Source organism: Actinomyces sp. HMSC065F11 (assembly GCF_001813085.1).
GTDB classification, from domain to species: Bacteria; Actinomycetota; Actinomycetes; order Actinomycetales; family Actinomycetaceae; genus Gleimia; species Gleimia europaea.
In genome coordinates this window covers 1-52,766 of the sequence record NZ_KV811458.1, presented here as the reverse complement: position 1 = coordinate 52,766, position 52,766 = coordinate 1, and the positions used below count along the sequence as shown (strand labels likewise).

At 57.0% G+C, this 52,766-nt stretch carries 42 protein-coding genes and 2 tRNA genes; 18 read left to right on the top strand and 26 right to left on the bottom strand.

From position 1 onward, the window contains the following. The first annotated feature begins 364 nt into the window (after nt 1-364). On the top strand, nt 365-1,858 hold the full coding sequence (locus HMPREF2891_RS00220) for a DUF1846 domain-containing protein (RefSeq protein WP_034509756.1): 1,494 nt from the start codon (nt 365-367) through the stop codon (nt 1,856-1,858). A 94-nt stretch (nt 1,859-1,952) separates the two neighbouring features. On the opposite strand, the gene gnpA is transcribed toward HMPREF2891_RS00220, so the two are convergent. The 6 genes from gnpA to HMPREF2891_RS00190 form a co-directional block, all read right to left on the bottom strand. Further along, nucleotides 1,953-4,106 carry a 1,3-beta-galactosyl-N-acetylhexosamine phosphorylase gene (gene gnpA, locus HMPREF2891_RS00215; protein WP_070620683.1) on the bottom strand — a complete coding sequence of 718 codons (2,154 nt, stop codon included), beginning with the start codon at nt 4,104-4,106 and terminating at the stop codon, nt 1,953-1,955. Continuing rightward, nucleotides 4,103-5,884, bottom strand: a complete 1,782-nt coding sequence (locus tag HMPREF2891_RS00210; RefSeq protein ID WP_070663443.1) for a family 20 glycosylhydrolase — start codon at nt 5,882-5,884, stop codon at nt 4,103-4,105. Before HMPREF2891_RS00210 ends, gnpA begins: the two co-directional genes overlap by 4 nt. An 11-nt stretch (nt 5,885-5,895) precedes the next feature. Next, nucleotides 5,896-6,750, bottom strand: a complete 855-nt coding sequence (locus tag HMPREF2891_RS00205; protein WP_261666678.1) for a carbohydrate ABC transporter permease — start codon at nt 6,748-6,750, stop codon at nt 5,896-5,898. 80 nt (nt 6,751-6,830) lie between these two features. Then, nucleotides 6,831-7,793: a carbohydrate ABC transporter permease gene (locus tag HMPREF2891_RS00200; RefSeq protein ID WP_070620693.1), complete on the bottom strand. Its 963-nt coding sequence runs from the start codon at nt 7,791-7,793 to the stop codon at nt 6,831-6,833. A gap of 136 nt (nt 7,794-7,929) precedes the next feature. Further along, nucleotides 7,930-9,258 (bottom strand): ABC transporter substrate-binding protein, encoded by a 1,329-nt coding sequence (locus HMPREF2891_RS00195; protein ID WP_070620695.1) that lies wholly within the window; start codon nt 9,256-9,258, stop codon nt 7,930-7,932. A 27-nt stretch (nt 9,259-9,285) separates the two neighbouring features. After that, nucleotides 9,286-10,077, bottom strand: a complete 792-nt coding sequence (locus tag HMPREF2891_RS00190) for a DeoR/GlpR family DNA-binding transcription regulator (protein ID WP_070620844.1) — start codon at nt 10,075-10,077, stop codon at nt 9,286-9,288. Nucleotides 10,078-10,280: 203 nt separating this feature from the next. Between HMPREF2891_RS00190 and HMPREF2891_RS00185 the strand changes: the two genes are divergently transcribed. The 4 genes from HMPREF2891_RS00185 to HMPREF2891_RS00170 all read left to right on the top strand — a co-directional run bounded on the left by HMPREF2891_RS00185 (nt 10,281) and on the right by HMPREF2891_RS00170 (nt 14,082). Beyond that, nucleotides 10,281-11,168 carry an SIS domain-containing protein gene (locus HMPREF2891_RS00185; RefSeq protein ID WP_070620696.1) on the top strand — a complete coding sequence of 296 codons (888 nt, stop codon included), beginning with the start codon at nt 10,281-10,283 and terminating at the stop codon, nt 11,166-11,168. 17 nt (nt 11,169-11,185) lie between these two features. Continuing rightward, nucleotides 11,186-12,148: a 1-phosphofructokinase family hexose kinase gene (locus HMPREF2891_RS00180; RefSeq protein ID WP_186822264.1), complete on the top strand. Its 963-nt coding sequence runs from the start codon at nt 11,186-11,188 to the stop codon at nt 12,146-12,148. Continuing rightward, on the top strand, nt 12,148-12,987 hold the full coding sequence (locus HMPREF2891_RS00175) for a class II fructose-bisphosphate aldolase (RefSeq protein WP_070620699.1): 840 nt from the start codon (nt 12,148-12,150) through the stop codon (nt 12,985-12,987). The genes HMPREF2891_RS00180 and HMPREF2891_RS00175 overlap by 1 nt, the downstream gene beginning before the upstream one ends. 66 nt (nt 12,988-13,053) lie before the next feature. Then, nucleotides 13,054-14,082, top strand: coding sequence for a hypothetical protein (locus HMPREF2891_RS00170; RefSeq protein WP_070620702.1), 1,029 nt, complete (start codon nt 13,054-13,056; stop codon nt 14,080-14,082). A gap of 86 nt (nt 14,083-14,168) precedes the next feature. Here HMPREF2891_RS00170 and HMPREF2891_RS00165 read toward each other — a convergent pair whose 3' ends face one another. From HMPREF2891_RS00165 to HMPREF2891_RS00140, 6 genes are all read right to left on the bottom strand, one after another. Continuing rightward, nucleotides 14,169-14,936, bottom strand: a complete 768-nt coding sequence (locus tag HMPREF2891_RS00165) for a CDP-alcohol phosphatidyltransferase family protein (RefSeq protein ID WP_070663447.1) — start codon at nt 14,934-14,936, stop codon at nt 14,169-14,171. 275 nt (nt 14,937-15,211) lie between these two features. Continuing rightward, nucleotides 15,212-15,284, bottom strand: a tRNA-Ala gene (locus tag HMPREF2891_RS00160). A 105-nt stretch (nt 15,285-15,389) separates the two neighbouring features. Then, entirely contained in the window at nt 15,390-16,427 is a 1,038-nt protein-coding gene (locus HMPREF2891_RS00155) for a hypothetical protein (protein WP_070663442.1), read from the bottom strand. Between the two features lie 189 nt (nt 16,428-16,616). After that, complete coding sequence (locus HMPREF2891_RS00150) at nt 16,617-17,396, bottom strand: GNAT family N-acetyltransferase (protein WP_070663441.1); 780 nt, start codon at nt 17,394-17,396, stop codon at nt 16,617-16,619. A gap of 3 nt (nt 17,397-17,399) precedes the next feature. After that, a complete protein-coding gene (gene glp / locus HMPREF2891_RS00145) occupies nt 17,400-18,611 on the bottom strand; it encodes a molybdopterin molybdotransferase MoeA (RefSeq protein WP_070620710.1) in 1,212 nt (403 codons plus the stop codon). Nucleotides 18,612-18,677: 66 nt separating this feature from the next. Beyond that, on the bottom strand, nt 18,678-19,619 hold the full coding sequence (locus HMPREF2891_RS00140; RefSeq protein ID WP_070663440.1) for a UTP--glucose-1-phosphate uridylyltransferase: 942 nt from the start codon (nt 19,617-19,619) through the stop codon (nt 18,678-18,680). Between the two features lie 422 nt (nt 19,620-20,041). Between HMPREF2891_RS00140 and HMPREF2891_RS00130 the strand changes: the two genes are divergently transcribed. The 3 genes from HMPREF2891_RS00130 (at nt 20,042) to mscL (ending at nt 22,152) form a co-directional block, all read left to right on the top strand. Further along, on the top strand, nt 20,042-20,812 hold the full coding sequence (locus tag HMPREF2891_RS00130) for a 5-formyltetrahydrofolate cyclo-ligase (RefSeq protein WP_070663438.1): 771 nt from the start codon (nt 20,042-20,044) through the stop codon (nt 20,810-20,812). Between the two features lie 142 nt (nt 20,813-20,954). Then, a complete protein-coding gene (locus tag HMPREF2891_RS00125) occupies nt 20,955-21,575 on the top strand; it encodes an SAF domain-containing protein (RefSeq protein ID WP_186822263.1) in 621 nt (206 codons plus the stop codon). A 169-nt stretch (nt 21,576-21,744) separates the two neighbouring features. Continuing rightward, the gene (gene mscL, locus HMPREF2891_RS00120; RefSeq protein ID WP_070663436.1) at nt 21,745-22,152 is read left to right on the top strand and encodes a large conductance mechanosensitive channel protein MscL; all 408 of its coding nucleotides are present in this window, start codon (nt 21,745-21,747) and stop codon (nt 22,150-22,152) included. A gap of 716 nt (nt 22,153-22,868) precedes the next feature. Here the strand turns inward: mscL and HMPREF2891_RS09490 are convergent. Both HMPREF2891_RS09490 and HMPREF2891_RS00115 read right to left on the bottom strand, forming a co-directional pair. Beyond that, nucleotides 22,869-23,132, bottom strand: a complete 264-nt coding sequence (locus HMPREF2891_RS09490; protein ID WP_148131677.1) for a hypothetical protein — start codon at nt 23,130-23,132, stop codon at nt 22,869-22,871. Beyond that, nucleotides 23,122-27,648 carry a prevent-host-death family protein gene (locus HMPREF2891_RS00115; RefSeq protein ID WP_148131676.1) on the bottom strand — a complete coding sequence of 1,509 codons (4,527 nt, stop codon included), beginning with the start codon at nt 27,646-27,648 and terminating at the stop codon, nt 23,122-23,124. Before HMPREF2891_RS00115 ends, HMPREF2891_RS09490 begins: the two co-directional genes overlap by 11 nt. A gap of 152 nt (nt 27,649-27,800) precedes the next feature. Here HMPREF2891_RS00115 and HMPREF2891_RS00110 point away from each other — a divergent pair, with 152 nt between their 5' ends. Then, nucleotides 27,801-30,023: an NADP-dependent isocitrate dehydrogenase gene (locus HMPREF2891_RS00110; protein WP_070663434.1), complete on the top strand. Its 2,223-nt coding sequence runs from the start codon at nt 27,801-27,803 to the stop codon at nt 30,021-30,023. Between the two features lie 202 nt (nt 30,024-30,225). Here HMPREF2891_RS00110 and HMPREF2891_RS00105 read toward each other — a convergent pair whose 3' ends face one another. The 6 genes from HMPREF2891_RS00105 to HMPREF2891_RS00080 all read right to left on the bottom strand — a co-directional run bounded on the left by HMPREF2891_RS00105 (nt 30,226) and on the right by HMPREF2891_RS00080 (nt 34,369). Next, nucleotides 30,226-30,921 carry an HNH endonuclease family protein gene (locus HMPREF2891_RS00105; RefSeq protein ID WP_261666676.1) on the bottom strand — a complete coding sequence of 232 codons (696 nt, stop codon included), beginning with the start codon at nt 30,919-30,921 and terminating at the stop codon, nt 30,226-30,228. Nucleotides 30,922-31,022: 101 nt separating this feature from the next. After that, nucleotides 31,023-31,571: a GNAT family N-acetyltransferase gene (locus HMPREF2891_RS00100; RefSeq protein ID WP_070663433.1), complete on the bottom strand. Its 549-nt coding sequence runs from the start codon at nt 31,569-31,571 to the stop codon at nt 31,023-31,025. 39 nt (nt 31,572-31,610) lie between these two features. Beyond that, nucleotides 31,611-31,683 (bottom strand) — tRNA-Arg (locus HMPREF2891_RS00095). A 74-nt stretch (nt 31,684-31,757) separates the two neighbouring features. Beyond that, nucleotides 31,758-32,687: a universal stress protein gene (locus tag HMPREF2891_RS00090; protein ID WP_070663432.1), complete on the bottom strand. Its 930-nt coding sequence runs from the start codon at nt 32,685-32,687 to the stop codon at nt 31,758-31,760. Between the two features lie 130 nt (nt 32,688-32,817). After that, nucleotides 32,818-33,561 carry a C40 family peptidase gene (locus HMPREF2891_RS09890; protein ID WP_158237848.1) on the bottom strand — a complete coding sequence of 248 codons (744 nt, stop codon included), beginning with the start codon at nt 33,559-33,561 and terminating at the stop codon, nt 32,818-32,820. A gap of 112 nt (nt 33,562-33,673) precedes the next feature. After that, nucleotides 33,674-34,369 carry a metal-dependent transcriptional regulator gene (locus HMPREF2891_RS00080; protein ID WP_070620742.1) on the bottom strand — a complete coding sequence of 232 codons (696 nt, stop codon included), beginning with the start codon at nt 34,367-34,369 and terminating at the stop codon, nt 33,674-33,676. Between the two features lie 119 nt (nt 34,370-34,488). On the opposite strand from HMPREF2891_RS00080, the gene serC reads away from it, so the two are divergent. After that, nucleotides 34,489-35,613, top strand: a complete 1,125-nt coding sequence (serC, locus tag HMPREF2891_RS00075; protein WP_222566246.1) for a phosphoserine transaminase — start codon at nt 34,489-34,491, stop codon at nt 35,611-35,613. A 118-nt stretch (nt 35,614-35,731) separates the two neighbouring features. On the opposite strand, the gene HMPREF2891_RS00070 is transcribed toward serC, so the two are convergent. The 4 genes from HMPREF2891_RS00070 to HMPREF2891_RS00055 all read right to left on the bottom strand — a co-directional run bounded on the left by HMPREF2891_RS00070 (nt 35,732) and on the right by HMPREF2891_RS00055 (nt 39,937). Next, nucleotides 35,732-37,033, bottom strand: coding sequence for an MFS transporter (locus HMPREF2891_RS00070; RefSeq protein ID WP_070663445.1), 1,302 nt, complete (start codon nt 37,031-37,033; stop codon nt 35,732-35,734). 267 nt (nt 37,034-37,300) lie between these two features. Next, the gene (locus HMPREF2891_RS00065; protein WP_070663431.1) at nt 37,301-38,728 is read right to left on the bottom strand and encodes an NCS2 family permease; all 1,428 of its coding nucleotides are present in this window, start codon (nt 38,726-38,728) and stop codon (nt 37,301-37,303) included. Nucleotides 38,729-38,823: 95 nt separating this feature from the next. Beyond that, complete coding sequence (locus HMPREF2891_RS00060; protein WP_070620750.1) at nt 38,824-39,567, bottom strand: DUF3027 domain-containing protein; 744 nt, start codon at nt 39,565-39,567, stop codon at nt 38,824-38,826. Further along, nucleotides 39,560-39,937 carry a cold-shock protein gene (locus HMPREF2891_RS00055; RefSeq protein WP_034509703.1) on the bottom strand — a complete coding sequence of 126 codons (378 nt, stop codon included), beginning with the start codon at nt 39,935-39,937 and terminating at the stop codon, nt 39,560-39,562. The genes HMPREF2891_RS00060 and HMPREF2891_RS00055 overlap by 8 nt, the downstream gene beginning before the upstream one ends. Nucleotides 39,938-40,006: 69 nt before the next feature. Between HMPREF2891_RS00055 and HMPREF2891_RS00050 the strand changes: the two genes are divergently transcribed. From HMPREF2891_RS00050 to HMPREF2891_RS00035, 4 genes are all read left to right on the top strand, one after another. Then, nucleotides 40,007-41,260 carry a hypothetical protein gene (locus HMPREF2891_RS00050; RefSeq protein ID WP_070663430.1) on the top strand — a complete coding sequence of 418 codons (1,254 nt, stop codon included), beginning with the start codon at nt 40,007-40,009 and terminating at the stop codon, nt 41,258-41,260. A 43-nt stretch (nt 41,261-41,303) separates the two neighbouring features. After that, entirely contained in the window at nt 41,304-43,292 is a 1,989-nt protein-coding gene (locus tag HMPREF2891_RS00045) for a coiled-coil domain-containing protein (protein ID WP_070663429.1), read from the top strand. Between the two features lie 101 nt (nt 43,293-43,393). Then, the gene (locus HMPREF2891_RS00040) at nt 43,394-44,101 is read left to right on the top strand and encodes a PspA/IM30 family protein (protein WP_070663444.1); all 708 of its coding nucleotides are present in this window, start codon (nt 43,394-43,396) and stop codon (nt 44,099-44,101) included. An 80-nt stretch (nt 44,102-44,181) separates the two neighbouring features. Then, nucleotides 44,182-44,742, top strand: a complete 561-nt coding sequence (locus tag HMPREF2891_RS00035) for an NYN domain-containing protein (RefSeq protein WP_034509690.1) — start codon at nt 44,182-44,184, stop codon at nt 44,740-44,742. A gap of 105 nt (nt 44,743-44,847) precedes the next feature. Here the strand turns inward: HMPREF2891_RS00035 and HMPREF2891_RS00030 are convergent, their stop codons facing one another. Further along, complete coding sequence (locus tag HMPREF2891_RS00030; RefSeq protein WP_070620759.1) at nt 44,848-45,375, bottom strand: amino-acid N-acetyltransferase; 528 nt, start codon at nt 45,373-45,375, stop codon at nt 44,848-44,850. Between the two features lie 14 nt (nt 45,376-45,389). Beyond that, nucleotides 45,390-46,358, bottom strand: a complete 969-nt coding sequence (locus tag HMPREF2891_RS00025; RefSeq protein WP_070663428.1) for a sugar-binding transcriptional regulator — start codon at nt 46,356-46,358, stop codon at nt 45,390-45,392. Nucleotides 46,359-46,648: 290 nt separating this feature from the next. Between HMPREF2891_RS00025 and glpK the strand changes: the two genes are divergently transcribed. The 4 genes from glpK (at nt 46,649) to HMPREF2891_RS00005 (ending at nt 52,693) form a co-directional block, all read left to right on the top strand. Further along, nucleotides 46,649-48,175: a glycerol kinase GlpK gene (gene glpK, locus HMPREF2891_RS00020; protein WP_034509683.1), complete on the top strand. Its 1,527-nt coding sequence runs from the start codon at nt 46,649-46,651 to the stop codon at nt 48,173-48,175. A 389-nt stretch (nt 48,176-48,564) separates the two neighbouring features. Next, nucleotides 48,565-50,154: an anaerobic glycerol-3-phosphate dehydrogenase subunit GlpA gene (gene glpA, locus HMPREF2891_RS00015; protein WP_070663427.1), complete on the top strand. Its 1,590-nt coding sequence runs from the start codon at nt 48,565-48,567 to the stop codon at nt 50,152-50,154. Then, nucleotides 50,151-51,410, top strand: coding sequence for a glycerol-3-phosphate dehydrogenase subunit GlpB (gene glpB, locus HMPREF2891_RS00010; protein ID WP_070663426.1), 1,260 nt, complete (start codon nt 50,151-50,153; stop codon nt 51,408-51,410). The genes glpA and glpB overlap by 4 nt, the downstream gene beginning before the upstream one ends. Next, nucleotides 51,410-52,693 carry an anaerobic glycerol-3-phosphate dehydrogenase subunit C gene (locus HMPREF2891_RS00005; RefSeq protein ID WP_070663425.1) on the top strand — a complete coding sequence of 428 codons (1,284 nt, stop codon included), beginning with the start codon at nt 51,410-51,412 and terminating at the stop codon, nt 52,691-52,693. The genes glpB and HMPREF2891_RS00005 overlap by 1 nt, the downstream gene beginning before the upstream one ends. Nucleotides 52,694-52,766: the final 73 nt, after the last annotated feature.

The following is a 52,766-nucleotide window of genomic DNA, read 5'->3' as shown; positions in this document are numbered from 1 at the left end:
AACACACTATCGAGTTCACAAACAACACCCACACGAAGCTGAACCCTCAATGCTTTGGAGGTTCTCGCTAAGGTGTCTTTCCGGATTTTTAACCGGACTTCCTAGTCTAATGTTTCTATCTGGTTTGTCAACTTAGTGACTTCGCCGCCGGAAACTATCTAGGTTTTGTTCCTCCGCTTTCGCGGGGCAACGAATAGAAACTCTACACACGTGGATTTGCAGGGTCAAATCTATTCGCGGTGACTCCCACCACACCCATTTTTCCGCACGGTTACGACGTATTAACTCCACCCCGCGTGCAGTAGAATAAGAAGGCGGTGATCCCCTAAGCGGCGCACACCAGCCGCACTACGAGAGGTAGTTTATGCACCGGCCAATCGGGTTTGACCGCAAACGATACATCGAACTTCAGTCGAAGCACATTAACGAACGTCGAAACCAGATCGGCGGAAAGCTCTACCTTGAAATGGGTGGAAAGCTCTTCGACGATTTCCACGCCTCTCGAGTACTTCCGGGCTTCACCCCGGACAACAAGATCGCGATGCTTGAGACCTTTAAAGATCGCATCGAGATCCTCGTTACGATCAACGCCAAGAATCTTGAGCACACCAAAGTTCGCGCAGACACCGGGATCCCCTATGAAGAGGACGCGCTTCGCCTCATAGACGTATTTCGCGAGCGTGGCTTTCTAGTTGAGAACGTCGTCCTCACCCAAATGGATGAGGGAAACAAGGAAGCGAAAGCGTTTCGCACCCGCGTAGAAAAGCTCGGATTGAAAGTCGCGCGGCATCGCACCATCAAGGGGTATCCGGCGGACATTGAGCACATCGTGTCGCCCAAGGGATTTGGCCGCAATGACTTTGTCGAAACCTCGAGGGACGTAGTACTTGTAACGGCTCCCGGACCCGGATCAGGCAAGCTTGCCACATGCCTGTCGCAGATTTACCACGAATTCCAGCGGGGTAACCAGGCCGGCTACGCCAAGTTTGAGACCTTCCCCATCTGGGATCTGCCGCTCGACCATCCCGTGAACATGGCGTATGAGGCTGCCACTGCCGACCTCGACGACGTAAATATGATCGACCACTTCCACCTCGCCGCATATGGTACGAGGGCGGTCAACTACAACCGCGACCTAGAAGTGTTCCCCCTGCTCTCGGCACTGCTTGAAAAGCTCACCGGGTCATGTCCCTACAAGTCGCCCACCGACATGGGTGTGAATATGGTTGGGAGCTGCATCAGCAACGATGATGTATGTCGTGAGGCCGCTAAGCAGGAAGTGATTCGTCGATACTTCAAGGCGCTCGTTGAAGAAAAGCGTGCTGGCACAGACAGTCACGAATCTGACCACATTGCCATCATCATGGGCAAGCTGGGCATAGACCGCAACTATCGGCCAGTTGTACGCCCCGCCCTCGAAATTGAGCGCAAAACTAAGAATCCAGGTTCAGCCATTGAACTGCAGGACGGAACCATCGTTACCGGTAAAACATCAGCCCTGCTGGGCCCGTCGGCTGCGATGCTCCTAAATGCGCTCAAACTACTCGCTGGGATCCCTCCGAAGATGCATCTGCTTGCGCCCGAATCCATTGAGCCCATTCAGAAGCTCAAAACGGAGCACCTCGGGTCTCGCAACCCGCGGCTGCACACCGATGAAGTACTCATCGCGCTATCGGTTTCAGCAAACACCAACGAGTATGCGCGCCGCGCCCTCGAACAACTGCAAGCGCTCCAAGGTTGCGACGTACACACCACCACGATCCTAGGCTCCGTTGATGAGGGGATCTTCAGAAACCTGGGGATTAATGTGACTTGCGAACCGAAATATTGGCGCAAGGGCGTCTACCAAAAGCGGTGAAAGACCAGAGGCCGGGCGCGCGGCGCCGAAAACTGTGCAGCCACATTAACTGAGGGGGACATGCTTAGGCAGTGTCCCCCTCAACGCTCCCATATTAGATCTCGTACCAGCGGATCTCGTTAGCCTGCATATCGATACCAAATGAGGATCCATCATCCAGGTATATCGTGGTGGATTGGGGTTTGTACGTGTTATTCACTGCGCAATACTTACCATTTTGCGGGTAAGCGTGTACCTCTACATTCACATTGGAAGAGAACCACTTATGCAATTCTGACTCGCTACTCGCCGCCCATAGAATCGCGCGGTACAGCAGGCGGGAGTTCTCAGCCGAATACGGCAAACCAGAAATGTACACAGCTCTGCCGTTGCCGTAACTATTCGTCGCCAGCTGCACTTCCTTATCACGCTGCACTAAAACCTGGGCACCATCCAGTGCGAACACCGACTTCTTGCCTTCCCCAAAGTCAACCTCGCCCTCGACGTCCTCCAAAATGAAGTGATCGCGACACTCATTCCAGTTGTACTTGTCGTAGTTCAGCGTGAAACCGGTTTCTTTCTCAACGCCCAGCGCGGCCGCAAGCTGGAAGAAACGGCCCTGATATTGGTGTGCTGAAGGCTCACCTACGCCAATAAAACCGCCGCCATTCATAATGAACTTGCGGATCGTCGTTGAAATCTGTGGATCCTCCCAGCGGAATCCGCCCGTGTGAGCTGTATCAGCATCGCCCACATTAATAATCACGTCAATGTCGTCAAGCACTGACGCATCCGCCTTCACATCATCAAAAGAAATGAAACGAACATCGAATGGGGCACCCGACAGCGCCTCAATCAAACCTGCGTACGAGTAGTTCTGTTTCTGGTACAGCGCATGGTGAACCATGTGGTTGCCCCAAGCACGCATCTTGCCCCAGGAGTTAAGAACCGCAACCGTCTTGATCGTGAACGGCGTGGTACCCGCAACGTTCGCGTATAGTTCACGGAACTCGTTCGCAACCGACTCCACGTACTCTACGAACTTCGGGAACTGGTATGCGAGCTTCAAGTATCCGCCATAACCAATGCGATCAATCGGTTTACGCAAAATCGCGCGGCGCGCGGTAACCCAGTTTTCCTTAGCCTCGATAACCGGATCCGCGCCCTCGTAGAACGAATCTGGGAAGAAGTACGGCAGGAAGCGACCTTCCGTGTACTTACAGCCCTCAATATCAGAAATGAGGCGCAACGTAGAGCCGTTTCCGACCGAGCCCACAACCGCGTCAACACCAGCATTTTGGAACTCTGGCGTGAATGGCTCCATGCCAATCCAGTGGTCTCCAAGAAACATCATTGCCTCAACGCCGGCCTCGTGACAGATATCTGTCATCTCCCGAGCCAATGCCGTCACTTGGCGGCGCTGGAACGCCTGGAAATCCTGAAACTCTTTAGACGGAATACGGTACTGGTTGTTGTAGTAGCCCTGGTCGATGATGAACTCGGGACGGAACTTATAGCCAACCTCTTCTTCGAACTGCTCCAAAATATAAGGGCTTACCGAGGACGAATAGCCGTACCAATCCACATACTTCTCACGTTTCAACTCATCAAAAACCAGCGTGAACTGGTGGAAGAACGTGGTGAACCGGATCACGTCAACGTGCGGGTTCTGCTTAATAAACGTACGTAGGCGCTCCAACGACCAAGCGTGGGTTTTGGGCTGACGCACATCGAACGTGATCTGGTGTTCGAAATCCTTCCAATCGTTCACCACCGCGTTGTACATGTGTACCGGATCCCAAATCAAGTACGCCAGGAAACTCACCGTGTACTCGTGGTATGCGGTAGGCGCCGCAATGACTACCTCGCCCGACTCCCCATCGTAACGCCACTCGGCAGGATCAAGCGGTTGTCCGGTAGTGCGGTCAACGACCTCCCACCAGCGCTTAATGTCATCGCGCGTGTTCGGCCGCATAAGCTCCGGGCTGATTCCCTCCATCAGCCTGATTCGCAACTCTTGCTCACCAGCCGTATGAAAAGCAGTCATGATGTATGACTGTTGCACCTCGTCAGGGTTCGCTTTTGCCCACTCATTATCTTTACGAGTGGTGTAGTAAGTCTTATAAATCTTCGCGTCAATGTCTCGCAACTGCGCAGGGAACTCGGTCCCGTCCGCGTCGCGCACAGCATCCGCACCCCAACGTTCGATAAGTTCGAGCGTTTCTGGCACAACATCAAGATCGGTGGGAATAGTTAGACGGCCCTTCACGGTAGCTCCTTCACAAGCTTTAGATCAATGGTTTTGCCTTCGGGAGCGCGAACTTGGACACCCGATTCATCTTCTGAAAGTTCAAGTTGGCTAAGCGCCGCACGAATAATCACCCGTGCCTCATTGGCGGCCACACCCGTACCCGAGGGCTCGCCCACAACCGTCACCTGCCATTTTTGACAGTTGTATTCGTACAGCTCACGCTCCACCTCGCGAATCGTCTGATTCCAAGGCTTGCCGTCTTGCGCCGGCGGAATGTCTAGGAAAGTGTGCCGCGTTGCCGCAGCGGCCTCCACACCGCTCGGGTCCACATCATCTCTTAGTTCAAGCTCGGCGCCCTCTTCCATGACGACTCCGAGCATGCACCTACCAGATCTGAGCGACACGAACTTAGAGTCCATCACCCGTTGCATACGGTAATACCCGTCGGGTGTTGGCAGGAAGCGCCACGTCTCACCGATCCCCCTCAACGCGGGTATTTCCCAAACTCTATTCGATAAGAATGCAGGCAGTTCCGGTCGCTCCTGCACAACCACCTGGTCGATTACCTGCAACGCGTCACTCCACTGCGGCCATGGGTAGGTGTGGCTCCAACCGTTTTGCGCCACTAGGGCAAGACCGTGACGCACCTCCTCGATGACTTCATTCTCGGTTTGCATCCAAGCCCGATCTGGCCAGATAGATGCGCGTAGCCCGAGCACATTAGAGTGGTTTATCTGCTCTCCCGTCGCGAAAGAATCAACCGTACGCGTAACGTATTTTTCTTCCGTATCCATGCACATCATTTCAGAACGCGACCAGTACAAATGCTCAGAAACATTCAGTACTTCAAAACCTGCATCGAGTAGCTCGCTAACTCGGTACCCGCGATCTTGCCAGTACTCCACCACGATGTCCCGGGCAAGCGCCACCTTTGTCGGTTTCAAAGAGTCATTCCAAATGCGCAGGCGCTTGCCTCGCTGCGACAGTTGCTGCGCGACCTGGTTAATGAAATGCACGTATAGGTCTCGCGGCTGGGCGTCGGCTCCCAATAGTTCTTGTGCACGCTCACGAATCTGGGGGAAATCGTCGAAAGTCACGTCGGCGTGTTCGAACTCATCGGCCCCCATGTGCCACCACGATGACGTGAACACATCCGCATACTTATCCACCATTGCCATATAAAAATCGAGCGCCTCTGGCCTGGTGAAATCCAAGCGATCCAGATCTGGCTTGCCATCACGGACCAGCGCCATCTCGGGCGCGTGACGCAAATATGTTTCCATATGTGAGGGTGCATTTACCTGCGGAATAACCTCAATATGGTTAGTGCGGGCCTGCTCAACTATCCAACGTACTTCTTCTGCACGCCAGTACGGCCACTGCGATCCTTTCTCGGCAATATTCACTTCGAGCAACAGCTGATTCAACCTCAGCGAGCGCATCAGTTGGAGTAGTTCGGTCAGGAACGGCCTCGAATAAACAAGAGTGGACGCCGAAAGTGTCACTCCCCTCTCCCTATAAAAAGGCGTTGAAATAACACGCCCGCACTCTAGCGAGTTCTCTCCCGCTAGTTTTGTAACCCTTACCAGGTTTTCAAGTGCATCCTGGCCGTAGTCTGCTCCCTCCTGCGAAGCGGCAATAATCACCGCCTCGGAAGCTGAAACTATCAGTTCAAAACCTTCACGGCGCAGATCGTCCCTAGCCGGGTCCACGTGCACGCTACGCGTACCATCGACCGGCCAACGACCTCTGGCGTACTGCACGCCCTCAAAGCTAGGGACGACACTTGGCCACATAGTTTTTCCTTCTACTCCTTCACCGAACCAGCGGCGAGGCCGGCCTGCCAGAAGCGCTGCAAGCTGAGGAACAGGATCATCACGGGGATGATGCCAAAGAATGCAGCCATCATCAGCACGCCATTTTCGTTAAACAGCGCGTAAGAAATCATGCCGTAAAGGCCAAGTGTTACAGGCTTTAAAGAGTCCGATGAGATCATCATCAAAGGCAACAGGAAGTTGTTCCACGTGGCGACGAACATGAACAGGAAGATCGTAACCATTGCGGGCGCGAGTACGCGCAGAACAATCGTGAAGAAGATTCGCGCTTCACTTGCACCGTCGATGCGCGCCGCTTCGAGGAGCTCCTTGGGAACGGAGTTATCAGAGTAAACCCGGCCGAGGAAGAAGCCGAATGGGGAAACACACGCCGGGATGATCATTGACCACATGGTGTTATCCAATCCGACCGACTGGAAGATCGCATACTGCGGAATGGTCATTAGGGCGGCAGGCATCAGCAGCGCCGCCATAACTACACCAATCGTGAAGTTCTTGCCGCGGAACTCAAACTTAGACGTTGCGTAACCAGCCATCACTGACACGATCGTGCCAATCGTCGCCGCAACCGTCGAGTAGAGGATCGAGTTGCCTACCCAGCGCCAGAAGTATCCCCTGGTTAGGCCGATAAGCTTCTCATAGTTACGGGCGATCATCTCCGGTAGGTCCGAGAAGGGAACCGCGAACCACAGGCCATTAGAAGAAACAATCTGGCCCGGCGTCTTCGTCGCTGTGACGATCATCCAGTAGATCGGGAAAACGAAGTAGATGAACGCGAGTACCAAAATAGCGATGGTAAGGATTCTCACCCCTGTCGATGCGCGCATCGACTTGGGGGGCTCATATTTCGGTTCTTTCCTACGCTTGGGCTTAGTGGCCTTCTTAATTCCATTTGCTACTGCCGTGCTCATTTGCTCAACTTCCTTTCAGCCAAGAAGTAGCCCACTGCCAGAACACCAGCAATCAGAGCCATAACAATCGAAATAGCGGATGCAGGACCCGGACCTTGTGGGGTCAAACTGCCCTTCATAGTATTCAACGCCATCATCATCGGCGTGAACGCGTTGCTAATGCCAGGATCTGCCGTCTGCATAATCTGTGGTTCGTTGAACAGCTGGATCGTACCAACGATCGAGAGGAGCATAGCCAAGAGCGCGGCGCCGCGGACATTAGGAATTTTGATCTTCGTGGCGATCTGGAAACCGCTTGCACCATCGAGTCTTGCCGCCTCGTACAAGTCATGCGGGATCGCTTGCAAGGCTGCGAGGAAGATCAGCATGTTGTAGCCCGTGAATGTCCACGTCGTAATGTTCGCCATCGATAGAATGTTCCAACCATCGGCGAAGAAGTCCACGGGAACGCCTACACTGTGCAGGAATTTCACCAGAGGGGAAAGCGTGGGGTTGTAGAGATAAACCCAAATGATCGCGGCCGCTACACCGGGGATTGCGTAAGGCAAGAAGTAGCTGAGACGGAAACCTGAAATGTGCTTGAGGATGAATGAATCAACCAATAGTGCAAGAAGAAGCGCGAAGCCGATCATGAACGGAACCTGCAAGATGGTGTAGAGAATCACCCTGCCGATGCCATTCCAGAAGTCAGTTGAAGTGAGTACGTACGCGTAGTTCGAAAAGCCTGCAAAAACGGTTTCGCGCTCGCCGCCGCCGAATGCTCCCGAGCCAGTCACCCGTTGCGTGGTTAATGATGCGTAGATTGCGTAGAGAATAGGGAAAATGAAAACTAGACCGAAGAGAATCAGAAAAGGAGACATGAATATCCAGCCGGTGCGCGCCTCTTCACGCTCACGCTGACTGCGCTTATGTTCCTTTGGATTTGCGTGCTTTGTCGCCCCGATTGTTGAGGAAACCATCAATTACCCCTAGGCCAGAAGGTTCAAGAAAAGTGCGGGGTACCCCGGAGCAGGGTGCCCCCGAAAGGGAATAAATGCGGCGCCGACAAGTGCGGTGCACCTATCGGCGCCGCGACAGATGAGTATCGTGGAACGACTACTCGGTTAGCGGTAGCCCGAGGTCCTTCAGGGTCGAGATCGCGGTCTTTTGCGTGATATCGATTACCTGCTGGACGGTTCCCGTCCCATTAGCTGCAGCAGCTGCCGGCTCAGAAGTGGCTGCGGCAACTGCCGGCCAGCCCGGGATGTAGACGAGCTTGTCGCTCATGTGCTCGTTAGCCGCTGCGAAGACCTTCATCGGATCCTCACCACCGCCGAAGAAGCCCGCATAGTTCTCCGGAGTAGCCGGGGTAGCGGTAGTAGCAGCAAGAACGAGTCCCTGGGTAGCGAGGTCATCCACCTGCGTGTTGAACCAGTTGTTGAACTCCATCGCCTCAGCCGGGTGCTCACAGCCCTTAATAACGGCAACGCCAGAGCCGCCGTCCGGACCAGTCATACCCTTGTTACCGAACCAGTCCGGCATCTCAACAACAGCCCACTTACCAGCGTTCGGTGAGCCTTCGCCGGCCGGAGCAATGAGGGCGCCTTCCCAAGCAGCACCGATGGTGCCAATAAGGGTGCCGTCAGCAACCTTTGCGGACCACGCGTCATCCCAACGCGGGGTGGTCAGGACGGATCCGTCGTCGAGAAGCTTCTGCCAGGTGTCAACAACCGTCTTGGTGCCTTCACCACCCAGGTCCACCTTCCAGGAACCATCCTCGATCGTAAACCAGGAATCACCCGAAGCAGCGCCAAAAGCGGAGAACATATTGCCGAACTCATCCGGCTGGAAGGACAGGATGTACTTACCCTTCTCAGCAGCAGCCTTAGCCGTGGAGATCAGCTCGTCAGTAGTCTTGGGTACCTCAAGGCCAAGCTCCTCGAACGCGGCCGCATCGTAGTAGTAAACGAGCGGGCCAACATCCTGCGGCAGGCCGAAGGACTTGCCATCAGCGCTCATTAGCGACACCGGACCGTCCGCGAAGTTCGAAGCGTACTTCTCAGCTTCGGAGGTTACGTCCTCCAAAATGCCCTTCACGTACAGCTGGGTGATCTCACCGTAGCCAACCTGAGCAAGGCAAGGAGCATTGTTAGCGTTGACGTCCGTCTCGATCCTCTGGATCAGATCAGATGCCGCACCATCGAACTTGGTTGCAGTAACCTGAATGTCAGGGTGCTCCTCGTTCCACTTAGCTACAATGTCAGCTACCTTAGTCATGCCTTCATCGTCGGGAAGGCGGTGAATGTACTGAATCTCGATCGGCGCGCCGCCGTCGTTTGCCTCCGGGGCTTTGCCAGAGTCACCGCAAGCTGCGAGAGAGCCAGCTGCTAGGGCAAAACCGGCAGCTAGCAGGCTAGCGTTGCGTATTTTTCTCATATCGGACATAAGCTTCCTCCTTTGGAGCTCGTATTGTCACTTATTTCCAACTTGAATGACTTCAATGCCTTCCAAACGAAGCATCTTCAACACGGCTTCGTCAGCGCCTTGATCCGTAATCAACATGCTGACAGCCGACAATGGAGCAATACGTGCGAACGCGCGTTCACCCACCTTTGTTGAATCCGCCACGACTATTACGCGACTAGCGGCAGCCACGAGAGCAGCATTTACCTTTGCCTCGCCCTCGTGATTGGCGTAGACGCCAGTTAGATCCATACCATCTATACCCAAGAAAAGGGTGTCGATATTGATCTGTTCCAGGACCGCATCTGCGAGCGGACCAATCAGTTCGTAAGAACGCGGCCTAACCGTGCCGCCAGTTGCAACCACGCGAATCCGCGGACGAATAACGAGATCATTAGCTATGTTGATCGCATTAGTGACCACAACGACTCCGCGATTGGCGAATTCGTCATCACCGCTAACCAACACGCCCAGCTCGTAAGCAGCGAGCGTGGTGGTCGTTCCACCGTTGAACCCAACGACGTCTCCTGGACGGATATGCTTCAAAACTTCAGCGGAAATATCCGCCTTCTCTTGAGGCATTGTTACCGCCCGGTAGCGCTTGGGCAATTCTCCAGCAGAGGCATTAATCTCCGCCCCGCCCCTCGTGCGAGAAATAAGTTGCTGTTCAGCGAGTGTCGAGAGGTCGCGCCTAACAGTTGCCGGAGAAACGCCTAGCTCTTCCACTGCGTCTTCTACAGTGATAGACCCACGTTCTAGAACCATATCCGCAAGCGCAGATAAACGTTCTTGACGGCTCATGTTAACCTCCTCGTCAAATTCGCCAAGCACAACTGTGCTGTAAAACCGCATCGTCTGAACAAATGTTACACCTAACAAAAAGCTGACGAAACGATTGAAGATGATTGTTATAGTATGGTTATAATCAGATTAAATCATAAACGTGCGGTTTTACCGTAATTTCCGTCACAAATACGGATATCGTCACGAAGGAGCAAATCTCAATGAGCAAAACTATTGCCGAAATCAACAGCCAACCAGAAGTCTGGGCAAAGGCGGTTGCACTTGCGCGCGAGATAGGTGAACTTATCCAAGATGGCGCGAAACTAGCCGTAGTCGGTTGTGGAACCTCTTGGTTCATCGCTCAGGCATACACGCGAATGCGAGAAACCATGGGCAAGGGTCTGTCGGATTCCTTTACCGCAACCGAGTTCCCCATCGAGCGTGACTACGACCGCGTTGTCTGCTTATCACGCTCGGGCACCACCTCGGAAATCATTGACATCATGAAGCGCCTCCAAGACGCGGGCCGCCCCGCAGTACTCATCACCGCCGTTGGTGAGGGGCCGGCTACCCCGTACGCAGACTTCGAGGTAGTACTAGATTTTGCCGATGAAGAATCCGTTGTGCAGACCCGCTTTGCCACCTCTGCGCTCGCTTTCTTCCGCGCCACGCTCGGCGACGACGTTGAAAGCGCGATCGCGGACGCCAAAACGGCAGTCGAGTTCGAAATCCCGAACTCCTGGGTCGAAGCTACGCAGATTTCGTTCCTCGGCACCGGCTGGACTATCGGACTCGCAAACGAAGCTGGACTGAAATTACGTGAGGCAAGCCAATCTTGGACCGAAGCCTACCCCGCAATGGAATACCGTCACGGTCCGATCTCGATTGCAGAACCCGGCCGCCTCGTCTGGGTATTTGGCAAGGCCCCACACGGCATGCCTGCACAGATCGCTGCAACCGGGGCTGAACTGCACGAAAGCGAACTCGACCCAATGGCCGACCTCATCATCGCACAGCGCGTTGCTGTTGCCAGGGCTGAAGCCAAGGGCCTAAATCCGGACACGCCGCGCCACCTCACTCGTTCCGTGATCCTCGACGAGGACAACTAAGGTAACTGGAGGCCATCGTGAGCGTGTGGACGCTAACCCCTAATCCGGCACTCGACTTTACCTATCGGATTTCGGAGCTGACCGTTGGCGTCCCGCACCGGATCACAAACACCACAGTACGTCCGGGCGGTAAGGGCGTGAACGTGAGTCGCGTCCTTGCCAGCCTCGGCATACCAACCACTGCAACCGGCTTCCTCGGCGGCGCAAACGGAGCTCGGTTTGAATCGCTCCTGCGGGCTGTCGACCGAGCTGACCTCATCAGTACCCAGTTCCAAAGGACCACGTTTGAAACGCGCATTAGCATTGCCGTCGTTGACGACAACTCCGACGCAACCGTGCTCAACGAAGCGGGTGAGACCCCAACCGATAACGATTGGGACGCGCTCCTTGAGCGCCTGCGAGAAGGTCTGAAACCCGGCGACGTCCTCGCCTGTTGCGGCTCATTCCCCGGCTCATCCGACCCAGAATGGATGACCAAAATCGTTGAAACAGCGCACTCTCGCAACGCACTAGTACTAGTTGATGCCACCGGACGGGTACTGAAAAACGCGTGCGAGGCCGGCGTCGACCTCGTCAAGCCCAACGACCTTGAACTGAGAGAAACCACTGGCAAGACCTCAGTGATTGAAGGAGCGCACGAACTCTTACGCCGAGGCGTTGGCATCGTCATCACGTCTGAAGGCGCGAAAGGCATGAGCATTCACGGGCCCGACGGCTCCTACCACGCGGCCCCTGCGCGTCACATCGAAGGCAACCCAACGGGAGCGGGCGACGCGTCCGTCGCCGCCTGGTGCGCATACATCACCGGCGCCCTCGACATTGAAGCTCCTGCAGTGCCGCTACAGGCCAGCGACTTGAAGGCCGGACTGCCCTATGCCGTTGCCCTATCGGGCGCCACCGTAGCGATGCCCGTTGCCGGTGAAGTTGACCTCACCATCTACAATCAAATGAAAACCGAAATCGAAGTGGAGACCCTCTAATGCCACTAGTAGATATCCGCAAGATGGCAGTCAAGGCTGCCGTTGAAAAAACCGGTCTGGGCGCCTTCAACGTGGTACTACTCGAGTTCGCACACGCTGAAGTTGAAGCTGCTGAAAGTTGCGGTCTACCCGTCATTCTTCAGCTGTCCGAAAACGCAATCAAATACCATGGCGGGCACATTGCCCCCATCGGGAAAGCCATGCTCGCAATCGCCGAACAGGCAAGCGTTCCAGTAGCCGTTCATCTAGATCATGCTGAGTCCGTGGACCTTTGCCGCGAGGCCGTGGACCTCGGCTTCAACTCTGTAATGTACGACGGGTCGAAACTCGAAGACCTAGAAAACCGCAAGAGCACCGCAGCAGTAGTTGAGTTCTGCCATGCTGCAGGCGTCGCCGTTGAGGCTGAACTTGGCGAGGTAGGTGGCAAGGACGGTGTGCACAGTCCCACTGCTCGCACCAACCCCGAAGATGCAGCCAAATTCGTAGCCGACACCGGAGTTGACCTCCTGGCGGTTGCTGTTGGCTCATCCCACGCGATGACGGAACGCTCCGCGGTGCTTGACACCGGCCTCATCAGCCGCATCCGCGACGCCGTGCCCGTACCCCTCGTACTGCACGGATCCTCGGGCGTATCCGACGAAGGTATGGTTGCGGCGATAGAAGCAGGCATGACCAAGATCAACGTGTCCACTCACCTCAATGTGGGATTCACGTCTGTTGTGCGCGAAGCGCTCGCCGCCAACGAAAAACTAGTTGACCCGCGCAAATACGTTGGCCCTGGCCGCGAGAATGTGCGAAACGAAGTAGCGCGCCTGCTTAACCTGTACGCTCGCAGGTAAAATAGTGGGGCAAGAGGTGGGTCACTCGATCTGGAGTGGCCCGCCAACCACATAGAAAGCAGATTCGTGAACATCATTACCTCTCACTCAGCACTAAGCATCCCGCTGTTGAAAGAGGTAGCAATCGATCCTACAGCGTTCAAAGAAGCTTCCCAGATCGATCGCCTTGGCAATCTAGCGCCGCGAAACATTACCGTCACTACCCTGTTTTCTTCCGTAGCCAACCACGCGCGTCAATCTGGTTCCAACGATGCAATCAGTATTGTCCTCGAAAATCTGCCGCGCCCCTTGCTTCGTGAAATGGCTGAGACCCTTCGGTCTATGATCGTCGGCCGCCAACAGGTGCTTATTGACCTTGTGCCCGAAAGTAGCCTCACCGCATTGCAGCAACTTCTTGGCGAGGACACGAGTGGCAAAGAGCCTAAACCGCTACTGCACCAGGTTGGGCCCAGCTTCACGTTTGCTGGCAATACGGAACTAACGCAGATGATCGACTCCATTGGATTCGACATAAGTCCCCTCGAAAAAGTTGTCCCCATCGCTGTTAACCCATCTGCGTGGTGTCAAACCTGGTGTGATAGCAAAGGAGCGCGCCTCGACTTTATTCACCGAGCGTTTGACTGGGTTGAGAGCGTTACGATCAGCTCCAAGAATTACCGGGCTCTCAAGGCCTCGGGAGCGAAAATAATTCCGTCCTCGAAGGCCTATCGAATGCTACGCAGCCCAAAGTTCTGGGCCTACGCGGTAGTGTTCATCTACTCTTCTCTTCGTGCCCTGCCCGTAACATTCGTTAAGCATTTCCACGGCAACCTGTGGATCCTGTGGGGTATGGATGTGATCACCGCAATTCCGTATACATGGGGTTTGCTGGCATTTGTTACCGCTCACAAATTGTGGGTTCGATACACCGGTCTGCTGGTCACCCTAGTTACGTTTATTTCTCCCTATGTGTACTTCTGGACGCACGGGCGCGGCTACCCTCCCAGTGTGAACGCAATAGTCATCGGCATGATCGCCTTCGCTTTCCTCTACGAACTGCGCAACTACCTGCGCGACCGCTACGTTGCGGACGGGCTACGCGGCCAGGGTGTGTGAGGGCTCGGAGATGTCCTCGAAAATAAGAGAGTGCGCGAGGACAATCTCGCGCACTCTTTACTAGAAATCTGAATGGAAGGTCTACCCTAAGCGGTAGTGCTTGCCTTGCGGCTGGCGCGATCCGGCCCGGTGAACATGCGGGCGATTCCCGTAAGCAGGAACCAACCTCCCGACACGTAGAACAAGACCAACATCCACACCGGCTGCGCCGGGTAAATAGCCACCAGGACGCCCGTAACACTAATCCACACCGCGATGGAGATCAGGTTCACAACCATGAACTTCTTAACTCGGAACGGGTGTGTCCAATAGCTCGGGACAACTGTAAGCACAATGCAGGCCACAACCGCGATAATGTTCACAACCTCGCTTGTCTGCAAAACATACAAGCAAAGAGCCACAATGTTCCACGCCGCAGGGAAACCGTAGAAATAGAAATCCGACGACTTCCAGTTCTCATTTGCATAACACAGCGTGGAAGTGGCAAGAATCAAAACCGTGAGTACCGCCGCCAAGTATGGTTGGCCCATTTCGATGTGACGATACATGAAAATCGCGGGGATGAACGTCCACGTCAAATAGTCAATGATGATGTCCAGAATGCCACCATCAAACCACGGGAGTACTTCGCGCACGCGGAACTTGCGAGCCATAGTGCCATCCACACCATCCACCACCAGCGCGATGAAAAGCCACAGCCACATCATGCCGATATCCTCATGAATGAGCGACAATGTAGCTAGGGCTGCAAGCGCCACGCCTGACATGGTGAACAGGTGTACCATCCACGCGCTAACTCGCTGCGACAAGGGCGCCAAGTTTTCTGTCGCGATTGTTTTTAGCTTTTTAGGCATTCGTTTGTACTTCGTTTTGAGGTCAAAATCCATGGGTTTGTTTCACATTCGTCAATGAGATTTTCGAGGAATCCTCGGCGATGATTCTACCTTACCCGCACATTATTGCGGCTATCCGAAATCCCGTGTTTCCGCACATTCTGTGCTTTTCCTGGGCAATGACTAAGCATCCCTGGTTCCTCAGAGTGTGCCGGGATACTTCTCCGGCGTGGGAGCGCAACAAGAACAAAAATCTCGGGACACCGTATGAACGATGTCCCGAGACATAACAATCGTGGAGCTAGGGGGATTCGAACCCCCGACCTTCTCATTGCGAACGAGACGCGCTACCAACTGCGCCATAGCCCCAAGTGCGAAAACCAGCCTAGCACCACATCGCCAAAACCGTTAATTCAGCGGCGTCGGGGGGCTCACACGTTGTAACGCACCATTACGCGTAGCCTTCACCGGACATTACTGCGCGCGGCGGAACTCGAGGATGTCCTCCAAATCGAACGCGGTCTCAGCCATCTCAGCGGCCTCTTCGGACGTCATAGCGTCAAGCGAACGCGGCTTCGCAACCACTGGGCGCAGCGGGCTGACAGTTTGGGTCTCGGACCTATTCTCCTCCGAGCTTTCAGCAGAAGCGACTCCCTCACCATTATTTTCGAGGACGCTCGGATCAACCACTACGCGCCTACGCGGGGCCTTAGCGGCGCGAGCGTAAGCAGGGGCGGGAAGCTCGCGAGGAGTCCACTCGGCGGGTTCAGCGGCGGCCACTACCTGCTCCTCCTCAAGCGATTCCTGGACGGAAGACGCTGAGGGGGCAACGCTCTCGCTGGCTGGCGCGGTAGCCGCAATACGCTGTTCAACGGATGAGCGCAAGCGGTTGTAACGAGATTGCTCGAGCCTGCGTTCCTCACGCAACTGTTTCAAAAGCTCGGTTTCAGCGCGAGCCTTCTCGATGGAACGGCGATATGCCAAACGCCCCTCCGCTAGCACTGCTCCAATAACGGCCGCCGGAATCAATAGGAACCACCAGGAGAACGTCGAAAAAGTAGCCGCAACCACGAACGCTACCAGCAGTGTCAACGCCACTGCGAAAACGGCGAAACGGCGCTTACCCGCAGCGTTCTCCTTCGCAACACGAGCTGCGCGGGACGCGCGAAGCTTCGCCATCTGCCGGGAAGTCGAAGAAACAAACTCACCCGAAATACGCTGCGAATCAGCCATTGAAAATCCCCCTATCGATTCTGCCTCCACGGCCTGAACCCTCCGTTCGGGTCCACAAACCGCCACGTGAGGCAAAATACGCGGCTGGTTCCTACCCACCTCGCCTCGAACAACAAGACCAGGCTGTTCCTTAGCCAAAGGAACAAGTTTGAGGTCCGTCGAAAACCTATCTTCAACAGGCGTTTCGATAACCTCATTGCGGTTCTTTATGAGCGCAGGCGTCCAATACGCGGCCACCAACACGGCCAACGCACCGATAATCCACCCAGAAAAGCTCACGTACCCATAATTACATCATTGTTATTCCATCTCGGGCAGAGCTTCGGCGTGTCTGTTTCGTGACATTCGACGCCCCACAGTTTCACGAGGGAGGACCGGGCGAACGCTTTACTGGCCGGCGCCCGGCGTAGCCGCTTTGGATGACTGGCAAGGCCGGTTGTATTTGGGTGATCCCCGCGGGAATAGGCGCTACTCCCCCAGCAGGTTCACGCCCCAGATTGCTTCCACTAGGCCGCCGTTTGGTAGCGACTCGCGGTCAATTGAAAAAGCCAAATGGTCTGCCCACTGGCCAGCAATGGCCATGTACCGCGGCCTGTAGCCTTCGTGAGTGAGCCCAAGTTTTCGCGCGATACCAAGAGAAGGCTCATTCTCGGGGCGAATGTTGATCTCCACGCGGTGAATTCCCAGCTTCAAAATGAGCAGGTCAATAAACGCCGCCACAGCCAAGCTCGCAATGCCTCGACCTGCATACTCGGACACAATCCAGTAGCCAACCGTCGTGGAATACAGCGCGCCCCTCACAGTGTTTGCCGCTGTTACCACCCCGATCACGCGCCCATCCGCCTCAATCATCATGGGAAGAGTGATGCCCGCCTCTACCTCAGCATCGGTTTTATGCTGATACTGCGCGAGTGAAGGCAGACGCTCATCAACGCCCGGCGCGAGCGTGGCCTCCCACGGCTCCAGCCATTCTCGGTCCGCCCAGCGAACGCGCTCAACCTCGCGGTGAGCCTGCCCCAAAACCGGGCGAATAGTGAGCCTACGGATTTCGGTCGACGATGCCCCCCTGGGACGACGCGGTCCGAACACGTTTTCCCCAGGGCGCGCAAATACGTCCTCGTCCACATTCAAACGTGGCGTTGCATGAATGAGGCCCCGACTAACGGGATCCTCAATATCGATACGAACCTGCGACTCGCTAAGCCCCCACACGCGAGGGGCGGAGAAGAATCGCCTGAAGAAACTCATCAGCTAATCGAGCACCATGCAACGCAGAGCATCACCCGCGCGCACATCCGTCACATTCTCCGGCACAACCGCGAGCGCGTTCGACTCTGCAAACGCGGAAAGGAGGAGCGCGTCCGTTGGGCCCATCACTGTGGCCGTGTAGCCCGACGACGGCTTACCCAGCAGTTTCACACGCACAAACTCGCGCCTGCCCATCGGCGAACGCCACCCGCGGTCCACTCGCGCCTGCACGGTTGGGCGGTTGAGCGAACTCCAGCCCTGCATTGCGCGCACTGCGGGACGTACGTAAACCTCGTAACACACCTGGGCCGACACCGGGTCACCCGGCAAACAGAAAATCGGGGTTCCCGACTCAACGTGCCCGACACCCAGGATGTGGCCCGGGAAAGCCGCCACCGAGTCAAAGCGGATCGTGCCGAGCGAGCCCAACACCTCGCGAACCGTGTCGCCCGAACCATAAGAGATACCTCCGGTCGTGATGATCAAATCCGCGCGCACCAGCTGGTCCTCAATAGTTTGCCGCAGTGTTGCCCGCTCATCTGGAACGGCAGCCACGCGGAAAGTCTGCGCACCCGCATCTGTCAAAGCGGTAGCCAGAGCGTGACCATTCGCATCAAACACCGCGCCCGGGCGGGCCTGCTCACCAGGTTCGATCAGCTCATCACCAATCGAAATGATCACCACACGAGGGCGCGGGTGCACCTGAATACGGTTACGACCAACACCCGCGATCAGCGCGATCTGGCGCGACCCCACGCGCGTACCGCGGCTAATCAGCACGTCGCCCGCACGAACATCCTGCGCCTTAGGGCGAATGTTCTCACCGGGCATCGGGCTATGGGACACCTCCACCTGAGCTACCCCGTGATCCGTGTGCTCCAGAGCAACCACCGCATCAGCGCCCGTCGGAATCGGCGCGCCAGAAGCAATCCGGACCGCCCCTCCCGCAATATTCGCCATCGGCTCAACATCGCCAGCGCGAAGCTCCGCTGTAACGTTGAGCTTCACCGGATGATCCGCAGAGGCCCCCTCCAAATCCTCCGACCTCACCGCATAACCATCAAGCGCCGCCAAATCCGCAACCGGAAGGTCGAAGGGCGCCATCACGTCCTCCGCAAGCACGCAACCCATCGAATCAGGCAACATCACATCCAACGGAGGCTGCGGGCCAACCGCATCCTGACAATCGCGATAAAAATTCGCAACCGACCTCATCACATCTCCCCTTCAAACGGGCAAAACCAGTGGCCTACGCGCACCATCAAGGCACGTCGCTAAACACTACAGGTCAAGTCCTTTAAGTAGCGCCAGGAACTCGCCGCCAAGCTGAGGATCTTCAATCCCCATCTCCACCACAGCCTGCAGGTAACCCAACTTGTCACCCGTATCAAACCTACGCCCGCGAATCACAACGCCCGTCACGCCGCCGCCCAGGTCTTCAGGCGTCTCAATCAGAGACTGGAACGAGTCAGTCAGCTGAATCTCGCCTCCACGACCCGGAGGGAGCGTCTCCAAAATCTCAAACACCTTCGGGTCAAGCACGTAACGTCCAACCGACGCGTACTCAGACAACACCTCATCAATCGGAGGCTTCTCCACAATCTTGTTGAGACGGAAGACATCCCCGTCATTCAGCCCCTCAATACCATCCAGCCCATTTGAAGCGAGCGGAATGGTAGTCACATCAGCCGAGCCATAAGCCGTTGCCTGCTGCGGAGTTACCTCTAGCAGCGCCACCACGGAGCCGCCAATCTGCTCGCGCACCGCGATCATCTTCTCCAGCACCGGGTCCTCCGGATGCATCAAATCATCCGGCAACAGCACCGCAAACGGGGCGTCACCCACATGGTGGCGAGCCTGATACACCGCGTGACCAAGCCCGCGCGGATGTCCCTGCCGCACCGAATGAATCCTCGCGAAATCCTGGTAGCGCTCGATTGACGCAAGCAGCTCCCACTTCTCACCCTCGCGCAATGCCGCCTCGAGGTCGGGTACAGCATCAAAATGATCCTCGATCATCTGCTTCTGCGCGGCCGAAATCAGTAGCAAATCATCCAGACCCGCCTGAGTTGCCTCCTCAACCACCAGCTCAATCGCCGGACGGTCAACAATCGGCAACATCTCCTTCGGGATCGCCTTCGTCATCGGTAAGAAGCGCGTGCCTCGCCCCGCCGCCGGGATCACACCATGACGCACCGAAGCATTCTTCAACAAACTGCTCATAGTCCAAGCCTAACCGAGGAACCCCGCAAACGCGGGTATGCCACAAGCGGTGCGCAAACCGGCGAACCACTTTAAGCTCCTCCCCTCGGCACCTTGCCCCCTCGTCTTTCCCTTTGCCTTCTCTCGCGATTCAGACCCGAGGTGCCGTGGCGCTGGCCCCCTCATCAACGAGTCCGACCCAAACTGGTGAAAAAGGCGCCCAAAACGCCACTTCCCCTCTGAATACCGATTGGTCACGCCTGCTCAAACAGCATTCAGACCCAAAGCGGCAGGAAAGGGCCTCCAAAACGGCAGTTCCCGTCTGAATCGTGAATTCGCTCTGCGAGCGTTGGGAGCGCGCGGCCTGCTCGCACCAGTTTCCGGCACTCGTCCCAAGGTGCGTGTGCGAAAATGGGCACATGGGGTCTGAAACAAGAAAGAGGGTGCCAGCCTACCGCAACCAGAGCGGAGCCGCTCAGATTGCACGCGGCGAGATGCTACACTCACTAAGCGCAGTCAGCCACACTTCGCCAACCCCAGCTTCCACCCAGAAATTCATTGACGAGGCCATACGTGCAAGCAAGGAATCCTCGCAAGTCAAAATCCTGCGAACCCTCCTGGAGCCAGTTCACGCTAAAGAACACAAAGTAGCCAAGCGTGCTCTTCGAACCAGCCTTAGAGAACAACGCAAGGCGACGCATAAGCGGCTTGACGGATCGCATGCTGCCACCGAAATCTGGAATGCCCTCAATCCGGTGCTACAAAAGCAGGACCTGCCGCGTGGAATTGCAGCATATGAAGCACTCCCCGGGGAACTTTCCATCAGCAAGTTCGCAACTTCCTCCAAAACATCCGAAACAGAAGTTTGGCTCCCCGTTGTCTCCAGCGCTAAAGGTATTCCCCTTTCGGAGCTTCCCATCGGATTCATTGCTAGCGGCCAACCAACACCACCCGGAGGCGCGACACGGATCGATCCGCCCGTTAGCCTCGTGCTAGTGCCCGCAATGGCCGTAGACGAGGATGGCGTCAGGCTCGGACAGGGCGGAGGGTGGTATGACCGAGCCCTCGCCGCGATCAAACAAGCGCAACCCACGGCCCTCTTTTTCGCTGCAGTACCGCAAAACAGCTACGTGAGCCGAGGCCTGCTCCCCGCCGAACCACACGACATCCACATGGACGGCATCATAACAGAGGCGGGTTGGGCGCTCTTCTAGCCTCTTGCAGCCTCATTCTTGAAGCGGACGCAAAACGTTGCCCAGGCAAGGCCGATATCCACAGGCTCACCACGTTATCGTGCATCCACATCTTTTCTTACAGGCCTATATCCGCCTCGACAATCTTGAAATCATCGATTCCGTGAAAGAAAAACTCCGAACCGTCGCGCACTGGATCAGCGAGAAACAGGCGGTCATCGTAATCACAGTGGCGGCCATCGCAGTATTTCTAACACTCATCGCAGTCATACAACCGCTTGGAACCAACGCGGTTGTGGCAACAAAACGCATACCCGCAGGCGAAATCATTACAGATGGGGACATTCAGATGCGGTCTAACGTGGCCGGGGCTGCTCCGGACGTCGCAAACGATCCCGCCCTAGTAGTCGGCCTGCGAACAAGCGTCACCATCGAACCCGAAACACCAATAAGAACCGCGTACGTCGCAACCACCGAACAGAGCATGGAAGGGAGGGATACGGTCGCTCTTCCGGTATCCGTCGACGTCGCAGCGCTATTCACGCAAGGAGACACCTTAGACATCTATTCACCCGCTACATGCGAAGACGAGACGCACAGCTGCCCCGCGAAATTACTGACGCAAGGAGCAATTGTAACCAAAGTCGCAACACCCGCAGAAACCCAATGGAACGCGGCGCAAACCGCGACTCTGGTCTTAGCAATCACGCGCAAAGACACTCCCGTAGTTGCTGGAGTTACGGACTCCGCTACAATCACCCTGGTGAACACCAGCCAACACTAGGTTCAACGCAGACTTCAAACAAGCCCGCCAACACCTCGTTAACGTTGGCTGCTAATCCCTATCGATTAGGATTCACCAGCACGGTTCTCGCCATCGGCGTACACACCGTTGCAACAGATACGTAGCATGCGCCTACAAGGTAGCAAGCCCACAACTACAAGGAGCAGTCTTGATTCAAGGCTTCAAGGAATTCATTTCACGAGGCAGCGCCGTTGACCTCGCAGTCGGCATGGTTATCGGTGCGGCATTCACGCAGATCGTCACCGCGCTAACGGACAACATCATCAATCCGCTTATCGGCGGCATTTTCGGCCAGCCGCGCTTCGACAACGTCGGACAGTTCACCATCGGCATCGGTGGAGACCCTGCCGTGGTCCAGCCCGGCATGCTTCTCAACGCGATCATCAACTTCCTGCTGGTCGCCATTGCGCTGTACTTCTTCATTGTTATGCCCATGAACAAGTGGGCCGAGCGCAAGCAGAAGGCTACCGACGAGGTAGCTGAAGAGCCGAAACCCGACGCGCAGCTCACCCTGCTCGAAGAAATCCGCGATGAGCTACGAGCATCCAACAAGTAGAAACGCCCGTCTTCCGGCGGCCAACGCACGTTAGCTGACCGAGGAAGACGAAGTCGGCGAGCCCTCCAGGGTTCGCCGACTTTCTTTTTTCTTCATCCTTCCACCCCATCTGTCTAACCGCCCCTCATCCGCTCGCCCTTCACATATGCGACCAGCCTCATCTGCCTGCCCGCCACGCCTTTCCGGCCAGCCTCTCTTTCCCAGCCTCACTCCGCGCAACGATTCAGACCCAAACTGGCTAAAACACCTACCCGAATCGGTACTTCCCCTCACAATCGCGGATGGCAGCGCCCCCGCCCGCAGTATTCAGACCCAAACTGGCAAAATCGGCCTCCAAAATGGCAGTTTCACTCACGGATGCGGTTTTGGCGGCTGGGCCAACCAGTATTCAGAGCCAAACCGGCGAAAACAGGAGTAAAAACAGCACTTCTTCTCTGAATACTCGTCACTGGAAGCAGCCTGCAACGGCATTCCGACTCAAACTGGCAAAAACCGGGCGCAGAAACGGCAGTTCCCGTCTGAATACCGGGGGGGGAGAAGCAGACACGGGCAATTATGATGCGGTTTCCGACGCGAGGAAGCTGCTGAGCGACAGTTTGGGTCTCGCACGCGTATTTGGATGGTACTTTGGGTCTCGCACACAAAATGGAGGGACGGTGGTCAGTAGCGCAACCTACAGCAATCCGAGCAGGCTGGCTTCAGGTCCAGCACGCGGCTTACCAGTGAGGAGGCTTGTTCTCCCGAAACTCACGATCGCGAGCCGACTCCGCCATTGGCTCACCATGTTTGCCATCCCAAGCCGGAGGTTCAAGCGGGCGAGTCTGCTCCCACGATGGGCTTCCGCCGTCCTCAATAATCTGCTGGTCAGCTCGTGAAATCCGCTCAGCCCGGCGCCGCCTGTGCACATGCGCGGGGCGAGCACTCACAGCCGGTGAGGCTGGCAGTCCTTCCCCCGTTGCGTTCGCGGATTCAGTTGTCATCGCGAGCGATCCTGCGTGCAACATTTCGCAACACGGCATCAACTTGAGCGCCGCGACGGGTCAGGCCAAGCGCACTTTGGATCTCGTTCACGATCTGATCTTCACTGCGCTCCACACCATCCGACACAATCCACATCGCGATCTCATCCAGCTGGTCATCCGAATAAGCCGCGAGCGGCAAGCCTACCGCGACCTCCGGCCGACGTCCCCGCTCGGCGCCGCTTGGCCTCCAAACGGTCTCTTCTGCGCTACCGTGAATATCCCGATCAGCCTGCAACCTCACAAGTTTCTGAGCCGCCGTTTCCGTGCCAAGCATCTCTTCATTTGAGTCGGCAGGACCCTCGTCTGAATCGGCAGACTCGCCGGTGTCATTCGTGAGGTCGGGGCCGTTCTCACCCAGATCAATATCCCCATCAGTATTAGCAGGCTGTGCAGGAACTTCGTCAATCGCAGATACAGCCATTGCTTCAGCCTCAGCTTGGGCCCTCGCAGCCATGCGCTCATCCACGGCGTCAAGGACTAGGTCAATGATCGCATCGGCTTCCTTCTGCGGGTCAATGAAGACAGCCATTGCGAGCTCTGTTCGCGTCTTCCACCCGTTTGCTTCCAGTAGTTCTGGCCAGTAACGGTCACGGCGGCGCAAGGATCGCTCCGCAACGTACGTGTCGTCATCGGTCAAGATCGCAACCAGTAACTCGTCTGGAAACTCCGGGTGCCCGATGGCCAGTGGAACGCGGAGCGCCCCTTCAACCCCAAGGTTAGGGATGACCGTCAAACCAATCGAGTACAACCGATCCGCGAGGTCGATCAAAAGCTGATCCGGTTTCGCTTCAAACGTTGGCCACTGCGTGCCGTTTTGGGTCTGAATCGTAGAAGACGACGAGGCCGTTACTTCCTCATCGGAGGGGTCGGCAGTATCGTCTGTCGTAGCAGGCTCACGGTTCGCCGCCCCGGTGTCGACAGGCTCTCCCGCCTGGGAGGCCGCCTGGTAGTCTGCGGTCGCGCCGCTTGATTGAGCGGTAGCATCGCGATCCTCGGAGGAAATACCGCTGGCTACTTCGGCACTGCTCATGAGGTCCAGTAGCAGTTTGGGCCCGTCGTTCGAGAACCTGTCTTTATCAAACAGCGCGGGATGCACAGCCGCGACGATATTCAGTTCGTCGCCGGCACAACCTAGCACACGGGCCAGAAGCTCCAAGCCGCCGGCCTGCGAGATCTCTCCAAAGTCGTGTAGCACTCGACCGTGCGGCGTTTTCGCGTACCCAATCGACAAGATCGCACGATCGCGCATGACATCCGTGTTCGAGTTCGGTGTGACAATCACGAATGGATCCGGTCGTTCTTGCTCAAAGAAAGATTCAAGGGCTGGCGAGGTGGCAACCATCGCATCCAAGTTCGCGCGCAACCGCTCAGCGTGCACATCGTTGAGGGTGAGCACAGCGAGCGATTTCTCGGGGTACAGCAGTGCGTGCTCGATGATCATTTCCGTGACAGTCTCAACTTCGGCAGCGGAGGACTCAACGGCAGCTTTGTCGGGCGCGGGCATGCCCCGGCCGTCAACATAGGAGATAGTGAGCTTCGACCCCGCCCTCGGAACCGGCACGGGCACGCCCGTGTGTGCAACGCGGTAGCGGTTGAATAGACGCCCTACATACTCGTTAACGCGCACGGGTTCAGGATGAATCTGCGCGGTTACGGTCACTTGTTGGAGCGCATCCACGGTTGGCGTCGGGTCCGTCAAGTCCGCACTGATTACAACCTGGCGTGCGCGCGCAAGCAGGGGCACCAGCTCCGCCAGGGGCAGATGGTTCACGTCCTCAAGGACCAGGAGGTCAACCGTTTGCCCCAGTGGTAGCAGCTGTGGAACCATCACGGGCACGGTCAGAAGAATCGGGAACATTGCGCGCACGAGCGGCGACGATGCATAAAGTGATGCCGCCGCGTCGGGCGCAAGCGTTCCATTGCCGAGGGCGGTGCGTAGCTGCGCTTCTTCTTCAAAGTAGCGGGCCATCTGGTCTACGCGCCTGCGGCGGATTTTGTCGGAGGCAACTGCGGCAAGCGACTGCACTTGCTGGCGGTCAAGCTGCTGCAACTCGCCGATCAGGCCTTGCAGGTTGGCGGGATCGAAGCCGCCCAGGCTTGGCACACGGGTTAGCATGACGCCCAGCGCGGACGCCCACCATGCGAGGTCTAGCTCTTTGTCGATCAAGGAGTCTGGCACATTGCGCTCGCGCAGATCTTTGACGAGGGCATCGAGGCCAAACTTGTGGAGCGTCTTCATGATTTCGAGACGTTCCGGTAGCTCGCGCGCCCCGTTCGGGTCGGCGTGGAGGCGGTCGATCAACAGGGAGAGCTCACCAATGTCGATGCGTTGCAGGGGCCCGTGCGCGGTGGCGAGGTGCGTGTCAAGGAGTTTCAAGTCTTCGCGTACGCCGCCGGCTTGTTGTTTGAGCTCGTCGAGGTTGGTGGGAACTTTTGGCCACCCGTCAACGGCTTGGTGTTTGCGCCACACGTCGCGTTGGCGCTGCACTTTGCGTAATTCGTCGTTGAGGTCCTCAACATAACGGCCGGGACGCAGCATGTCTTTCGCGGATTTAACCAAGTACTTGCGCTGCCTGCGCTTCATTGGATAACCGTGGTCGCGCCTCCATTGTTTGGAGGCGGTTGCGATCACCATGTCGGCAATGGGGCGCTCAAAGATGGCGGGTTGGAATACATCCAGAGCCTCGCGTACGCCCTCCAGCATGACCAGCTGGTCTTCCCATTCCTTGAATGTTGTCGCAGGATGTAGCCCGGTTTGTCCGGCAGTTGTTGACATGGCCACGCGTAGTTTTGGTAGCGATTCCGTGGAGAGTCGCGCAACGATTTCGAGGACGGGACCTACCTGCTCGGGCGAAGAGATGACGGCACCAAACCACGCGTCATGGGCGTCGCTCTTGGTGAACATGCCCTGGGTAGAGGCTGTTCGCAAGGCGTCTTTAGCTTGGTCGTCGGTGTCTTGCGCGAGGGCGGTGAGAGTGTCGGCGGAGAGACGCACTTTGGTGCGCGGACCGGGCCGCGTGGAAGTGAGGTCAGTGAGCACTTGAAGCGCGTCGTATGCGGATACGCCCCATTCGGCCACGGGCCGGTGCAGTTCTTCGGTGTGCTCCGCTAGCGATTCGCGTACGCGTCGCAATTGCGTGCGCATGAGCTCAATGGATTCGCGGTCCACGAAGGGAGATTCGTCGCGGAAGATGCGCTCGAGTTCCATGACGAGGTTGGATTTCGTGTCCTTACTGCTATCGACTCGCGCCACGGCGTGCGATAGGCCGGACTCGTCCATGTAGCGCCAAAAGGCTTCGCCACTATGCTTGTTCGCACCGACAACGAGGACTTTACGCCCGTTTGCGGCGGCATCCGCGGCGATCGAGGCGAGTACTGGCGTGGGGTTTGCCCCACCGCGAGTGTCGAACATGACGTTGGAACCGGAAACCACCGTTTCAACCAGGTCTAGCGTTTCTGGCAACTGGTCTCCGATGCCGCGTTCTTGCCACGGATCGCGGTCGTACGGGTTGGGCTCAGCGAGTTCCTTCTTAATCGCGCTAACGGCCCGTTTGTTGCCTGCGAGCGCAAGCACGAAGTTGGATTGCAGTAGCGCGTCAGCGTTTTGCAGTTCAGCTTGCAGGTCTGATGCGGGGTGCAGGAATAGTGATAGTTCCATGCGTTCATCGGACTTGAATCCGGGTAGGAGGCCGGATAGGGCGCTGCGTAGCCGCGTGATTGCGGGCGCGGCGGTGAAGCCGTGAGATTGCCGGGCCGTGTTCTCGATGGAGGTGGTGTCTAGTTCGACGCCGCAGGCGGAAGCGGCTTCGATGAGGCCCGGAGCGACGGTAAGCATGTTGGATATGCGCACGGTAGGTTCGCCCGCGTCATCGAGTTTAAGTTCGGCGGGACACAGTAGCATGGGGCTGGTGCGAGGGCCGGTTTCGGACTGCCAGGCGGCATGTCCGAAGGCCATGTGGATGGGAGCCATGCCGTGCGCGGCGGCAACGTCGCGAGATTGATTCATGAGGGAGCGCACGACTGCCCGGGCCCGTTCGGCCTCGCTGGGTTCGCGTATGAGTAGCGATAGTGGCGTTGTACGAAGTGCGAAGAGTTGCGCCATGCCACCGGGGTGCGCATAGGTGAGGTCGAGTGTTGACCTCTTCGGGTTCTGCAGGAACTCCCGGGTGACTTCGTCTAGCTCGCACGCCCATTTAGCAACCGCATGCCGCATGTCTACTTCACGGGCGCTGGGTGTTACCTCTTCGACGTCCACCCAGCGCGTGTCAGCTCCGTTGGCTGCGTCATGCGCACGGTCTTCCCTATTTTGGAGTCCGTTGTTCGACTTCCCATTTGGGGTCGTTTCGTCGGACCGGGTCTTCTTGGACCGGTCCGGGTCTTGCGATTTTGGGCGAGAGAAAAAACTAGATACCACGGTGTCAACACTATCGAAGAGGACGGACATGAAGATGTAGGCGCGGCGGCACCGTTTCATTTCTGCGCTTCTCGATTTTCTGTAACGTGACTACCACCACCAATATTCCTTGACATCGAGAGACTTAAGAGTGAGATACTTATTTTGAATGCGCAAAATACCGTGGTTTTGTTCGTTATTCTCGTGATGAACCCAATGGAGAGGAAACCCTGATGGCTACCATCATTTACACTCACACTGATGAAGCCCCCATGCTTGCAACACACTCGCTTCTTCCTATTATTGAGACGTTTGCGCGGGCTGCTGGAGTCGATGTTGAGACTCGCGATATTTCTCTTGCGGGCCGCATCCTCGCCGCATTTTCGGATCGTTTGCCACCGGAGCAACAGGTTGAAGACGCACTTGCAGAGCTCGGCGCTTTGGCGAAGAAGCCAGAAGCTAACATCATCAAGCTTCCTAACATTTCGGCGTCCATCCCCCAGTTGAAGGCGGCGGTGAAGGAGCTTCAAGAGCTTGGTTTTGCCCTCCCGGATTATCCGGATTCTCCCGCGAACAGCGATGAGCAGGATGTGAAAGCTCGTTACGATTCCGTGAAGGGTTCAGCGGTGAATCCGGTGTTGCGTGAGGGCAACTCGGATCGTCGTGCTCCTATCGCAGTGAAGAATTACGCGCGCAAAAATCCACACCGCATGAGCGAGTGGAGCACCAGCTCGGCCACCGAGGTCGCCACGATGGGCGCGAATGACTTCAAATCCAACGAGAAGTCGATTGTGCTGGACAAGGCTGATACTCTTCAGATTCGTTTGCGTAGCCGCGATGGACAAACCACTGTGCTGAAGGATTCCCTACCGGTTCTAGAGGGCGAGGTTGTTGACGGCACTTTCATGTCGGTTGCAGCGCTTGAGGAGTTCATCGCAAAAGAGATTGCGCGCGCCAAGGAGAAGGATGTCCTCTTCTCGGTGCATCTGAAGGCAACGATGATGAAGGTGTCTGATCCGATCATCTTCGGCCACGTGGTTCGCGTTTTCTTCAAAGATGTGTTCGATAAGTTTGGCGCGCAGTTGCGGGCAGCTGGCTTGTCTCCCAATGATGGCCTCGGAACGATTTTCACTGCGCTTGACGAGGGCAAGGTGGAGGACGCCGCCGAGATCCGCAAGGCGTTTGCGGACGCGATTACAGCTGGCCCTCGCCTGTCAATGGTTGATTCTGATCGAGGAATCACTAATCTGCACGTGCCCTCCGATGTGATTATTGATGCGTCAATGCCCGCGATGATCCGCAATGGCGGAAAGCTGTGGGGCCCAAGCGGCGAGGAGGACGACACGATTGCCGTGATCCCCGATTCGTCTTACGCGGGCGTCTACCAGGCGGTGATCGAGGATTGTCAGGCCAACGGAGCGCTAGACCCCCGCACGATGGGAACGGTTCCGAACGTGGGCCTAATGGCGCAAAAGGCTGAAGAGTACGGCTCGCACGACAAGACCTTCGAGATTCCCACCGATGGCACTGTAGAGGTTGTGAACGCAGCGGGCGAGGTACTGATGTCGCACGAGGTGCAGGCCGGCGATATTTGGCGCGCGTGCCAGACAAAGGACGAACCGATCCGTGATTGGGTGAAGCTTGCGGTAACTCGCGCTCGCCTCTCCTCCACCCCGGCTGTGTTCTGGCTGGATCCTGAGCGCGCACACGACGCTGCTCTCATTGAGAAGGTTGAGAAATACCTGCCGGAGCACGACACCGAAGGCCTATCGATTTCGATCCTCGACCCGGTTGAGGCAGCGAAGCTATCGGTTGCGCGCATGCGCGATGGTTTGGACACGATTGGCGTGACGGGCAACGTGCTTCGCGATTACAACACGGACCTGTTCCCCATCCTTGAGCTCGGCACGTCCGCGAAGATGCTTTCGGTGGTACCGCTTATGAATGGTGGCGGCCTGTTCGAAACGGGTGCGGGAGGTTCTGCTCCCAAGCACGTGCAGCAGTTGCTCAAGGAGAACTACCTGCGTTGGGATTCGCTGGGCGAGTTCCTTGCCTTGGCCGAGTCGCTACGCCACCTGTCGCGGTTTGATGACAACCCGCGAGCGCAGATCCTCGCTTCTGCGCTAGATGAGGCAACGGAGCTGGTACTTAGTGAGGGCAAGTCTCCGGCCCGCAAGCTCGGTCAGATTGATAATCGCGGTTCACACATGTGGCTGGCGGTGTATTGGGCGGAGGCTCTGGCCAACCAGACTGAGGACGTGGACCTAGCCCGTACTTTCGCGCCGGTTGCGATTGCGCTGCGTGAGAATGCGGACAAGATTAACGACGAGCTTATCGCCGCGCAGGGACACCCTGCGGATATTGGAGGCTACTACCGTCCGAACACGGAAAAGACCTCCGCCGTAATGCGTCCGTCGCAGACGCTGAATCAGATTATTGATCAGCTACGCAAGTAGCCGGCTTCAGTCTCGCACTCGTACCATTGCCACGAGGCTGTAGTTAACCGACTAAGGGGGGTGGGGAACCCTAAACATGGTTCCCCACCCCTTCGTCATATGCGCACTTGCGCTTCACGGCCTGCACGCACCCTTCGGGATTGACTTTCCCATCACAGCCTTCAGTTCAACTGCACATAAGCCCTGAGTTGACCTAATGTTTCTACCGAGTTGGAACTTCCACTACCGGGCATTTGGAGAGCACATCGATCATGGCTTGTCGCTCTTTTTCTTTCACGCTAAGCCCCCACACGTATTTGACGTGTACTTGCCTGGCCACATACGCACAGTGGTAGTCGGAGTTTTCGGGTAGCCACTTATCGGCCGTCAGATTCGCTTTATCTTCGTTGGCTGGCCCATCCACGGCTAGGAGGTTTTGCGGGTCGTTCGCAAACTGTTCCCGTTTGGCCACATCCCACTGCCAGGCGCCTGCAAACCACGCGTTAGAAAGCGGCACAACGTGGTCTATTTGAACCAGTGGGGACGTTTTATCTCCGCGCTCAAAATACAGCTCTCTTCCCGTGTACGGGTCATTCAAGATCCCAGCTGCCACCACGCATCTGGAGTTGGGTCGAAAAACCACGCGTTCCATGTCCCGCGCCAAAATATCGTTTCGAGTGTCGCACCCGTTCATGTCCACGTCAGCCCACGGCTCCCCGAATTCCGCGCGTTCGTAGGGCGGAGCATCCACCCACCCACTAACTTCAAGCGCCATGAGTTCGTCGCGCACTTTCGACATGGGAACGTCCTCAGCTTGCGCCCCATCAAAGCGCAGTAAGCCAGCCCAAATGGCTACGGTTACGCCAATTGCAAGCACGACAAACAGCACGAGGGCATCGCCAGGTTTTACTTTCTTCACATAGATCACCATGCCTGGCTTTGCCTTGAAAAACCACTTAGGCTTGCGGGGGTGTGCACGAACCCTGTTACAGGTACGGTGTGGACGGACCCTAACAGGGCCTAATCCTCAAGCAGAACCAAGCCGTTAATTGGTGGTTGCGGATCAGAAGCGAGCCGCCCATACGTGTCAACGTCAATCCGCTGCCCGCCGATGAGGAACTTCTGGCGCTCCGTTCCCTCTTTAATAAAACCCGCGCTACGAGCCACCGCGCCTGATGCCGGGTTATTTACCCGGTGGCCCAACTCGAGACGCTCCAGGTCGCGCGTTGTCAGAGCCCAGTTGGCAACCGTCGCGGCGGCCCGGCTCATCCACCCGCGACCACGGGCATCATCTGCCATCCAGTACCAAAACCAGCCACTCAGGTTTTCCTCATCGACGGATACGCACACGAGGCCAACAAGCGTGTCTTCCTCGACCACGGCCCATGGCTCATGAGGTGATTGCGTAGCTATCAGCGCATTGACATAAGCCTGCGCCTGGGCGAGAGTCGAGACATCTCCCTGCCGCGTCATATCAGCATTAGACGCAAAAGCTTGGTAGACCTGTGGAGCGTCGGATGAGCGGAGTCGGCGTAGCCCCACGGCCAGAACTTCGCAGTTTTCTTCCATCAAAACCTCGCCGTTTTCATTGGAGCAAAGCCGCTTTAGTGCCCTCGAGACGATTCGAACGTCCGACACCCGCTTTAGGAGAGCGGTGCTCTATCCCCTGAGCTACGAGGGCTTAACCTGAAAAAGCCTACCATGAGCAAGCGCCGGCGCGTGAATGCGCAAACACCTGGCATTTACAGCTCAGTGTCAGCGCCGCTCCCACGGCGTGCTGACGCTATCAGACTCGGAGCCCCGCGAGGATGGCACGGTCATAACTGGGCACGTGGAGTGAGTTAGTACGATTTGCGAAGTCGATCCAAGCAACAGGCCGGCAAATCCACCTCGTCCTCTTGTACCTACAACCACGAGGTCAACAGCGGTTGAGAACTCTGTCAAAAGCTCCGCCGGCGATCCGTCAATAATGTGCCGTTTAACCGTCACATCACGGTCCCCCACAACTTTGGCGCATGCCGCGGCGAGTTCCTCTTCCATTTCTTCATAAAGGCGCTCGCGGTCAATGGTTGTGGGTACCCAAGAGAGCATGCCCGCACCCGTGGCAATTGGAACAGCGGCGATCGCATCAACTTGCGCACCCCATAGCGCAGCCTCGTCAACTGCTTTTTCGAGGGCGGTGTGAGCGGTTCGCGAGCCGTCAACGCCAGCGACGATGCGCTTAATGGGCCAGAAGGGAGAGCCGGACGTGTGCCTGGGAACCACAACCACGGGGCATTTCGCATGGGCAGGAAGTGCCGAGGAGACGGTGCCAAGAAGCCTGTCTGCTATGCCTCCACCCCCGCGCGATCCAACAACAATCAGGTCTACTTCTTCCGATAGTTGCACGAGGACGCTGGTGGCATCGCCCGGCTCAGTGGTGCCGGTAACTTCGGTGAGGCCGTGGCTACGAAGCCTTTCCAACCCGTGATCAACTGCTTTTTGTGCGCCCTGTTGCAGGGCGTCATCGTCAAGGGCGGCGTACCCTCCGTCAAGGGCGGCTGCCGAATATGAGGCGAGGGCGTAGGTGCATACCACGTGAACGAGAGAGCCGTCCTCTTTTGCTCGGGCTGCTGCCCAATCGAGTGCCATGTTGGCCTCTGCAGACCCGTCTACCCCAACGAGGATTACTTTCTGCCCAGCCATTGTTGCCTCCCTTATAGCTTTCACCTCTATTTTGCACACAGTTGACAAAAAATGTGAGCTGTACTGAATGGGGTTTACACTTTGGGTACAAAAAAGTCCCAGCGAGAAGCTGGGACTTTTTCGTTAAACCTTAGAGGCGAACGTAGCTCGGAGCGCCGTAAACCGGAGCGTATTCAACGCCGCGGCCGGGAGCCGGCGAGTGAATCATCATGCCGTTGCCCGCGTAGATGCCAACGTGGCCGCCGTAGTAGACAATGTCTCCGGGAGCTGCTTCAGATGCCGGAACGTAGGTGCCGGAAGCACCAATTCCATAAGAGGAGTGCGGGAGGCTGTAGCCCAGCTGCCCGTACACGTAGGACACGAGACCGGAGCAGTCAAAACCGCTCGGGGAAGCACCTGCCCAAACGTAAGGAACACCAATGTACTGCGCGGCAACGCCAACCGCTGAAGAAGCGCTCGCTGACGGGATCGAGACCGGAGATGCCTGGCCCTGCTGGAGCGATTCGCGTTCGTAACCACGGTCCGCAGCTTCGCCACGACCGGCAAGATCGCCGTCTGCAACCTCTTCTTCGACAATCTCAACGCTTACCGATAGGTCGTCACCAGATGCCCATGCGACGTCTGCCGGAGCGGTGAGGACGGGGTTTGCTTGCGCAATACGACCTTCCTGAATGGTAGGAGGCGCTTTGGGGGCGAGGTCGAGCGCCGAGTCAGGAGCTGCAGTTGCGATGCCGCTACCAAGAACGGTTAGTGCAAGTCCGGTTGCGGAAACCGTTGCAACGCCACGGACGGGGCTGATGGATTCAGTAATGTCCGTCAGAGGCGTCACGGGACGGCATGCTCGGCGGTGCCGTGCCTCGATCTTCTTAGCCAAAATATTCTCCCTTAGAAGGTGCCTTATTTAGGTTCCTTGAATAACAAGTTCACTCTAGCCAACATGCACACGAAATGTCACGTAACGATAACGAAGTTGTGAACAGTTCCACTCATAAAGTGGTCATTAAAATGAATATATGCGGCTCGGCCCAGTCTGGAATCGCCACAGATCCCTCACTTTTCGCGGATTTGCCACTTTGGGATAGCATCAGCTCCCCATCGCGCAGGGTGATTGAGATCTCATCTCCTGGTCTCATTTTGATATCGTCGAGGGCGCTCAGAGCATTCACTTCAGACTGAACGGGCTCGCCAAGGCGGGCAAGTTCCGCGATCAAATACTCGCCTTCCGCGAGGCTGGCATGAACGTCTAAGAGGGATATGAGACCTTCAGGCAGTTCCCATTCCCCCGGTACCGGATTGCCGTAGGGGTCTTTCTTAGTGCAGTCCAGTATCTCTTTGAGCTTATGCTCAACTCTGTCCGACATTACGTGCTCCCACCGACACGCCTCTTCGTGCGCGAGCGTCCAATCAAAACCGATGACATCAACCAGCAGGCGTTCAGCCAGGCGATGCTTGCGCATAACCTCGATTGCCAGCCCCTTTCCTTCATCGGTCAAAGTTAAGGTGCGGTCCTCTTCGACTATAACGAGGCCGTCACGCTCCATTCGCGCAATGGTTTGCGACACGGTGGGCCCGGAATGCCCGAGGCGCTCAACGATGCGCGCCCGCAAAGGAGTGATGCCATCTTCTTCAAGCTCGTAGATGGTTTTCAGGTACATCTCGGTCGTGTCGATCAAGTCACGCATTGTTTCCCGTCTTTTCGTATCCGCACCAAAACGCGGGCACGCGTCGTGCCCCTTTTTATTTTCGGTCCATTTATTGACCTGTTGCCATAAATGAACCATATTCGACTAGATTCTTCAGTATGGTGACCAAAATACAGATTCCATTTGATCTTTTACCGAAAGACGGGCGTTTCGGCTCCGGCCCTTCGCTTGTACGCAGGGAACAAATTGACCGTTTAGCTGATGGGAATACGCCAAGGTCCCCTCACCTAATTATGGGTACGAGCCATCGCAAGCCGCCGGTGCGCAACGTTGTTGGCGAGGTGCGTGAGATGATTGCGCGCCTGTTCAACATTCCTGATGGTTATGAAGTCGTGTTAGGAAATGGTGGTTCCACGGCTTTTTGGGCGGTGGCCACCACCTCGCTAATTAGAAAGCGTTCCGCGCACGCAACGTTTGGCGAGTTCGGTTCGAAGTTTTTCGAGGAGGCCGCCCGCGCCCCGTTTTTGGAAGAGCCTGTGCGTTTTGATGCTCCTGCCGGGCAGCTTGCAACGGTTGAGGAGGTTGCGAACGCGGACGTCTACGCGTGGCCGCACCACGAGACATCAACTGGCGTTATCTCTCCCGTGAAGCGTATGCCGGGTGGCCTGTGCTTGGTGGATGCAACTTCGGTTGCCGGCGGGGCCAGCGTAGATATTTCCCAAACTGACGCCTACTATTTTGCGCCGCAAAAGTGTTTTGGCTCCGACGGCGGCATTTGGTTTGCGATCCTCTCCCCCGCAGCTATTGAGCGCGCCCAGCAGTTGCATGCAGATTCTGGCAGGTGGATGCCACAGTTCTTGGACCTTTCGATCGCGATTGATAACTCGCGCAAGGACCAAACGCTGAACACGCCCGCTCTGGCAACGCTACTTATGATGCATGCGCAGCTTGAGTGGATGCTGGCCCTTGGTGGTTTGGATGCAACGGCGAAGCGTTCGAAAGCATCAACGGATTTGATTTACATGTGGGCCGAGCACAGCAAGTTCGCCGCGCCCTTCGTGGTTGACCCGGCGCTACGTTCTCCGGTTGTGGCAACCATTGATTTTGAGGGCGTGGATGCATCCGCAGTTTCGCAAGTATTGCGCGATAACGGAGTGGTTGATGTGGACCCGTACCGCAAGCTGGGCCGCAATCAGTTACGTATTGGCGCGTTCCCATCGGTGGATCCGCAAGATGTTTCGGCCCTGTTGCGTTGCATCGACTTTGTGGCCAGCCGCCTATAGCACTCTGCCAAGCACTTGACGTTTGATTTATGAGGCCGAGCCGGCTTCGCTAACAGCGTCCAATCAGGTGGCCTCGACATTTATTTGTCGAGGCCACCTGATTGTTGTAAAGAGCGTTCTAATCCGTGGGCTGGTCGCCGCCAGCTTCGAGGTCACGAGCACGCTCACGCGGACCGTAGGTGGTGATGGGCCTACGAGACCAGCTGGCTTTGATGCGCACGTCCCAAGACTTGATAGCCCAGATGGCGGCGGCAACAGAGACGATAATCGCCGAAATGCCTCCGACGGCCAGCGACCAGGGACCTCCCCAGGTGTCGGCAACCCAGCCGATAATGGGAGCACCAATGGGCGTAGACCCCATGTAAACCATGAGGTAGAGCGACATGACGCGCCCTCGCATGGCAGGATCGGTGGAGATCTGGATGGCGGCGTTAGCAGACGTGATCATCGTGAGCATGGCCAGGCCGGTGGGGATGGCAATGAGGGCAAACAACTCGTAGGTGGGCGCTAACGCGAGCGCAATATCGCACAGTCCGAAGAGGAACGCGGAAACAACCACGAGGCGCACGCGCGGGAACTTGCGGCGCGCGGCAAGAAGCGCACCCGTGAGCGACCCAATGGCCATGAATGATCCGAGGATGCCGTATTCGCCAGCGCCCTTCCCATAAACCTCGGTGGCCATGACCGCGGAGGTGAGCTGGAAGTTCATTGCGAATGCAGACACGGTTCCGGCCACGATCATGATGACCACAATGTCGGTGCGACCCATAACGTAGCGCACGCCTTCGCGAATCTGCCCGCTTTCACGCTTCACCCGGCTGGCGGGGGTGAGCAGGCTCTTATTCATCAAAGCTACCGCGGTTACGGGCGCGGCAAATAGAAGCAGGTTGACGATGAATACCCATCCTGGCCCTACCCATTCGATGACGAGGCCGGCAAGGGCAGGCCCAATTAGGCGCGCAACGTTGAATGCTGCCGAGTTGAGGCCCACTGCGTTAGGTAGGGATCCAAGTGGAACGAGTTCGGATACAAAGGTTTGGCGGGCGGGCGCATCAATGGTGGAGAGTATCCCTGCGAGGAATGCAAGGACGTACACGTGCCACAGTTGTGCCGTGTTGGTCAGAATAAGGACACCCAAAATGAGTGACATGAGGCCGATCATGCCCTGCGTGAACTGGATCAGGTTTCTGCGGTTCACGCGGTCTACGATCACACCAGCCCACGGGCTGAACAAGAGAATGGGCAGGAATTGGAGGGCGGTGGTAATACCGATTGCGGTGCCGGAACCTTGAGTGAGGACGGTGAGCACCACCCAGTCTTGCGCGATGCGCTGCATCCACATGCCGGTGGAGGAGATGATGTTGGCGCCGAACCATAGTCTGTAGTTGAAGTACTTTAATGATTCGAACGTTTTTGACACCTCGTATACCTCCTTTTTCAATAATGCCAGCATCGTTTACGCGCCGCCACGTCAGACCAGGCGCTTAGGGATCCATCTTGATCTGTGAACATCTGGACCTCTGCCGCCATGCAAGAGGAGTCTTATTTCTCCCTTGCCCCGCGGGTTTTGCACGACAATTCTAATGCGGCTCGCGAAGAGGTTATCTTCGCGAGCCGCGCCGAATATTGGGTTGTAGCTACGGGCTTAGCTCAGGATCAGTCTGGCAAAGTTGCCCGTGGCGGGAGCTTAGGCTCCCAGTGCAGCCTGGATTGGGCCGAGCACGAAGTAAACCGCAAACAGGACGGAAACGATCCACATGAGCGGCTTAACCTGCTTTGCCTTGCCAACTGCTACCGCGGCGATCACGTAGGTGATGAAGCCGGTGCCGATACCTACCGAAATGGAGTAGGCGAACGGCATAAACGCGATGGTAAGGAATGCCGGGATTGCTATCTCTGGCCTCTTCCATTCGATATCCAAGACCTGCGTCATCATGAGGAAGCCAACGAACACAAGGGCGGTAGATGCAGCCTCGGTTGGTACTAGCTCTACGACGGGCGCGAGGAAAATGGACAGTAGGAACAGGATGCCTGTCACAACCGAAGCTAGGCCGGTGCGTGCACCTTCACCAACACCCGCTGAAGATTCAACGTAGGAAGTGTTGGAGGAAGTGCCTGCCAGGCCGCCGGCAATAGCCGCAAGAGAGTCAATGACGAGGATCTGTCGTGAACGCGGCGGAGTGCCGTTCTCGTCCAGCAGATCACCTTCAGCACCGATCGCAACCATGGTGCCCATGGTGTCGAAGAAGTCGGCAAGCATGAGCGAGAAAATCAGCAGTACAACGGCTAGCGGACCGAGCTTACCGAACGCGCCGAACAGGTCGAATGCACCTAGCGACGAGAAATCGGGAAGCGAGACCGGAGAGCCGGAAAGCTCTGGAACGGTAACGCCCCAGCCGGTCGGGTTCTCATCATTCTTCGGCCCAATCGCTACGATGGCCTGAATGATGACGGCAAGCACGGTGGAAGAAATGATGCCTATTAGGATCGCACCGCGAACCTTACGCACGTAAAGCACGATGGTTAGCAGAAGGCCAACGACAAACACGAGGGCTGGCCAGCCGGCAAGCGATCCGTCAATGCCCAGCTGAACGGGGGTGCCGCCGGGACGGATAATGCCCGCGTTGATAAGGCCAACGAACGCAATGAACAGGCCGATACCAACCGAAATAGCCACCTTGAGCTGGTTAGGCACCGCATTGAAGACGGCCTCACGGAATCCGGTTAGAACCAGGATTGTGATGAGGATGCCTTCCCAGACGATCAGACCCATTGCCTCTTGGAAGGTGAGGCCCGAACCGAGGACGAGGGTGAACGCAACCATGGCGTTCAAACCCATGCCGGCCGCGAGCGCCATCGGGTAGTTGGCAACTAGGCCCATGAGGATTGTCATGACGCCTGCTACGAGTGCCGTTGCCGCCGCGATGGTTGGGATCGTTAGGGATCCATCTTCGGGGAATGCTGCGGATAGGATGATGGGATTAAGAACGAGGATGTAGGCCATTGCGAAGAAGGTGACAAAGCCACCTCGTACTTCGCGACCAATTGTGGAACCGCGTTCAGTAATGTGAAAGAAACTATCTAGCTTTGAGCGCTGTGCAGTATTGGTATTCACAGGTAAATGGTCTCACTGCACGCGTTTTTGTGATTGTGCTACCACCATGTGGACATCGGGTAGCGGGCGTCACATTTCCTGCGTGTTTTAGGGTTTTAGAGGTCACTGATGATCTCTAGGTCCAGTTCGTTCACGCGCGGAGGCACCACGTTCCATTGGCTACCGGTTTCTTGCACGTCGGTTTCAGAGTGGGCACCGCACGCGTAGGTGAGGGGAACGAGGCGGCCGTCGTGGCCAGACCACTCGTTGGAGCACACGCCAAAGCTCTGCCCCAGTTCGGAGCGAAGGGCAACGAGGAAGCCGCAGGATGCGCACGTGGACTTCGAGTCGGTTTTGTTCACTTTGGCGCGCGAGCGCCTGTGCCACCTGGTGCGTGCGCTTTCAATGCCTTCTTGTGAGAGGGTACGCACGCGCGAAAGGGGCGGCTCGTCTGATCCGTACTTGGAGTCGCGAATCAGCGTGAGGCGAGAATCTTCCTGACGGTACGGAAGTACATCTGAGGGGGACACGTCCGATGGACGCAGGCGCTCTTCCCAGGGCACCCATTCGGGTGCAAGCAGGGCGCCTTTGCCAGGTAGAAGGTCGATTTCGGATACGGTTACTCTCCGCGCCCGTGGAACTCTGGACACGGTTACGGCCCAGTGCCAGCCTTGGTAGCCCTCTTTGTTCGCGGCAAAAAAGTGCGTGAGCAGGCGCTCACCTTCAACGCGGTAGCCCAGGTGCTCACCGATTTCGTTTGGTTCGACAACCTCAAGGACGATTTCAAGGGTCTCTTTTACCGCGTCTTTGAGGATCTTGTCGGCAGCCACAGCGGGTTCAGTCTTTTCGTTTTCAGGCATCAAAATCATCCGCTACAGCGCGGAGTAGGTCCGCGATCTTGTCTGAGTTATTCGGGTATTTTCCGTGGCGAAGCGATCCGGATGCGGAGTCAAGTACCTTAATTAGGTCTTCAACTAACCCAACCATTTGTTGGGGTTTCCGACGGTTTAGCTTGCTTATGGAGGGCGAGGCCTGCAGGATCTCTACGAACATTGCCTGCGCACCTTTGCGGCCGTCAACTACAGAGTATTCAACGCGAGTGCCACCCTTCGGCGCGCGAACGCCTTCGGGCAGTGCGGATGCATGGAGGAACACGGATTCGCCGTCGTCTCCTTCGATAAATCCGAATCCCCGATCCGCGTCGAAGAATTTCACCTTGCCGGTGGGCACTGGAGCCTCCTAAGTCTGTTTTTCTCGCTTATATTGTTACGTCTAACCCCTATGATAGTGCGAGAGACAATGTCATCGCCAAGGGTGGCGCATTTGCGCTGGGAGCTGGTTGGTGTGGCGCATCGCAAAATTGGTGAGGGAGGCCGCGTGAGCACGGTAGTTTGGTTGTTTGGCGCGGGCGCGGCGCTAGTGGTTGTTGCGGTTGCTGTTGCTGTTATTGCGCGGCGTTCCCAGGCTCGAAAGAACGGCGAGGACTGCCTAGATTCGCAAAGGGTGGATGCGGCTGTGCCCGCTGAACCCGCAGATGCAGACCAGGGCGCCCCCGCAGACGAAGCCGCTAGCGTCGCTGCGAATCACGAGGCGAGTGAGGACGTAGGTAACGACTCGGAGGAAGTACCGGCCGAGGCTAACGAGGTGTTGTCTCCGGCCGCAGATCCGCTTAACGCGTTCGACTTGGATGGTGCGATTCGCGAGATGCGCCGTGAGTATTGGGCTTCGCGCTGGATGTTTGGCGAGGATGCCTGCGCGGATTTACGGTTTGAGCTGGGCAGGGCTCGCGCGCTTGCGGCTTCCTGTCTGGCTGATGCAACCGTGGTGGAAGGAAAAGCCAAGCTCCCCGCCGGTTGCACGCGAATGAACGCCGCAGTATCTGCTGTTAGAGAGCCGGCCGAGCCTTTGCGTAGCCTGCGCGCAAACAAGTATGCGCATGCCTTAGCCGCGTACAGGGCGGAAGATCCCGCTTCGGTCAATCCGCATCGTGCCGCGGTTCGCGCGGGCCGCTACGTAAGCCCAGATCCAACGTTTGGATTGGCCCGACTCGCCAGCGAAATCGAGGAGGGACTTGCCACGTCACGCCTGGAGGTGGCAAGGGTGTCCCCCACCGCAGGCTCGGAGGTTTCCGCACGCATGCGTGCGGGCCTGGCGCAGGCACAAAAGATCGTGTCTAAATCCGTGAAAACGTTGGCATTACTACAAGAACCAACTGCTACGGACTTGTTTCAGATTGAGGCTGACTTACTTCGGGCAGTGTGGATTCGCCGCGCGATTGACCTGACGAGCAAGTACTTGCCGGCTAAAGAGTGGGCGCGCGTGTCGGGCAGCGAGGTGGAGTGGACGCGCCTAGCGGTCCTATCTACTCGCCTTGCCGAAATCCTGATTGATCTACGTCAAAACGTAGAAGCTGAAGACCTAGCAATGCTCGCGGGCTGCCTCGTGCTACTCGATCCCGGTCCACAAGATGAACGGCCCACCCTTCCGGTTCGCACATGTGAGCAGATCACTAGAACATGTGAGCAGATCGCGCTTACCGTGAGCGAAGTTTGAGCTTTGACCTGACACAGGCCGGCTTTTACGCGAAACTAAGGGTATGAAGAAGCGCTCTGTACTGGTAGCTCTAGCCACTGCCCTACTGATGTTTTTGCCGTCAATGGCAAGCGCAGCGGTGCGCATCGATGATTCTCACGTGATTGACGAGGTTGGGGTTCTCGATGCTGACACCAAGGCGCAGCTCGAAACGATGACCACAGCCGCGGTGGATTTCCCGTTCTACATGGTTATTACGCAGGATTGGGAAGGCACTTCCCCATCGTCGTGGTGTTCCAAGCTGGGTGATGACAACCCTTCACTGCCGGCATCCGCGGTGGTTTACGCGATTGCAACCGAGCTTGGCGAGTACAACATTTGCTTGGGCCCTGCCGCGCCTGTTAATTCGTCACAGGCGAACTCTGCGGCGGCCGCGGGCTCTTCAAACTTGCGCGGGGGAATAACGCCCGAGCATCTGGTAGAGGCACTGTCGGACACCTCCCGGCTCTTGTCCGATAGCGAGAACGGTTCAAGCGGCGCCTCGGATGACGATTACGACAGCGATTTAGCGGACGGGATCTTCCTCATCATAGTTTTCGTAGGCTTTATCGGCTTCGTTCTCATCGTTATAGCAGCTCAACGAAGCAAGAAGAAGCACCTGCGTCAGGCCAGTAAGCACCGCACGGAACAACTTGAAGATCGCATTAAGAAGCTGAATGTTTCAATGATGCAAACTGATGATGCGGTTCGCGCTGCCAGGGAAGACCTAGCATTCGCGCAGGCTCAGTTTGGCGAGCTGGAAACCACGGAATTTGCGCATGCATTGGATGAAGCCACGGAAATCATGACGCAGGCCTTCAAGAAGCAACCCGAGATGGAGTCGGAAACCAACCCCGATACGCAGACCAAGCTGGTTGACGAGCTAGAAGACGATGTAACTCGCGTTAGCGCGATTTTGGACGCGCAGGCTAAGCGTTTTAGCGAGCTTCGAGACGTCGAATCTAATATCGATTCGAATATTTCCAGCATCGACCAGCGCATAAGCGAGGCGCGCGAGCGGGTGGAGCACGCGAAGTTGGAGATCAAGTCGCTTCGTCTCACCTACTCCGATCAGGTTTTGCAATCCATTTTGGATAATCCGGACGAGGCCAACCGCCTGCTCGACGCGGCAAGCCAGGCACTCGCGGAGGCCAAGGCGAAGAAGGATTCGGATCGCAAGACGGGCGTTTTCCACGTGAATCTTGCAATGCGCGCGCTCACGCAGGCGCTTGCTCAGATCAAGGAGGTCATGAGCGCTGAGGCGAACTTGCAAGATGCAAAGAATAAGCTGGCCCAAGCTATCGGTTCGATCTCTTCAGATCTTGAGGACGTTTCGCGTCTAGCCCACAACCAGGCGTCGTTCAATCCGTTGGTTGAGGATGCTCATCGCGCGATCGAGCACGGTAACGCGGCCCGGCGTGGCGGCGCTGATCCACTGAGTGCTCTGACCGAACTTCATGAAGCCGAGGACGCCCTCGACAACGCATTGCTGCCGCTACGTAACGCAGAAGAGAAGCAGCTTCGTACCAATGCCCGCCTGGATCGCAGGTTCGCAGAGGTGGATGCCGCGATCGTCCGCGCCGATTCACACGTGTCAGCCCACCCGTTCAGTGCTAGTTCACAGGCGAGAACTCTCATCGCACGGGCGAAGGCGAAGCGAGCAGAGGCCGCGAAGGTTGCGCCGTCTTCCCCCATGGAAGCCCTTGATTTGCTCGCAGACGCGCTTGTGTTGGCCAACCGTGCCGTCGATTTGTCGTCCGGCCCCACGCCACCGCACGGTTCGGGAGGTTCGAGTAGCGGAATTGACCTCACCTCACTGATCTTGGGCGGACTTTTGTTTGGCGGCGGTGGCTCTAGCGGCAGCTCTAGGGGCGGCTTTGGCTCCGGCGGATCGGGCGATTTCGGCGGCGGCTTCGACTTCGGCGGATCGGGTGGTTTTAGCGGCGGATTCAGCTCCGGCGGCTCCGGAGGTTTTGGCGGCGGATTCAGCTCGGGAGGATCCGGAAAGTTCTGATTTAACGCGCCGTGAGTGTCGCGTCACATATATAATGAAAACGCACGTCTGTGCGCGTCTTGGGCGCCTTCGCCCTGGCGTTTTCCTTGAAAGGAGATCACATGGCAGAGAAGCAGTCGATCCTAGGCCGCATTTCCCAACTTGCTAAGGCGAACATCAACGCACTCTTGGACCGCGCTGAGGATCCAAAGAAGATGCTTGATCAGCTTGTTCGCGACTACACGAACTCGATCGCGGAGGCCGAGGAGGCCGTCGCACAGACCATTGGAAACCTCCGTCTTGCACAAGCCGATTACGACTCCGATGTCGCGGCCGCCAAGGAATGGGGCGAGAAGGCTGCAGCTGCGTCTGTTCGCGCTGACTCCGCTACCGATCCGGCAGAGGTTGACAAGTGGAATAACCTGGCAAAGGTTGCTCTTGGCAAACAGCTTAGCTACGAGAAGTCGGCTGAGAATGCAAAGCCGATGATTGCAAGCCAGACCGAGGTTGTTGACAAACTCAAGCTTGGTCTTGCTCAGTCGAAGGAAAAGCTCGAGGATTTGAAGCGCCGCCGCGATGAGCTTGTGGCCCGTCAGAAGACGGCAGCCGCTCAGGTGAAGTTGCAGGATACGGTTAGCTCGATCAACGTGCTTGACCCCACTTCGGAGCTTTCCCGCTTTGAGGATCAGATTCGCCGTGAAGAAGCGATGGCTCAAGGCCGCGCAGAACTCGCAGCTGATTCTTTCGCGTCCCAGTTCGACGAACTGGATAACTTGGACGAGCAGTCTGAAATTGAGGCTCGCTTGGCCGCTCTAAAGAAGAAGCCTTAAATCGCTTAGGCGCAAGGCATCAACTACAAATTTCAACTACATGGGTGGGGCTTTTTGCCCCACCCATTGAAAGTATCAAAATGGATCCGCTTACTTATTTAATTATTGATGGCGAAAATATTGACACCACGCTTGGTGTCTCGGTGCTGGATCGAAAGCCAGCGTCGGAAGAGCGTCCCCGGTGGGACCGCGTTCTAACTTCCACTGAGGAGCTTTGGGACCAGCCGGTGAAGGGCCTGTTCTTCCTAAATGCTTCGTCGGGCTACATGCCGATGAACTTCGTGCAGGCACTGCTTGCAATGCGTTACCGCCCAATTCCGCTTTCGGGCGTACCGGATGACCAGGTGGTGGATCAGGGCATTAAGAAGACGCTGGACGCGATTGGCGAACGCGGGTCTGGTGACGTGATTTTGGCCAGCCATGATGGCGATTACGAGCCAGAAATCAAGCGCCTCCTTGAGGCCGGCCGCCGCGTTGGCATTCTCGGTTTCCCCGAGTTCATCTCGTCGGGCCTGCATGATCTAACAGACGAGGGCTTGGAGATCATCGACATTGAGCACGGCATTGACGCGTTCCAGGTGCGTCTGCCTCGCTTGCGCATCATCGATCTGGAGGATTTCGACCCGTACGAGTTCATCTAGGTTTACGCGGCGAATAACATCTAGCGAGAGCGGCTTTCAACCGTGGTTGAGGGCCGCTTTTGCTTTGCGTCTCCGGCGCGGGGCGACCGCAGGTAGTGCAGTTTCCTAAAGGTGCAAGATCATGCGGGTGTTGCCCAGGGTGTTGGGTTTGACGGAGGCCAGTTCAAGAAATTCGCGCACGCCGTCATCGTGGGTGCGCAGCATTTTTTGGTACACGTCTACGCCCACGGCCATGCCTTCAAAAGCTTCGAAACCGTGCCGGGCAAAGAAATCAACTGCGAACGTTAGGCAAAAGACGCGCTTTAGTTGCAGGTCACGCGCCCGCTCGACAAGGGCATTCAAGATGAGTGAGCCCACGCCACTTCCACGCACAGCGGGGGAAGCGGCAAGGGTGCGCACTTCCGCAATGTCATCCCAGAGGACGTGGAGGGCACCGCACGCCAAAACTTCACCATCTCTTTCAGCGACGATGAACTCTTGAATGTCCTCAAAGTAGGCGATGAGGGGTTTGTCCACGAGTATCTTTTGCTGAACGTAGGGTTTGGTGAGGTTCCAGATCGCGCGAGCATCAGCCGGGCGGGCAAAGCGCAACTGCACTTGCCCCGCAGCGGTCTGAATGGTTTGGTTAAGCATCCCCTCCAGTATGGCTAATGCAGGCCGGTGGTGCGTGCACGTTCCAACACTCGGCGGGCGGTGCGGTCATCAACCACCAGGTCGGTGACAACGCCGGCGCGTAGCGCGCCAATGAGGGGGATTGCTTTGGCCTCTCCTGCTACCACGCACAGGCGCGTGGGAATAGTTTTCAATAGCTTCGGGGTGGGGCCGGACGCGCGCCGGTTAATGGCCATGTCTTCATAAGAGCCATCTTCGCGAATGAGGACGGTGCAAATGTCTCCCACCACTCCCTCGTTACGTGCTTCCGCCATTTCAGCTGGGTCGAGGAATCCCGCGGAGTACACGTGCGAGGGCACGTCTCCCCCAAAGGCACCTACGCCGAACATCGCCACATCAACCTTCGAGATGAGGTCTACTACGCTCTTCACCGAGCGTTCCCGCCACATCGCTTCTTTTGTTTCTTCATAGTCGAAGAATGCGGGCACCGGGAAATGCACCATGGATGCCCCAAGAGCGTCTGCCGCCCGCGAGATGGTGGTATCGATGTAGTTCACGCCCGTGCCTGATGCGCTTGCCGCACCATTCATTTGCACAACCGTTGTGTTGTCGATGTTCACCGGCGTGAGGTTGCGGGCAACCTCGGCGGTGGTATTACCCCATGCGATACCGATCTTACTGCCGGGGTGGATGAAGTCGAGCAGGCGTTCGGCCGCAACTTTAGCTACCGAGTCGAGGCGGTTTACGCCGGTGTCGTGGTCGCGCACACGCACCACGGTTGAGCGGATGCCGAAAATCTGGTTGAGCTCGCCAGCTAGGGTGCCGCGCTCGCCGGGCGCCGGCGCTACGGTAATGCGGACCAGGCCGGATTCGCGGGCATATGCCAGCAGTCGCGAAACAGAGGACCGCGAAACCCCGAGGTGACGCGCAATCATCTCCATGGTTTCGCCCTGTAGGTAGTACATTGATGCGGCCTCGTGCGCATCGTTATCACGTATGCTCATTCTTCATAGTTTGCCATGCACGGCTGTTCAATTCAGGAGGTTAGGGGTTCATACCTGCAATCTAGACCACAGTATTGGGATACAACTAGCTATCGATGTCGCTTACTGATGACCAGACAGCGCATTCAAGGAGCCTAACTGCAAACCGGTGACCTGATCGGTTTGTAGTGCAAGTCTCAACGATGAGCGATAGACTTCGTGATGCATGGCACAAAGGTGCAGCGACGCAGGTCAACGCTTGTTGATTCGCCCATTCATTCAACTGTTTGCACAAGGAAGTGAAGGTAAACATGAGCGAAAAGAAGTACGTACTTGCCATTGATCAGGGCACTACGTCATCTCGCGCAATTGTGTTCGACCACGACGGTGAGATTGTTTCGGTAGGACAGCTCGAGCACGAGCAGATTTTCCCGAAGGCCGGCTGGGTAGAGCACAATCCGATTGAGATTCGCGACAACATCCATCAGGCCATTGGCTCCGCATTGGCAGGTGCGGCTATCAACCGCCACAGCCTCGCCGCTGTCGGCATCACCAACCAGCGTGAGACCACGATCGTTTGGGATAAGAACACTGGTGAGCCGGTTTACAACGCAATCGTTTGGCAGGACACGCGTACGGCTGAGATCGTTCGCGAGCTCGCCGGTGATGAGGGCAACGATCGTTTCCGCGATCGTTGTGGCCTCCCGCTTTCCACCTACTTCTCCGGCCCGAAGATCAAGTGGATTCTTGACAACGTAGAGGGCGCTCGCGAGCGCGCCGAGGCTGGAGACCTACTGTTTGGCAACACGGACACCTGGACGTTGTGGAACCTCACTGGCGGTCCGGATGGCGGTGTTCACGTCACTGACGTGACGAACGCTTCTCGTACGATGCTCATGGACATCGAGACCCTGAAGTGGCGCGAGGACACCTGCGCTGACATGGGCATCCCGATGTCGATGCTTCCGGAGATCCGCTCCTCTGCGGAGGTCTACGGCTATGGTTCGAAGAACTCGCTGATCATCGACACCCCGATCGCGGGTATCCTCGGTGACCAGCAGGCTGCAACGTTCGGCCAGGCTTGCTTCGAAAAGGGCATGGCTAAGAACACCTACGGCACCGGTTGCTTCATGCTTATCAACACCGGTGAAGAGCCCGTCCAGTCCGAGAATGGCCTTCTGACCACCGTTTGCTACAAGATTGGCGACCAGCCAACCAAGTACGCACTCGAGGGTTCGATTGCTGTTACCGGCTCGCTCGTACAGTGGATCCGCGACAACCTGCACATGATCCACACCGCTCCGGAAATCGAGCCGCTCGCTAAGTCCGTTAAGGACAACGGTGGCGTCTACTTTGTTCCGGCATTCTCCGGCCTCTTCGCCCCGTACTGGAAGGACGAGGCACGTGGCGCCATCGTTGGCCTCACGCGCTACAACACCGCTGGCCACATCGCCCGCGCTGTCCTTGAGGCTACCGCGTTCCAGACCCGCGAGGTTCTTGACGCTATGAACGCTGACTCGGGCGTTGACCTGACCGAGCTTCGCGTTGACGGCGGCATGGTTGCTAACGAGCTGCTCATGCAGTTCCAGGCTGACGTGCTTGGCGTAGACGTTGTTGCTCCGAAGGTTACGGAGACCACCGCTCTTGGCGCTGCATACGCAGCTGGTATTGCGGTTGGCTTCTGGCAGGGTGAGCAGGACGTTATCGACAACTGGTCTGAGGGCAAGCGCTGGACGCCGAAGATGGATGCGGAAGAGCGCGAGCGCACTTACCGCCTCTGGAAGAAGGCAGTAACCCGCACCTTCGACTGGGTTGACGAGGACGTTCGCAACGCGTAACTCCTAGTTCCCAAAAAGCTGTGGCCCCGATTTTTCGGGGCCACAGCTTTTTGCACATTCGTTCGAGTGGGTTTTATTTTGACCTTTCAAGAGACAGCGGTCACGATTTATCTAAGTCATTCGTTTCATAAATAGCCGCTCTTGGCCGTTCGCGAACGTGCACGACGAGACACGAAGACTTCGCCCATGTGTGTACGGGCGGGTTTCGCAAAGTTCGAATTCCCCGTAAATACAGGGAAAACACAAGAACTAACTTGCACATATTTTCAGTGATAGCAGGAAGCATTGAGAATCCGAAAATCGGCAATTAGCGAATGCTTTTCGTCCTAGCCTTGAGGTGAGATGAGTGGCCGCGGGTGCGGCCACTCCCTGATGACCAGGAGTGATCAATGAAGAAACTCGACACAGAAGTTGTTGTTATCGGTGGTGGAGCAACCGGTGTCGGCGTGCTGAGGGACCTCGTAATGCGTGGTTTCAAAGCAGTTTTGGTAGAACGCGCCGATATTGGCCAAGGCACCACGGGCCGTTACCACGGACTCCTCCACTCCGGTGGCCGATACGTCGTATCAGACCCGATTTCGGCAGCCGAGTGCGCTGAAGAAAACGAGATTATTGCTAACCTGCACCCGGATGCAGTGGAGGACACGGGCGGCCTCTTCGTTGTAACGCCGGAGGATGATCCCGAGTTTGGCGACAAGTTCCTTGCCGGCGCTCAGGCCACCGGCGTGTGGACCGAAGAAATCGAACCGTCCGAGGCGCTTGCGCAAGAACCCCGCCTAAACCCGGGTTTGCTTCGCGCTTTCAAGGTGAAGGACAAGACGGTTGATGGTTGGGCGATGCTGTGGGGCGCAATCCGCTCCGCAAAGCAGTACGGCGCCGAGGTCCTCACCTACCACCGCGTGGAGAAGATCGAGACCGCATACAACCAGGTGATCGCGGTTCACGCCCACGGCATGAAGACCGGCGAGGACGTTCGCATCAACTGTAAGTTTGTGATCAACGCTGGTGGCCCCTGGTCTGGTCAGATTGCGGCGATGGCTGGCGCGCACGGCGTGGACGTGGTTCCGGGCCGCGGCATCATGATCGCTATGAACCACCGCTTGGTAAACCAGGTTGTGAACCGCTGTATCTACCCCTCAGACGGCGACATCATCGTTCCGGTCCACACGGTTTCGATTATTGGCACCACGGATGTCAAGGTGGAAGACCCGGATCACCTGGAGATTCCACGCAACGAAGTTCAGCAGATGCTGGACGCTGGTGAAGCTCTTATTCCAGGATTCCGCGAGGCACGTGCGGTGCACGCATGGGCGGGCGCTCGTCCGCTCGTTAGGGATAGCCGCGTGGATGCTTCGGACACTCGTCACATGTCGCGCACCATGTCGATCATCGACCACTCCACTCGCGACGGCATCGGCGGCCTGCTTACGATTGCTGGCGGCAAGCTCACCACGTACCGCTTGATGGCTAAGAACGTTGTTGACGTGATGTGCCGCCAGATGGACGACTGGCGTCCTTGCCGCACGGCGGAAGAGATCATGCCGGGCACGGAACGCGGTGACAACTACGAGGTCACTCACCGCCTCGAAGAGCGTGAGGGTGACCGCTTTGACGCGCAGATTGTTTGTGAGTGTGAGCTCATGAACCGCAAGATGTTTGAAACCTTGCTTGAGTCGCAGCCGGATGCGACGTTTGACGATTTGCGTCGCCAGCTTCGCCTAGGCATGGGCCCATGTCAGGGCGGTTTCTGCTCTATGCGCGCAGCGGGCATCACCCAGCAGATGGGGCGCGGCGATGCCGCTCATGTTACGGAGCTTATGCGCTTGTTCTTGAAGAATAGGTGGATTGGTTTGTGGCCGATCCTGTACGGGCGTCAGGCTCGACAGACGGCGCTTGATGACTGGATTTTCCAGGGCATTTACGACATTGAGCACCTTCCCACGGCGGACGATTCGAACAACAGTAAGGCAGTGCGATGACAACGGTAGTTATTGGCGCGGGTATCGCGGGACTTACCGCAGCAATCCGGCTTCGCGAGGCCGGCGAACCCGTCATTTTGGCCTCGAAAGGTATCGGCGGCCTGCAGCTTTCACAGGGCACGATTGACGTTCTCGGATACGCTCCGGATCGTCTTGAAAAGCCGCTTGAAACAATCGCGGAGAATAAGTTCGAAAAGGGCGCCCCGGAAGGCGATCATCCGTACTCCATTATTGGCGCGGATGCGGTTCGCGAGGGCGTTAAGTTCGTGATGGACGAGGTTGGCGAAGGCCTCCTCGTTGGTGACATTGAGAAGAACGTCCTACTACCTTCGGCTATTGGCGCAATGCGTCCCACCTGCATCGCGCAGCCTTCAATGATGGAGGGAGCAATCGAGCCGGGCAAGCGCTACCTGGTGGTTGGGTTCCGGCAGATGAAGGACTTCTTCCCCGAGTTTGTAGCGGGTAACTTGGAGCGCCAAGAGATTGACGGCCAGCAGATCAAGGCACGCACGCTAATGCTGGACTTCGAGGTCCGCGAAGGTGAAATCGATTCAACAGCGCTCACGTTCGCGCGAGCCTTGGAAGATCCGGTTGTGCTCCGCAAGCTTGCTGACACGATCCGCCCGCACGTAGAAGACGGCGAGGTCGTAGCGCTTCCAGCAATCCTCGGCGTAAACGGCGAGGGCGTGTGGAAGCAGTTCCGCGAACTCCTGGGACACCCGGTGTTTGAGATCGCTCTGCAGCCCCCGTCGGTTCCCGGCATGAGGCTGAACCAGAAGCTCACGCAGCGAGTTAAGGACTTGCGTATTCGCCTGATGCTCGGCGCTGAAGTGACCGGCGTTAAGACTGATGGCAAGCGCGTCACCCACGTGATCACCGACAGCGCTGGTGGCGGCCGTGAGATTGCTTGCGACAACGTGGTCCTAGCTGGCGGCGGGTTCGAGTCCGGTGCAATCACGCTGGATTCTTACGGCAAGGTATTTGAACGCGCACTTGGCCTACCAGTGACCGGTGGTGAACTGCCAGACCTGGTACACGGTGACTACTGGGGCGAGGAGCAGAACCTGTTCAAGGTAGGCGTTGCGGTTGATGGCGACATGAGGCCGCTGGACCACGACGGCAAGGTTGTGTACGACAACGTACGCGTAATTGGTGGAACGATTGCTGGCGCTAAGCGTTGGCGAGAGAAGTCGGGCGAAGGCATTGCTCTTGGTTCGATGATTCGGGCAACCGATTCGATTCTCGGAGGTAAGTAATGAGTGACGCATTGAAGTTCGCACAGCAAAACTTTGCGCGCGCAACCCTAGATAACTGCGTTAAGTGCACGATCTGTGAGACGCAGTGCCCGGTGGCCCGCGTAACTCCGCTGTTCCCCGGACCTAAGTTTGTGGGCCCGCAGGCCGAGCGTTTCCGCCACGGCCAGTCGGTGGACCACTCGCTGGACTACTGCTCGGGTTGCGGTATTTGCACCATGGTTTGCCCGCAGGGCGTGAAGATCGCAGAGATCAACGCGCAGGCCCGCGCGGTTATGAAGGCACAGAACGGCATGCCGATTCGCGACCGCCTAATCACGCAGACCGACCTCATGGGTAAGGTAATGACCCCGTTCGCCCCGATTGCGAATGCCGCGCTTGGCATCAAGCCGCTGCGCAAGGTTGTTTCCGCTGTTGTTGGCGTTTCTGACGGAGCGCCTATGCCTACCGCGCACAACCAGTCGCTTCGCGGATGGTTGAAGAAGCGCAAGGCTCCAACCGGCCCGGCGCCGCGCGGCCCGATCGTGTTCTTCCACGGCTGTGCGGGCGGCTACTTTGAGGTCCAGACCTCGAAGCACACCATCGAGCTGCTAGAACACCTCGGCTACGAGGTTCTGGTGCCAGAGCAGGGATGCTGCGGCTTGGCTGAGCAGTCCAACGGCATTTTCGGCGGCGCAACCAAGAAGGTTCTGCGCCTGTGCGACGCCCTCCTTTCGGAAGGTAAGGACCTCACCATCGTGTCTTCGTCCGGCTCTTGCGCGGGCATGCTGAAGCACGAGGCCAAGGAAATCATGGGTCTTGACGATCCTCGTCTTGAAGAAGTTGCGGTACGCACCGTGGAAACTTCTGAGTTCCTCCTTGACCTGTACTACAAGGGTGAGCTCCCCGTTGAGAACCTGCGCCGCCTGGATATGACGATTCCTTACCACCAGCCATGCCAGGTGAAGAGCCAAGCTATGGGTATGCCGGCCGTGGAGCTCATGGAGCTCGTCCCGGGCGTCAAGGTAGTGGAGTCCAACCAGCCTTGCTGCGGTATTGCGGGCACGTACGGCATGAAGTCGGAGAAGCGCGAGATTGCCGAGGCTGTTGGCAAGCCCGTGTTTGACTTCATTCGCCGCAACAACCCCGACCTTGCAGCTTGTGACACGGAAACGTGCCGCTGGCAGCTGGCAAAGGGATCCGGTGCGAAGATGATTCACCCGGTTTCTCTTCTGCACTGGGCTTACGGCCTCTCTGACGATTTGCTTGAAGGCGCAATCGACGCCTCCGCAGCGGCGCAGAAGTAGCCAGATTTTCCTCCCAATATGAGACGCGGCCCCGAGTAATTGAACTGTCCCCCGGAAGTTGGACTGATTTATT

What these genes read in the sequence shown, in the direction of transcription:
- HMPREF2891_RS00100 (WP_070663433.1), bottom strand. Translation starts at nt 31,571, where the DNA reads ATGGAAGAAAACTGCGAAGTTCTGGCCGTGGGGCTACGCCGACTCCGC.
- HMPREF2891_RS00195 (WP_070620695.1), bottom strand. Translation starts at nt 9,258, where the DNA reads ATGTCCGATATGAGAAAAATACGCAACGCTAGCCTGCTAGCTGCCGGT.
- HMPREF2891_RS00115 (WP_148131676.1), bottom strand. Translation starts at nt 27,648, where the DNA reads ATGAAACGGTGCCGCCGCGCCTACATCTTCATGTCCGTCCTCTTCGAT.
- HMPREF2891_RS00110 (WP_070663434.1), top strand. Translation starts at nt 27,801, where the DNA reads ATGGCTACCATCATTTACACTCACACTGATGAAGCCCCCATGCTTGCA.
- glpA (WP_070663427.1), top strand. Translation starts at nt 48,565, where the DNA reads ATGAAGAAACTCGACACAGAAGTTGTTGTTATCGGTGGTGGAGCAACC.
- HMPREF2891_RS00210 (WP_070663443.1), bottom strand. Translation starts at nt 5,884, where the DNA reads ATGTGGCCAAGTGTCGTCCCTAGCTTTGAGGGCGTGCAGTACGCCAGA.
- HMPREF2891_RS00080 (WP_070620742.1), bottom strand. Translation starts at nt 34,369, where the DNA reads ATGCGTGACTTGATCGACACGACCGAGATGTACCTGAAAACCATCTAC.
- HMPREF2891_RS00040 (WP_070663444.1), top strand. Translation starts at nt 43,394, where the DNA reads ATGGCAGAGAAGCAGTCGATCCTAGGCCGCATTTCCCAACTTGCTAAG.
- HMPREF2891_RS00060 (WP_070620750.1), bottom strand. Translation starts at nt 39,567, where the DNA reads ATGCCTGAAAACGAAAAGACTGAACCCGCTGTGGCTGCCGACAAGATC.
- HMPREF2891_RS09490 (WP_148131677.1), bottom strand. Translation starts at nt 23,132, where the DNA reads ATGACAACTGAATCCGCGAACGCAACGGGGGAAGGACTGCCAGCCTCA.
- HMPREF2891_RS00220 (WP_034509756.1), top strand. Translation starts at nt 365, where the DNA reads ATGCACCGGCCAATCGGGTTTGACCGCAAACGATACATCGAACTTCAG.
- HMPREF2891_RS00205 (WP_261666678.1), bottom strand. Translation starts at nt 6,750, where the DNA reads ATGCGCGCATCGACAGGGGTGAGAATCCTTACCATCGCTATTTTGGTA.
- HMPREF2891_RS00035 (WP_034509690.1), top strand. Translation starts at nt 44,182, where the DNA reads ATGGATCCGCTTACTTATTTAATTATTGATGGCGAAAATATTGACACC.
- HMPREF2891_RS00005 (WP_070663425.1), top strand. Translation starts at nt 51,410, where the DNA reads ATGAGTGACGCATTGAAGTTCGCACAGCAAAACTTTGCGCGCGCAACC.
- HMPREF2891_RS00025 (WP_070663428.1), bottom strand. Translation starts at nt 46,358, where the DNA reads ATGAGCATACGTGATAACGATGCGCACGAGGCCGCATCAATGTACTAC.
- HMPREF2891_RS00190 (WP_070620844.1), bottom strand. Translation starts at nt 10,077, where the DNA reads ATGAGCCGTCAAGAACGTTTATCTGCGCTTGCGGATATGGTTCTAGAA.
- HMPREF2891_RS00140 (WP_070663440.1), bottom strand. Translation starts at nt 19,619, where the DNA reads ATGAGCAGTTTGTTGAAGAATGCTTCGGTGCGTCATGGTGTGATCCCG.
- serC (WP_222566246.1), top strand. Translation starts at nt 34,489, where the DNA reads ATGGTGACCAAAATACAGATTCCATTTGATCTTTTACCGAAAGACGGG.
- glp (WP_070620710.1), bottom strand. Translation starts at nt 18,611, where the DNA reads ATGAGGTCGGTTGCGAATTTTTATCGCGATTGTCAGGATGCGGTTGGC.
- HMPREF2891_RS00050 (WP_070663430.1), top strand. Translation starts at nt 40,007, where the DNA reads ATGTCATCGCCAAGGGTGGCGCATTTGCGCTGGGAGCTGGTTGGTGTG.
- HMPREF2891_RS00200 (WP_070620693.1), bottom strand. Translation starts at nt 7,793, where the DNA reads ATGGTTTCCTCAACAATCGGGGCGACAAAGCACGCAAATCCAAAGGAA.
- HMPREF2891_RS00175 (WP_070620699.1), top strand. Translation starts at nt 12,148, where the DNA reads ATGCCACTAGTAGATATCCGCAAGATGGCAGTCAAGGCTGCCGTTGAA.
- glpB (WP_070663426.1), top strand. Translation starts at nt 50,151, where the DNA reads ATGACAACGGTAGTTATTGGCGCGGGTATCGCGGGACTTACCGCAGCA.
- HMPREF2891_RS00045 (WP_070663429.1), top strand. Translation starts at nt 41,304, where the DNA reads ATGAAGAAGCGCTCTGTACTGGTAGCTCTAGCCACTGCCCTACTGATG.
- HMPREF2891_RS00165 (WP_070663447.1), bottom strand. Translation starts at nt 14,936, where the DNA reads ATGCCTAAAAAGCTAAAAACAATCGCGACAGAAAACTTGGCGCCCTTG.
- HMPREF2891_RS00150 (WP_070663441.1), bottom strand. Translation starts at nt 17,396, where the DNA reads ATGAGTTTCTTCAGGCGATTCTTCTCCGCCCCTCGCGTGTGGGGGCTT.
- HMPREF2891_RS00185 (WP_070620696.1), top strand. Translation starts at nt 10,281, where the DNA reads ATGAGCAAAACTATTGCCGAAATCAACAGCCAACCAGAAGTCTGGGCA.
- glpK (WP_034509683.1), top strand. Translation starts at nt 46,649, where the DNA reads ATGAGCGAAAAGAAGTACGTACTTGCCATTGATCAGGGCACTACGTCA.
- HMPREF2891_RS00090 (WP_070663432.1), bottom strand. Translation starts at nt 32,687, where the DNA reads ATGGCTGGGCAGAAAGTAATCCTCGTTGGGGTAGACGGGTCTGCAGAG.
- HMPREF2891_RS00030 (WP_070620759.1), bottom strand. Translation starts at nt 45,375, where the DNA reads ATGCTTAACCAAACCATTCAGACCGCTGCGGGGCAAGTGCAGTTGCGC.